This is a genomic window from Amorphus sp. 3PC139-8, from assembly GCF_040750475.1.
Taxonomy (GTDB): domain Bacteria; phylum Pseudomonadota; class Alphaproteobacteria; order Rhizobiales; family Amorphaceae; genus Amorphus.
The window spans coordinates 1-57,671 of the sequence record NZ_JABJVY010000004.1 but is presented as its reverse complement, the minus strand read 5'-3'; the positions used below and the strand labels follow the sequence as shown (position 1 = coordinate 57,671).

47 protein-coding genes, 1 tRNA gene and 1 pseudogene (1 of these 49 running past the window's edge) are annotated in these 57,671 nt (G+C 63.4%); 26 read left to right on the top strand and 23 right to left on the bottom strand.

From position 1 onward, the window contains the following. The 7 genes from HNS03_RS05600 to HNS03_RS05570 form a co-directional block, all read left to right on the top strand. Positions 1-66, top strand: partial view of a cytochrome c-type biogenesis protein gene (locus tag HNS03_RS05600; protein WP_367193711.1) — the 3' end only. The gene continues 420 nt to the left of window position 1, outside the view; 66 of the gene's 486 nt are visible here — the last part of the coding sequence; its start codon lies beyond the left edge, outside the window; its stop codon occupies positions 64-66. A gap of 44 nt (positions 67-110) precedes the next feature. Next, a complete protein-coding gene (locus tag HNS03_RS05595) occupies positions 111-1,352 on the top strand; it encodes an alpha/beta fold hydrolase (RefSeq protein ID WP_367193710.1) in 1,242 nt (413 codons plus the stop codon). 407 nt (positions 1,353-1,759) lie between these two features. Then, positions 1,760-3,283 (top strand): Do family serine endopeptidase, encoded by a 1,524-nt coding sequence (locus HNS03_RS05590; RefSeq protein ID WP_367193709.1) that lies wholly within the window; start codon positions 1,760-1,762, stop codon positions 3,281-3,283. Between the two features lie 236 nt (positions 3,284-3,519). After that, on the top strand, positions 3,520-4,200 hold the full coding sequence (locus HNS03_RS05585; RefSeq protein WP_367193708.1) for a winged helix-turn-helix domain-containing protein: 681 nt from the start codon (positions 3,520-3,522) through the stop codon (positions 4,198-4,200). Next, the gene (locus HNS03_RS05580; RefSeq protein WP_367193891.1) at positions 4,184-5,614 is read left to right on the top strand and encodes an ATP-binding protein; all 1,431 of its coding nucleotides are present in this window, start codon (positions 4,184-4,186) and stop codon (positions 5,612-5,614) included. The genes HNS03_RS05585 and HNS03_RS05580 overlap by 17 nt, the downstream gene beginning before the upstream one ends. Before the next feature lie 61 nt (positions 5,615-5,675). Then, complete coding sequence (locus tag HNS03_RS05575) at positions 5,676-8,696, top strand: bifunctional [glutamine synthetase] adenylyltransferase/[glutamine synthetase]-adenylyl-L-tyrosine phosphorylase (RefSeq protein ID WP_367193707.1); 3,021 nt, start codon at positions 5,676-5,678, stop codon at positions 8,694-8,696. Between the two features lie 202 nt (positions 8,697-8,898). Then, positions 8,899-9,675 (top strand): EF-hand domain-containing protein, encoded by a 777-nt coding sequence (locus HNS03_RS05570; RefSeq protein ID WP_367193706.1) that lies wholly within the window; start codon positions 8,899-8,901, stop codon positions 9,673-9,675. A gap of 87 nt (positions 9,676-9,762) precedes the next feature. On the opposite strand, the gene HNS03_RS05565 is transcribed toward HNS03_RS05570, so the two are convergent. Continuing rightward, positions 9,763-12,174 carry an ATP-binding protein gene (locus HNS03_RS05565; protein ID WP_367193705.1) on the bottom strand — a complete coding sequence of 804 codons (2,412 nt, stop codon included), beginning with the start codon at positions 12,172-12,174 and terminating at the stop codon, positions 9,763-9,765. Between the two features lie 179 nt (positions 12,175-12,353). Next, positions 12,354-14,996, bottom strand: a complete 2,643-nt coding sequence (pepN, locus tag HNS03_RS05560) for an aminopeptidase N (protein WP_367193704.1) — start codon at positions 14,994-14,996, stop codon at positions 12,354-12,356. Positions 14,997-15,249: 253 nt separating this feature from the next. On the opposite strand from pepN, the gene HNS03_RS05555 reads away from it, so the two are divergent. The 6 genes from HNS03_RS05555 to HNS03_RS05530 all read left to right on the top strand — a co-directional run bounded on the left by HNS03_RS05555 (position 15,250) and on the right by HNS03_RS05530 (position 25,044). Then, positions 15,250-16,464, top strand: a complete 1,215-nt coding sequence (locus HNS03_RS05555) for an acyl-CoA dehydrogenase (RefSeq protein ID WP_367193703.1) — start codon at positions 15,250-15,252, stop codon at positions 16,462-16,464. Positions 16,465-16,625: 161 nt separating this feature from the next. Next, a complete protein-coding gene (locus HNS03_RS05550; RefSeq protein WP_367193702.1) occupies positions 16,626-18,620 on the top strand; it encodes an adenylate/guanylate cyclase domain-containing protein in 1,995 nt (664 codons plus the stop codon). A 301-nt stretch (positions 18,621-18,921) separates the two neighbouring features. Beyond that, positions 18,922-20,817, top strand: coding sequence for a dipeptide ABC transporter ATP-binding protein (locus HNS03_RS05545; RefSeq protein ID WP_367193701.1), 1,896 nt, complete (start codon positions 18,922-18,924; stop codon positions 20,815-20,817). Beyond that, positions 20,817-22,727 carry an ABC transporter substrate-binding protein gene (locus HNS03_RS05540; RefSeq protein WP_367193700.1) on the top strand — a complete coding sequence of 637 codons (1,911 nt, stop codon included), beginning with the start codon at positions 20,817-20,819 and terminating at the stop codon, positions 22,725-22,727. Before HNS03_RS05545 ends, HNS03_RS05540 begins: the two co-directional genes overlap by 1 nt. 128 nt (positions 22,728-22,855) lie before the next feature. After that, the gene (locus HNS03_RS05535) at positions 22,856-23,881 is read left to right on the top strand and encodes an ABC transporter permease (RefSeq protein ID WP_367193699.1); all 1,026 of its coding nucleotides are present in this window, start codon (positions 22,856-22,858) and stop codon (positions 23,879-23,881) included. Then, positions 23,878-25,044 (top strand): ABC transporter permease, encoded by a 1,167-nt coding sequence (locus HNS03_RS05530; RefSeq protein ID WP_367193698.1) that lies wholly within the window; start codon positions 23,878-23,880, stop codon positions 25,042-25,044. Before HNS03_RS05535 ends, HNS03_RS05530 begins: the two co-directional genes overlap by 4 nt. Positions 25,045-25,126: 82 nt before the next feature. Here HNS03_RS05530 and HNS03_RS05525 read toward each other — a convergent pair whose 3' ends face one another. Beyond that, entirely contained in the window at positions 25,127-25,438 is a 312-nt protein-coding gene (locus HNS03_RS05525; protein ID WP_367193697.1) for a type II toxin-antitoxin system RelE/ParE family toxin, read from the bottom strand. Next, positions 25,435-25,707 carry an antitoxin gene (locus HNS03_RS05520; RefSeq protein WP_367193696.1) on the bottom strand — a complete coding sequence of 91 codons (273 nt, stop codon included), beginning with the start codon at positions 25,705-25,707 and terminating at the stop codon, positions 25,435-25,437. Before HNS03_RS05520 ends, HNS03_RS05525 begins: the two co-directional genes overlap by 4 nt. A gap of 223 nt (positions 25,708-25,930) precedes the next feature. Here HNS03_RS05520 and gatC point away from each other — a divergent pair, with 223 nt between their 5' ends. Both gatC and gatA read left to right on the top strand, forming a co-directional pair. Further along, positions 25,931-26,218, top strand: coding sequence for an Asp-tRNA(Asn)/Glu-tRNA(Gln) amidotransferase subunit GatC (gene gatC / locus HNS03_RS05515; protein ID WP_367193695.1), 288 nt, complete (start codon positions 25,931-25,933; stop codon positions 26,216-26,218). A 144-nt stretch (positions 26,219-26,362) separates the two neighbouring features. Then, complete coding sequence (gatA, locus tag HNS03_RS05510; RefSeq protein ID WP_367193694.1) at positions 26,363-27,838, top strand: Asp-tRNA(Asn)/Glu-tRNA(Gln) amidotransferase subunit GatA; 1,476 nt, start codon at positions 26,363-26,365, stop codon at positions 27,836-27,838. A 563-nt stretch (positions 27,839-28,401) separates the two neighbouring features. Here gatA and phbB read toward each other — a convergent pair. The 4 genes from phbB to purL form a co-directional block, all read right to left on the bottom strand. Beyond that, positions 28,402-29,124 carry an acetoacetyl-CoA reductase gene (phbB, locus tag HNS03_RS05505; protein ID WP_367193693.1) on the bottom strand — a complete coding sequence of 241 codons (723 nt, stop codon included), beginning with the start codon at positions 29,122-29,124 and terminating at the stop codon, positions 28,402-28,404. A 480-nt stretch (positions 29,125-29,604) separates the two neighbouring features. Further along, positions 29,605-29,940 carry a Grx4 family monothiol glutaredoxin gene (grxD, locus tag HNS03_RS05500; RefSeq protein WP_367193692.1) on the bottom strand — a complete coding sequence of 112 codons (336 nt, stop codon included), beginning with the start codon at positions 29,938-29,940 and terminating at the stop codon, positions 29,605-29,607. Between the two features lie 159 nt (positions 29,941-30,099). Further along, the gene (locus tag HNS03_RS05495; RefSeq protein ID WP_367193691.1) at positions 30,100-30,336 is read right to left on the bottom strand and encodes a BolA family protein; all 237 of its coding nucleotides are present in this window, start codon (positions 30,334-30,336) and stop codon (positions 30,100-30,102) included. 30 nt (positions 30,337-30,366) lie between these two features. Continuing rightward, positions 30,367-32,577 carry a phosphoribosylformylglycinamidine synthase subunit PurL gene (purL, locus tag HNS03_RS05490; RefSeq protein WP_367193690.1) on the bottom strand — a complete coding sequence of 737 codons (2,211 nt, stop codon included), beginning with the start codon at positions 32,575-32,577 and terminating at the stop codon, positions 30,367-30,369. 184 nt (positions 32,578-32,761) lie between these two features. Here purL and HNS03_RS05485 point away from each other — a divergent pair, with 184 nt between their 5' ends. Both HNS03_RS05485 and HNS03_RS05480 read left to right on the top strand, forming a co-directional pair. Beyond that, positions 32,762-35,191 carry a mechanosensitive ion channel family protein gene (locus HNS03_RS05485; protein ID WP_367193689.1) on the top strand — a complete coding sequence of 810 codons (2,430 nt, stop codon included), beginning with the start codon at positions 32,762-32,764 and terminating at the stop codon, positions 35,189-35,191. Between the two features lie 24 nt (positions 35,192-35,215). Then, positions 35,216-35,887 (top strand): DNA-3-methyladenine glycosylase I, encoded by a 672-nt coding sequence (locus HNS03_RS05480; protein ID WP_367193688.1) that lies wholly within the window; start codon positions 35,216-35,218, stop codon positions 35,885-35,887. 74 nt (positions 35,888-35,961) lie between these two features. On the opposite strand, the gene purQ is transcribed toward HNS03_RS05480, so the two are convergent. From purQ to purC, 4 genes are all read right to left on the bottom strand, one after another. Further along, positions 35,962-36,639 carry a phosphoribosylformylglycinamidine synthase subunit PurQ gene (gene purQ / locus HNS03_RS05475; protein ID WP_367193687.1) on the bottom strand — a complete coding sequence of 226 codons (678 nt, stop codon included), beginning with the start codon at positions 36,637-36,639 and terminating at the stop codon, positions 35,962-35,964. A gap of 11 nt (positions 36,640-36,650) precedes the next feature. Beyond that, positions 36,651-36,794: a phosphoribosylformylglycinamidine synthase-associated small membrane protein gene (locus HNS03_RS05470; RefSeq protein WP_367193686.1), complete on the bottom strand. Its 144-nt coding sequence runs from the start codon at positions 36,792-36,794 to the stop codon at positions 36,651-36,653. 249 nt (positions 36,795-37,043) lie between these two features. Further along, entirely contained in the window at positions 37,044-37,283 is a 240-nt protein-coding gene (gene purS, locus HNS03_RS05465) for a phosphoribosylformylglycinamidine synthase subunit PurS (RefSeq protein ID WP_367193685.1), read from the bottom strand. Between the two features lie 26 nt (positions 37,284-37,309). Next, a complete protein-coding gene (gene purC, locus HNS03_RS05460) occupies positions 37,310-38,107 on the bottom strand; it encodes a phosphoribosylaminoimidazolesuccinocarboxamide synthase (protein WP_367193684.1) in 798 nt (265 codons plus the stop codon). A gap of 460 nt (positions 38,108-38,567) precedes the next feature. Between purC and HNS03_RS05455 the strand changes: the two genes are divergently transcribed. Beyond that, entirely contained in the window at positions 38,568-38,891 is a 324-nt protein-coding gene (locus HNS03_RS05455; RefSeq protein WP_367193683.1) for a DUF1476 domain-containing protein, read from the top strand. A gap of 142 nt (positions 38,892-39,033) precedes the next feature. Here the strand turns inward: HNS03_RS05455 and HNS03_RS05450 are convergent, their stop codons facing one another. Continuing rightward, complete coding sequence (locus tag HNS03_RS05450) at positions 39,034-39,195, bottom strand: hypothetical protein (protein WP_367193682.1); 162 nt, start codon at positions 39,193-39,195, stop codon at positions 39,034-39,036. A 612-nt stretch (positions 39,196-39,807) separates the two neighbouring features. On the opposite strand from HNS03_RS05450, the gene HNS03_RS05445 reads away from it, so the two are divergent. Beyond that, the gene (locus HNS03_RS05445) at positions 39,808-39,981 is read left to right on the top strand and encodes a hypothetical protein (RefSeq protein WP_367193681.1); all 174 of its coding nucleotides are present in this window, start codon (positions 39,808-39,810) and stop codon (positions 39,979-39,981) included. A gap of 16 nt (positions 39,982-39,997) precedes the next feature. Here HNS03_RS05445 and HNS03_RS05440 read toward each other — a convergent pair whose 3' ends face one another. Then, on the bottom strand, positions 39,998-40,927 hold the full coding sequence (locus tag HNS03_RS05440) for a glutaminase (RefSeq protein WP_367193680.1): 930 nt from the start codon (positions 40,925-40,927) through the stop codon (positions 39,998-40,000). Between the two features lie 23 nt (positions 40,928-40,950). After that, the gene (locus HNS03_RS05435; RefSeq protein WP_367193679.1) at positions 40,951-42,318 is read right to left on the bottom strand and encodes a nicotinate phosphoribosyltransferase; all 1,368 of its coding nucleotides are present in this window, start codon (positions 42,316-42,318) and stop codon (positions 40,951-40,953) included. A 196-nt stretch (positions 42,319-42,514) separates the two neighbouring features. On the opposite strand from HNS03_RS05435, the gene HNS03_RS05430 reads away from it, so the two are divergent. Beyond that, positions 42,515-43,456, top strand: coding sequence for an ornithine cyclodeaminase family protein (locus tag HNS03_RS05430; protein ID WP_367193678.1), 942 nt, complete (start codon positions 42,515-42,517; stop codon positions 43,454-43,456). A 55-nt stretch (positions 43,457-43,511) separates the two neighbouring features. Here HNS03_RS05430 and HNS03_RS05425 read toward each other — a convergent pair whose 3' ends face one another. From HNS03_RS05425 to HNS03_RS05415, 3 genes are all read right to left on the bottom strand, one after another. Beyond that, positions 43,512-43,793: an acylphosphatase gene (locus HNS03_RS05425; RefSeq protein WP_367193677.1), complete on the bottom strand. Its 282-nt coding sequence runs from the start codon at positions 43,791-43,793 to the stop codon at positions 43,512-43,514. Between the two features lie 17 nt (positions 43,794-43,810). After that, complete coding sequence (locus HNS03_RS05420) at positions 43,811-44,239, bottom strand: gamma-glutamylcyclotransferase family protein (RefSeq protein ID WP_367193676.1); 429 nt, start codon at positions 44,237-44,239, stop codon at positions 43,811-43,813. 126 nt (positions 44,240-44,365) lie between these two features. After that, entirely contained in the window at positions 44,366-46,387 is a 2,022-nt protein-coding gene (locus HNS03_RS05415) for an acetyl-CoA carboxylase biotin carboxylase subunit (RefSeq protein WP_367193675.1), read from the bottom strand. Between the two features lie 321 nt (positions 46,388-46,708). Here HNS03_RS05415 and HNS03_RS05410 point away from each other — a divergent pair, with 321 nt between their 5' ends. The 4 genes from HNS03_RS05410 (at position 46,709) to HNS03_RS05395 (ending at position 49,321) form a co-directional block, all read left to right on the top strand. Next, positions 46,709-47,059 (top strand): CidA/LrgA family protein, encoded by a 351-nt coding sequence (locus tag HNS03_RS05410; protein WP_367193674.1) that lies wholly within the window; start codon positions 46,709-46,711, stop codon positions 47,057-47,059. Then, positions 47,056-47,772 carry an LrgB family protein gene (locus HNS03_RS05405; RefSeq protein ID WP_367193673.1) on the top strand — a complete coding sequence of 239 codons (717 nt, stop codon included), beginning with the start codon at positions 47,056-47,058 and terminating at the stop codon, positions 47,770-47,772. Before HNS03_RS05410 ends, HNS03_RS05405 begins: the two co-directional genes overlap by 4 nt. A 149-nt stretch (positions 47,773-47,921) precedes the next feature. Further along, positions 47,922-49,016 carry an FAD-dependent oxidoreductase gene (locus tag HNS03_RS05400; RefSeq protein ID WP_367193672.1) on the top strand — a complete coding sequence of 365 codons (1,095 nt, stop codon included), beginning with the start codon at positions 47,922-47,924 and terminating at the stop codon, positions 49,014-49,016. A gap of 229 nt (positions 49,017-49,245) precedes the next feature. Continuing rightward, positions 49,246-49,321 (top strand) — tRNA-Ala (locus tag HNS03_RS05395). Between the two features lie 541 nt (positions 49,322-49,862). Here HNS03_RS05395 and HNS03_RS05390 read toward each other — a convergent pair. The 5 genes and pseudogenes from HNS03_RS05390 to HNS03_RS05370 all read right to left on the bottom strand — a co-directional run. Next, positions 49,863-50,846, bottom strand: a pseudogene (locus HNS03_RS05390) (recombinase family protein); the annotation flags it as partial. 45 nt (positions 50,847-50,891) lie between these two features. After that, positions 50,892-51,152, bottom strand: coding sequence for a hypothetical protein (locus HNS03_RS05385; protein WP_367193671.1), 261 nt, complete (start codon positions 51,150-51,152; stop codon positions 50,892-50,894). Between the two features lie 314 nt (positions 51,153-51,466). Beyond that, positions 51,467-51,973 carry an antirestriction protein ArdA gene (locus HNS03_RS05380; RefSeq protein ID WP_367193670.1) on the bottom strand — a complete coding sequence of 169 codons (507 nt, stop codon included), beginning with the start codon at positions 51,971-51,973 and terminating at the stop codon, positions 51,467-51,469. A 444-nt stretch (positions 51,974-52,417) separates the two neighbouring features. Further along, positions 52,418-53,647, bottom strand: coding sequence for a type II toxin-antitoxin system HipA family toxin (locus HNS03_RS05375; protein ID WP_367193890.1), 1,230 nt, complete (start codon positions 53,645-53,647; stop codon positions 52,418-52,420). Beyond that, positions 53,640-54,332 carry a helix-turn-helix domain-containing protein gene (locus HNS03_RS05370; protein ID WP_367193669.1) on the bottom strand — a complete coding sequence of 231 codons (693 nt, stop codon included), beginning with the start codon at positions 54,330-54,332 and terminating at the stop codon, positions 53,640-53,642. Before HNS03_RS05370 ends, HNS03_RS05375 begins: the two co-directional genes overlap by 8 nt. Before the next feature lie 265 nt (positions 54,333-54,597). Here HNS03_RS05370 and HNS03_RS05365 point away from each other — a divergent pair, with 265 nt between their 5' ends. Together HNS03_RS05365 and HNS03_RS05360 are read left to right on the top strand one after the other, a co-directional pair. Continuing rightward, a complete protein-coding gene (locus HNS03_RS05365; protein ID WP_367193668.1) occupies positions 54,598-55,899 on the top strand; it encodes a DUF4365 domain-containing protein in 1,302 nt (433 codons plus the stop codon). After that, a complete protein-coding gene (locus HNS03_RS05360; protein ID WP_367193667.1) occupies positions 55,899-57,356 on the top strand; it encodes a hypothetical protein in 1,458 nt (485 codons plus the stop codon). The genes HNS03_RS05365 and HNS03_RS05360 overlap by 1 nt, the downstream gene beginning before the upstream one ends. Positions 57,357-57,671 lie beyond the last annotated feature (315 nt).

Sequence of the window (57,671 nt, the reverse complement as noted above, 5' to 3'; positions counted from 1 at the left end):
AGTGCCAGCGAAGAGGCCGAGCTGGAGACGCTGTTGAACGGCTCGTCGAACGAGGCCGGGCGCTGATCGGATTAGCCCCCGCCTGCGGACACCTTCAAACGGAGACGAAGATGCAGGGTGCGCGCGAAAAGCTGGAGATCGAAGGCGGCCTCGGCGCCAAGCTGGCCGCACGGATCGACCGTCCGGTGAGCCCGCCACGTGCCTATGCACTGTTTGCCCATTGCTTCACCTGCTCCAAGGATATTGCCGCTGCCCGCGCGATCTCCGCGGCGCTCGTTCAAGCGGGAATCGCGGTGGTCCGCTTCGATTTCACTGGCCTCGGCTCCTCCGATGGCGAGTTCGCGTCCACCAACTTCTCCTCCAACATCGCCGATCTCCGCGCCGTCGCCGATCACATGCGCGACCATCTGGGGGCGCCGCAGCTTCTGGTCGGCCACTCGCTCGGCGGGGCTGCGGTCCTGGCGGCGGCCGGCGAAATCGAGGAGGTCCGCGCGGTTGCGGTGATCGGGGCGCCGGCGGATGCCGAGCATGTCGTGCGAACCTTCGCCGCCGACCTCGATCGCATCGAGGCGGAAGGCCAGGCGGAGGTGACGCTGGCGGGCCGCACGTTCACGATCCGCCGGCAGTTCCTGGAGGATCTCGAAGGCCACGCGCTCGCCGACCGGGTGGCGGCGATGAGAAAGGCGCTTTTGATCCTGCAGGCGCCGCTCGACGAGACCGTCGGGATCGACAATGCCAGCAAGATCTTCGCCGCCGCCAAACACCCGAAAAGCTTCGTCTCCCTGGATGATGCCGACCATCTTCTGACCAATCCGCGCGACGGGGCTTATGCGGGCGGCGTGATCGCGGCCTGGGTCGAGCGCTATCTCGATGTGGAGATGGCGGCGGACGAGGAGAACGTGTCCGACACCGTTGTGGTCGAAGAGACGGGGGAGGGCCGGTTCCAGAACCGGGTGCTGATTGGACGGCATCGTCTCATCGCCGACGAACCGGAGAAGGTCGGAGGCAACGATACCGGCCCGTCGCCATACGATTATCTGTCGATTGCACTCGGCGCCTGCACCACGATGACGCTCCGGATGTATGCCGAGCACAAGGGGCTTGAGCTCGATCAGGTGTCCGTCGCGGTCTCCCACGACAAGGTGCATGCGGAAGACTGCGAGGGGTGCGCGAAGGAATTCGCAGATCGAAGCGGCAAGATCGACCGGTTCGTCCGCCGCTTGACGATTCGCGGCGAGCTGGATGCGTCGACGCGCGCGCGCCTTCTGCAGATCGCCGACAAGTGCCCCGTGCACCGGACGCTGACCCAGGGAGCGGCGGTGATCACCCTGGACAGCGAAAGCCGGAAATAGCGCCAGTCCGAGCGCGGATTTATGGGTCCTGAGTCTAGGTTCGTTCAGGTTTCCATGACACTATCAAACAATAATAACCCTTTGTTTTGATGTATTTCTGGACGGTCAACCGATTTTCACTTGGTATGGACGTGCTCTAGAGCCTTTTTCGCTCAGGTGGAAACATCTGAGCGATAAGAAATATCTTTAAATACAATAATCTGAAAAAGTTCTGATTGTTCAAATTGATTCAACTTGAACGGGATCTGCTCCAGGGGGCAGAACGAAGAAAGCCCGCCACCTTACCAAATCGTCATTTTCCGGACAGCGAGCTGTAAGGCGCGCTCCTTCAAATATGGATCCAACGAGATCGCACGGCCGGATGGCCGGATCCGTTCAAGGTCCATATTCGTCCCGGAGAAAGCTACATGACGATGGCTCCGAACACGTCACGCAAACGCGGCGCCAACCTTTTCGCACGGCGGCGTCGCCAGCTGGCCGTTGGCACGGTCGCGCTCGGCGTTGCCGGCGTGATGGCCGCCGATATGATCATTGCGCCGCCGACCCCGGCGAACGCGGAAAACCTGTCGGCCAATGTCACCCAGCAGCGCGCGCCGGGCTTCGCCGACATCGTCGAGCGGGTGAGCCCCGCCGTCGTGTCCATCCGCGTGAAAACCGACGCCGGCCCCGAACTTTCCAACTTCGGGGGCATGCCGGAAGGCAGCCCGTTCGAGCGCTTCTTCAAGCAGTTTGAAGATCAGTTCGGCAACCAGATGCCCCAGCAGCGCGACGACCGTCGCCGCCACCACTATGCCATGGGGCAGGGCTCGGGCTTCATCATCTCGTCCGACGGCTACATCGTCACCAACAACCACGTGGTGGATCGTGCCGAAGAAGTCACCGTCGTGATGAGCGACGGCAAGACCTACGACGGCAAGGTGATCGGCACCGACGACAAGACCGATCTGGCGCTGGTCAAGATCGACATCGACGAGGCGCTGCCCTTCGTCACCTTTACCGACAAGGACATTCGCGTCGGCGACTGGGTGGTGGCCGTCGGCAACCCGTTCGGTCTTGGTGGCACTGTGACCGCCGGCATCGTGTCGGCCCGTGGCCGCGAGATCGGCGCCGGTCCGTACGACGACTTCATCCAGATCGACGCGCCCATCAACAAGGGCAACTCCGGCGGGCCGACCTTCAATCTGGACGGTCAGGTTGTCGGTGTGAACACGGCGATCTACTCGCCCTCCGGAGGCTCGGTCGGGATCGGCTTCGCCATTCCCGCCTCGATCGCCCAGCAGGTGATTGAGGATCTGAAGGACGATGGCGAGGTCACGCGTGGCTGGCTCGGTGTGCAGATCCAGCCGGTGACGCCGGACATCGCCGATTCGCTCGGCCTGGAGGAGATCCAGGGCGCGCTGGTCGCCCAGCCCCAGGAGGATAGCCCGGCGACCAAGGCGGGCATCAAGGCCGGTGACGTGATCCTGTCGGTCAACGGCGAAGCCGTCGAGAATCCGCGCGATCTCGCCCGTACCATCGCCTCCAAGGCGCCCGGCACCGAAGTGACGATCGGCGTCTGGCGGGATGGGGCCAAGCAGGACGTGTCGGTGGACCTCGGAACGCTGGATCCCTCCAAGCTGGCCCAGATGACCCCGGGCGTGGAGCCGGGCACCGACCTGTCGTTCGGCATGCGGCTTGCGCCGGCTGACGAGATGGGTGTCGACGAGAGCGGCGTGGCCGTGGTCGAGCTCGATCCCGATGGTGTGGCAGCCGAAAAGGGCTTCAAGGTTGGCGATGTCATTCTGAATGCCGGTGGCGAAGCGGTTCGCTCGCCCGCCGACATCAAGAAGAGCATCGAGGTTGCCGAAAAGGAAGGACGTAAGGCGGTTCTCTTCCGCGTCCGCTCCGGCGATCAGATCCGCTTCGTGGCCCTACCAGTCGACAAGGCCTGACCGGTCGCAACCGGACTGTGAGACGCGGAACCAGCCGCGTCTCCGCCCTCCGCAATCAATTCGGTGTCGTTGTTGGCTCCCGTCGCCCCCGCCGACTCGACACCGTAGGGCGGCAGATCGCGCAAGCGGTCTGCCGTCCGACTTTTCTCCTCCCCAATACGTCATAGGTTCGAGGTGGCACGAGCGCTGTGCTTGAGATCTGTTGCAGCCCGGAAATCGGCAGTGTAACGGAGGCCATGCGCATTCTTCTGATTGAAGACGATGCCGATGCCGCCGGATTTCTCGCGCGTGGCCTCAAAGAGGCCGGGCACGTGGTGGACGTGGCGCGGGACGGTACCTCCGGGGCGGATCTTGCGGCCGTGAACGAGTACGATGTGCTCGTCGTCGATCGCATGCTGCCGGGCCGCGATGGCCTCTCCATCGTGGAAGAGCGCCGCTCCACGGGCGACGTCACTCCGATCCTCATTCTTTCCGCGCTCGGCCAGGTCGACGACCGCGTAAAAGGTTTGCGTTCCGGCGGCGACGACTATCTCGCCAAGCCCTATGCCTTTTCGGAGCTGCTCGCCCGGGTCGAGGCACTGGGCCGTCGCCAGAAGCCGATTCAGGCGGAAACCGCCTACAAGGTCGGCGATCTGGAGCTCGACCGGCTTTCCCACACCGTGATGCGGGCCGGCCAGTCGATTCCGCTGCAGCCGCGCGAATTCCGCCTGCTGGAATATCTGATGCAGCATGCCGGGCAGGTGGTGACGCGGACGATGCTTCTGGAGAATGTCTGGGACTATCACTTCGATCCCCAGACCAACGTGATCGACGTGCACGTCTCCCGGCTTCGCTCCAAGATCGACAAGGGGTTCGAGCGCCAGCTTTTGCACACCGTTCGCGGAGCCGGCTATGTCATACGTGACGACGCTCGGTAGGCTGCTGCGGACCACCGCGGTCAAGCTTACGCTCGTCTATCTGGCTGTGTTCACGGCGCTTCTGGCGGGTGTGATCGTCTATATCTTCACCACGGCCGACGACCTGCTCGACCGCCAGCTCCGCGAGACCATCGATGCGGAAATTCGCGGGCTGTCCGAGCAATATCGCGCGCGAGGGCTGACCGGGCTCGTCAAGGCGGTGGAGCGGCGCTCGGTGGCGCCGGGCGCGAGCCTCTATCTGATCACCGATTTTGCCGGCAATCGCATCGCCGGCAACATCGACAGCCTCACACAGTCCTATCTCGCGACGCCCGACGGCGAGGCGCGGCCGGTACTCTATATCCGGCTTGGTGCGGGCACCGAGGCGGAAGAGGGCGATCCCCGCCGCGCGCTCGTGCGTGTGTTCGTGCTCCCCGGCGGCTTTCGCCTGCTGGTCGGGCGCGACCTGGAGGAGCGCTACGATTTCCGCGTGATCATCATCCAGGCGGCGCAATGGGCGCTGATCGCGGCGATCGTGTTCGGGCTGCTGAGCTTCTTGGTGGTGTCGCGGCGGGTCCTGAAACGGATCGACGGCATTTCGGCGGCGACCAACCGGATCGTGGCCGGCGATCTGTCCCGCCGGCTTCCGATCGCCGGCAGCGGCGACGAGTTCGACCGCCTGGCGGAAAGTCTGAACGCGATGCTGGAGCGGATCGAAAGCCTGCACGAAGGGTTGCGGCGGGTCTCCGAAAACATTGCCCACGATCTCAAGACCCCGCTGACCCGGCTGCGAATTCAGGCGGAATCCGCGCTGCGTCGTGCCCAGTCGGAAGACGAGTTGCGCGAGGCGCTGCATGCGACGATCGAGGAATCGGAAAGCCTGATCAAGACGTTCGACGCACTGTTGATGATCGCGCGAGCCGATGCGGGCTCTGCCCAGGTCAGCCTGCAAACGGTGGATCTTGCCGCGATCGCTCGGGATCTGGGCGAGCTCTACGAGCCGGTCGCGGAAGAGGCGGGCGTCACGCTGAAGGTCGAGGCGCCGGAGACGGCGGAAATTTCCGCCAACCGGGAACTCGTCGGCCAGGCGCTGGCAAACCTGGTGGACAACGCCATCAAGCATGGCGTGCGCGATCGGGCGGACGGCGCCGAGGTGACGATCCGAGTGGAGGAGGACGATGGCCACGTTGCGCTGACCGTGTCCGACAACGGTCCCGGTATTGCACCCGACGACCGGGAGCGGGTCATCGGCCGCTTCGTGCGGTTGGAGGCGAGCCGGACCACGCCGGGGTCCGGTCTCGGCTTGAGCCTGGTCGATGCAATTGCCAATGTGCACAGCGGCCGATTCGAGCTCGGCGATGCCAAGCCCGGATTGAAGGCGACGCTCGTGCTGCCGAAGCAGTCCGCGGCTTCGCCGACAGCCAGATCCGGATGACGACGCGGGAGCCGGTTTTCCGATCGGGCGGCGTCGCAAGATAGGACCCACGACGATCATCATGACCGGCTCTGCCTCTTCCGACGATCGATCCAGCACCATTGAGCGCGATGCCGGCGAGCAATCGGCGTCTACGTCCGGTCGGCAGTCCGCTCTCGCCGCACGCCTGTCGGAGACGATCGCCGCCGATCCCGATCGGGTCGCCGCCATCGACGAGGAGCTGGATGGACTCTCCGACAAGGTCGGACCCGCCTGGACCGACCTGATCGAAGCTGGGCCGGATCTGCGGCCCTTCCTGGCAGGTGTCTTTTCCAACAGCCCCTTTCTGCGCGACATCGCGTTCGGGGACCCCGCGCTGCTCGTGCGGCTTATGAGCGAGGCGCCCGAGCGCTCGTTGGAGGCGCTGCTTGCCCGGATGGCAGAGCCGGCGCCCGACGAGACGGCGCTGATGACGCTGCTGCGCCGGGGGAAACGCGAGGCCGCCCTTCTGATCGCGCTGGCCGATCTTGCCGGCGCTTGGGCCCTGGAAGAGGTCACCGGCGCGCTCACGGCCTTTGCCGACGCCGCTGTTTCGGCGGCGGTTCGCCATCTTCTCCTGGATGCGCACTCGCGCGGAAAGCTTACGCTGCCCGATCCCGAACGCCCCGAGATCGGCTCCGGCTATATCGTGCTGGGAATGGGCAAGTACGGCGCAGGCGAGCTCAACTATTCCAGCGACATCGATCTGATCGTGTTCTTCGATGCCGAGCGGGTGGCGCTGGCCGACCCCGACGAGGCGTCCACGCTATTCGTGCGGATCACCCGCCGCCTCGTTCATATCCTGCAGGAGCGCACGGGCGACGGCTACGTGTTCCGCACCGACCTCCGCCTGCGGCCGGATCCGGGCGCGACGGCGGTGGCGCTGTCGGCGGTCGCCGCGTTGCACTACTACGAGGCGCTCGGCCAGAACTGGGAGCGCGCCGCCCTGATCAAGGCGCGTCCGGTGGCCGGCGATCGCGAGGCGGGCGAAGCCCTGCTCGCCGACATCGCGCCCTTTATCTGGCGGCGCTCCTTCGACTACGCGACCATTGCCGACGTTCACTCCATCAAGCGCCAGATCCATGCCGTGAAAGGTCATGGCCGGATCGCCGTCGCAGGACACAACATCAAGCTCGGGCGAGGGGGTATCCGCGAGATCGAGTTCTTCGTCCAGACCCAGCAGTTGATCGCGGGCGGGCGCAACCCGGATCTGCGCGGTCTGAAGACGCTGGAAATGCTGCGGGCGCTGGTCGAAGCCGGCTGGATCGACGAAGAGGTGCGCGGCGAACTCGATGAGGCTTACCGCTTCCTGCGCAAGGTGGAACACCGGCTGCAGATGATCGCCGACGAGCAGACCCATACGCTGCCGTCGTCGCCGGAGGCACTGGAGACCGTCGCGCGGCTCTCCGGCTTCGAGACGGTCGATGCGTTTTCCGCCGCGCTCCGGCCCTATCTGGAGCGGGTCCAGGGCCACTATGCGCAACTGTTCGAGGATGCGCCCAGCCTTTCCGGCGAGATCGGCAGCCTGGTCTTCACCGGCGACGAAGACGATCCGGAAACGCTGGAGACGTTGTCGGCGCTCGGCTTCAAGCGTCCGCAGGAGGTCACGCGAGCCATCCGGGCCTGGCATTTCGGCCGTTATCCGGCGACCCGTTCCGGACGTGGGCGCGAACTCCTGACCGAACTCGTACCGGTCATCCTTGATGCGCTGGCGCGCACCGACAACGCCGATGTGGCGTTCAATGCGTTCGACCGCTTCGTGAGCCAGCTTCCCGCAGGCGTGCAGCTATTCTCGTTGCTGAAATCGAATCCGACCCTGCTCGGCCTGCTTGCCACCATCATGGGCGCGGCGCCGAAGCTCGGCCAGACGCTGACGCGGCGTCCGCGCGTGCTGGATGCCGTACTGGATCCGGCTTTCTTCGGCGCATTGCCCGATGCCGACGAAACCGGCGCGCTCCTGGAACGCTCGCTGGCGGAATCCCGCTCCTACGAGGAGGCGCTCGACCGCGCCCGTATCTTCGGTCAGGAGCAAGTTTTCCTGGTCTCCGTTCGCGTTCTCAGCGGGACCATGTCGCCGGGCGACGCCGGGCACGCCTACGCACGGATCGCCGATGTTCTGGTCGACCATCTGCTCGCCCATGCCCAGGCGGAATTCGCCGAAACCCATGGCAAAGTGCCCGGCGGCGCGGTGGCGGTGCTGGCGCTCGGCAAGCTCGGTGGCAGCGAGATGACGGCGGCCTCCGATCTCGACCTGATCCTGCTCTACGATCACGATCCCGACGCCGATGGCTCCGACGGGCGCAAGGAGCTGGCGCCGAGCCAATACTACACCCGGCTGACCCAACGACTGGTCGCGGCGCTGTCAGCGCCGACGGCGGAGGGCACCCTCTACGAGGTCGATTTCCGGCTGAGGCCGTCCGGCAATGCCGGTCCTCTAGCGACCCGTCTTTCGGCATTCGAGGCTTATCAGTCCGGCGACGCCTGGGCTTGGGAGCACATGGCGTTGACCCGCGCCCGCGTGGTCGGTGGCGATGCCGCGCTCGGCGAGCGGGTCGACGCGATCGTGCGCGAGGTGCTGTCGCGGTCGCGCGACGTGGAGGCGCTGCGCACCGACGTGATCGAGATGCGCCGGCGCATCGAGCGGGAAAAGGGAACCAAGGACATCTGGGACTTGAAGCAGGTTGCCGGCGGGTTGGTCGATCTGGAGTTCATCGCCCAGTTCCTCCAGCTCGCCCATGCCCATGAGCATCCGGAGATCCTGTCCTCCAACACGGAGACGGCATTGCGGGCAGCGGTTGCGGCCGGATGTCTGGACCGAGCCTCTGGCGAAATCCTGATGCCTGCGACCAGGCTCTACCAGGCGCTGACCCAGATCCTGCGGCTTTCCGTCGACGGTCCGTTCAAGCCGGACGCCGCACCAAAGGGCGTGCAGGATCTTCTGATCCGTGCGGTCGACGCGCCGGATTTTTCCCGCCTCCAGGCCGAGCTGACGGAGACCCAGGCCGCCGTGCGCCGGACCTTCGAGACAGTGGTTGGGCCGCTTGCCGCACCCGAGAAAAGCTGAACGAGTGAAGGCGGTGGTGAACGGAAAAGTGGCTCCCTCTTTTCCGTTCGAAATTGCGCCGGACGCCGCGTAGGCCTTTCGCGCTCCTTGCGTTTGATCCTGTGAACCGGCCGAGACGCGAGATGGCGGCCGGACGTTTTCCGGCAGGCCGCCGACGGCCGATTGCCAGGCGGACTGAACAGGCATCCAAGGAGCCAGATCAATGACATTTCGTGGAGTTTCCAAGGTCGCGCTTGCGGCCGCGCTCGCCTTCACCGCGGTGCCCGCCACGGTCGCATTCGCTCAAGATCAGGAGACGCCGACCGCCGAAGCGCCGGCCGGTCCGCCGTCGACCGGACGGCCCGGTCCGGGTTTCCGCAGCGGCCGCGGGCCGATGGGCGGAATGATGATGAAGCGTTTCGATAGCGACGGCGACGGCAACCTCACCATCGAAGAGTTTTCCGTGATCGGAGAGGGGCCGATCGCCCGTTTCGATACCGATGGAGACGGCTCGATCACCTCTGAGGAAATCGATGCGGTGATCCTGGAGCGGATGGTCGAGCGCCGACGTCAGCGCGTCCTGGATCGGTTCGATCTCAACGGCGACGGGACCATTTCCGCCGAAGAGCTTACGCGCCAGCGCGAGAAGATGTTTGCGCTCATGGACCGTAACGACGACGGCGTCGTGGATGCCAAGGAACGCAGAATGTTCCGCAAGGCCATGCGCGAGATGGGCATGATGGGCGGCCACGGACCTCGCGGCATGGGGCCGCAAGGCAAGCACGCCGGTCCTGGCCCGCGTGGCAAGGACGATTGCGGCCCCCGTGGCGGCTATCATCACGGCTGGCGCCACCATGACGGTCAAAGCCCGCGCTGGAGCGGACATGGTCCCGGCTGGGGCGGTCATCATCGCGGCTGGTCCGGCGACGGTCCGCGCGGTCCGGCCTGGTGGCAGGACAACACCGACAGCGGGGATCAGTCCGACGACGCCTCCGAGTAAAGCCGGACACTGAGACCAAGAAGAAAGCCGGGTGCGGATTTCTCCGCCCCGGCTTTTTTGTCGTCCGACAGATACGGCGACGGAAAATTACGCCGTCTTGGGCTTCGACTTGGGCTCGCGCGGCAGATGGACGGTGACGACGGTTCCCTCGCCGATCTCCGACTGGATCTCCATGGTGCCGCCGTGCATCTCCACCAGAGAGCGCGCGATGGCAAGGCCCAGCCCGGAGCCTTGATGGGTCTTGGTGAACTGGTTCTCCACCTGCACGAACGGCTTGCCCAGGCGCTCCACTTCGCGTTTCGGGATGCCGATGCCGGTGTCCTCCACCGAGACGATGATCGCGTGGTGCTCCAGCCGGGCGCGAACGGTGACGCGGCCGCTTTCCGGCGTGAACTTCACGGCATTCGACATCAGGTTCAGAAGGATCTGCTTCATCGCCCGACGATCGACGTTGATGCGCATCTGCGGCGCGATGGAGGAGGCGAGCACGATATCCTTCTCGCGCGCCGTCGGCGTCATGATGCGGGTTGCCTCGCCGACCAACTCCTCCAGGTCGACGGCCTCCACCGAGATGTCCACCTGGCCGGCCTCGATCCGCGACATGTCGAGAATGTCGTTGATCACGCCGAGCAGGTAGGTGCCGGAATGGTGGATGTCGTTGCAGTATTCTGAGTACTTCTCCGACCCGAGCGGGCCGAACATGCTCTGCTGCATGATCTCCGAGAAGCCAATGATGGCGTTGAGTGGCGTCCGGAGTTCGTGGGAGATGTTGGCCAGGAACTCCGATTTCGCGCGGTTGGCTTCCTCGGCGCGGGTCTTCTCCTCGGCATATTTTTCGGCGAGCTCGACGAGCTGGCGAGCTTGGCTCTCTAGCTTCTGGCGGGACTGGCGCAGGTCCACGACCGTGGCGCGAAGCTGGCGTTCGCTCTCCATCAACCGTTCTTCGTGGCGCTTCAGCGCCGAAATGTCGGTGCCGACCGAGACGAAGCCGCCGTCCTTGGTGCGGCGTTCGTTGATCTGCAGCCAGCGGCCGTCGCCGAGCTCCGCTTCGTAGGAGCGGGCGCCTTCCTCCGTCTCGATCATCTCCGGCGGCGTCTGGCTGGAAACGATCGGCTGGCGGGCGGCCTGCATGACGGCCTGATACGGGCTGCCGGGGCGGATCGCCTCTTCCGGCAGGTTGTGCAACTGCTGATATTTCGAGTTGCACATGACCAGGCGATTTTCCGCGTCCCATAGGACGAATGCCTCCGACACCGTTTCGATCGCGTCGCGCAGGCGCAGGTCGGCAGTTGCCGAGCGTTCCGCCATCAGCTTCTGCTCGGTGATGTCGAGGGCGATGCCGATCAGGTGCGGGGTTTCCTGGGGGCTGTCTGAGACGAGTTCGGCGCGGAAGCGCAGCCAAATCCAGCGACCGTCCGCATGTCGCATCCGAAACGCGCGGTCCAGGACGGACGTCTGGGTTTCCAGCATGGTCTCGGCAATGGCGTAGAGATCGCCATCGTCGGGATGCATCAGCGCGGCGACCTCGCGGAAGCCGAGAAGGTCGTCCTTCGGCGGCAGTCCCAGCACCTGGTACATGGACGCGGTCCAGAACATCCGCCCGCGGGCGAGATCCCAGTCGAACAGGCCGCAGCGGCCACGGGTCAGCGCAGTGTCGATCCGCGTCCGCGTCGCCTCGTAGATCTGGTCGGCGCTGCGCGCCCGCGTCGACTGGGCGTAGAAGGCGTAGACCAACACGAGGATCACGCCGGAGGTGCAGACGAACAGCGTGACGTTGGCGGAAAGATCCTGGCGCCAACGCAGGAACACGGATTCCACCGGCTGCGTCAGGGCGACCATCCCGACATCGCCGGCCAGATGATGCACGGTGGCATAGGTGTGGTCGTCTAGGCTATGCGGAGTGATGTCCAGCACGCCGGCGCGCGAGCCGAAGGTGGTCAGCGGTTGGTTGGTGCCGAGCAGCGCGGTGAGGTTCTGGCCGATCAGCTCCGGCCGATAGGGCGCGGTCGCGACGATGACCTCGTCGGCATTGGCCACGGCGATCTGGCGATCGTTGCGCGTGGCGCCCGTCGGCAGGGCATCGGCGAGCGCGGTGCCCACCCGAGCGTCGTCGAAGGCGCCGTTCCCGTCGGAAAGGGCAGCCGAAAGCTCGGCGGAGACCGCGCTTGCCATCAAGCCGAGTTCGGAGCGGGCTGCTTCTTCCGTCGCCTCATAGTCGGCCACGATAACGGCGATGCGATAGGCCGCGATCACCAGCACGAAAATGATCGTCAGGAACGGGATCGCGCGCCGGAATAGCGGTTCGGTCTGGAGAAGCTGATAGTAGCCGGGCGCAGCCAGCAGCCGGACATGGCCGCTCAGGCCTTCCGACGGCGCGGCCTGATCGCCTTCCGCGTCGGGGGCTAGGATCTTCTGCAGTCGACCGCGGACCGCACTCGACAGCCACGAAATATGCGAGCGACGTCGAATGGTCGCGTGGGACGCCCCCGCGCGCGCCATGGCAAGATCCCCTGAAACTGGCTTGATTCTGCTATTGAATCGCGCTTGCTAGCGCCGAATCATTTGCATTTGAATCGACGCGAATCCAGTTGTCCAGGGTTTTGATTAATTTTCCGTCAACCCGCGAAGCCGGCTCGGGATTTTGGACCGGGAGCCGGCCCAAAATCCAGCTATCTCCTCTAGCTTAACATCCGGCTGACGATGTCGCTGGTGTCGGTCGACAGGCCCGAGCGCGCGGCGACCCGTTCCAGTTCGGTGCGAGCGGCGGCGCGCCGGCCCGGTTCCAGCGAGCGCCAGGAGCGGAAGGAGGCGAGCAGGCGAGCGGCGACCTGCGGGTTCTTGGAATCGAGCTCCATCACGATGCTCGCCAGGAAGTGATAGCCGGCGCCGTCCGCACGGTGGAAGCCGACGGCATTGCCTGTGGCGAAGGCTCCGATCAGGGCACGGATCCGGTTCGGATTGGCGATGGAGAAGGCGGAATGATCCATCAGGCGACGGACCCGGTCGAGGGTATCGTCGGACGGGATCATTGCCTGCATCGTCAGCCATTTGTCCATGGCGAGCGCATCGCCCTTGAACATCACCGCATAGGCATCGAACGCATCCTCAGCGGATGGCATTCCGTTCATGGCGAGCGTCGACAAGGCGGCGAGCCGGTCCGTCATGTTGCGCGCGCTGTCGAAGTGGTGCTTCGCCAGCTCCTCGACGCTATCGAGGCCGGCGGCCGCCAGATAGTCGAGTGCGACCGCGCGCAACGCACGCCGGCCGGCCGAGACAGGATCGGGCTGGTAGGGCGTGTCGTCGGCCAGACTGTCGTAGAGCGAGCGGAAAGTCGGGGCGAGGGCCGCGCCCATGTCCGCTCTGAACGCGCGCCGCGCGGCGGAAATCGCAGCCGGGTCGACGTCCGTTCCGATCTCGCGGAAAATGTCGGACTCCGAGGGCAATTGCAGCGCCAGCGCCCGGTAGGCCGGCTCCAGCCTCTCGTTGGTCGCGACCGTCTGCAGAGCGCGGAAGAGGTCGGGATCCGCTTGCGGCTGCTTGCCGTCGCGCACCGCCGCGGTGGCCGCCGTCAGGTGGTCCATGGCGAGCGATTGCGCGGCGTTCCAGCGGTTGAACGGGTCGCGATCGTGGGCGAGCAGGAAGAGCTGGTCGTCGCGCCCGTCCTGGCGGACGAGCCGCACCGGCGCGGAGAATCCACGCAGGAGCGACGGAATTGGCCGTGCGCCGAGGCCGTGGAAGACGATGGTCTGCTCCGCTTCGGTGAGAAGCAGCACGTCACCGGACACCTCCGCCCCTTCGACCCGCTCGATCTCCATGTCGTCGCCGTTCGGGCCGACGAGGCCGAAGCGGATCGGGATCGGCAACGGTGTCTTCTCGCTCTGGCCGGGCGTGGGGGGCGTCTGCTGGGAGAGGGTGAGGGTGAAGCGATGGTTCTCCGGGTCCCAGTGACCGCTCGACGTGACGGTCGGGGTCCCGGACTGTCGGTACCACAGCATCATGTCGTCGAGCGCGGTGCCGGTGGCATCGGCGAAACAGGCGAGGAAGTCCTCGATCGTGGCCGCCTCGCCGTCATGACGCTCGAAATAGAGATCCATGCCGGCGCGGAAGCCGTCCTCGCCGAGACGCGTGGCGAGCATGCGCACGATCTCCGCGCCCTTCTCGTACACCGTCGCGGTGTAGAAGTTGTTGATCTCGCGGTAAGTTTCGGGGCGGACCGGATGGGCGAGCGGGCCGGCATCCTCCGGGAACTGGTGCGCTTTCAGGGTGCGGACGTCGGCAATGCGCTTGACCGGGCGCGAACGCTCGTCGGAGGTGAATTCCTGGTCGCGATAGACCGTCAGTCCCTCTTTCAGGCAGAGCTGGAACCAGTCGCGGCAAGTGATCCTGTCTCCGGTCCAGTTGTGAAAATATTCATGCGCGATCACGCTCTCGATGCCGGCATAGTCGGTGTCGGTCGCGGTCGACGGATCGGCCAGAATGTACTTGTCGTTGAAGATGTTGAGGCCTTTGTTCTCCATCGCGCCCATGTTGAAGTCTGACACCGCGACGATCATGAAGATGTCGAGATCGTATTCGCGGCCGAAGCGGACTTCATCCCAGCGCATCGAGCGCTTGAGGCTGTCCATGGCCCAGTGGCAGCGGTCCTCTTTGCCTTTCTCCACATAGATGCGGAGATCCACCTTGCGTCCGGAGGCGGTGACGAACGTGTCGGAGATGTGGGCGAGATCGCCGGCGACGGCGGCGAACAGATAGCTCGGCTTCGGATAGGGATCGTGCCAGACGACGAAGTGGCGATCGCCGCCGACCGTGCCGCTTTCGATCGGGTTGCCATTCGACAGAAGGACCGGGACCTCCGCGCGCGGACCCTCCAGGCGGGTGGTGTAGACGGCGAGGACATCCGGCCGGTCGAGAAAATAGGTGATGCGGCGGAAGCCTTCAGGCTCGCACTGGGTGCAGTAGGTGCCGTTGGAACGGAACAGCCCCATCAAGGCGGAGTTGCCGGTCGGGTCGACCACGGTCTCGATGGTGAGCTCGAACGGCTTCGCCGGCGGCCGCTTCAGGGTGAAGCTGTCCGGGGTCGCGACGAAGGCGTCGTCGGCAAGCGGGGCTCCGTCAAGCGTGGCTGCGACGAAGGTAAGCGCGTCGCCGTCCAGAACCAGCGGCGTGCCGGCGATGGTGTCCTGGCGCGGGGTCAGCGCGAGCGTTGCCAGCACGCGGGTGCGGCTGGGGTCGAGTTGAAAATCGAGATGGACCGTGTCGATCAGATAGTCCGTCGGGTGGTAATCCTCGAGGCGGATGGTCTGGCCGGTTTGCGTTTTCATTCCTGGTCCTTGGACGTCTTGCGAGCGATGCTTGGCAGCAGGCGCGATCGGGGTGGGGCCGTTGCCGTGGGTCCGATCGGCCTTGCCTTCCCGACCCTAGATCAGTCGGCGCGACAACGGAATCAACGGTTCGTTCCGTTTTGACTTGTTCCGGCCCCAGTCGGAGACGAGGGTGAGCTTGCCCGCAGGCAAAGCGCCCCTATAGTGTGCGCACAAAATCCGGTTTTGTCGTTCGTCTAGGAGACACGTGAGAATGAGTTCTGTTGCGGATTCCGCGCCTAAGGCGTCGCGCCCGTCCTTTTCCTGGCCCGATCCGTTCCTGTTGGAGGATCAGCTCAGCGAAGAGGAGCGGATGATCCGCGACACCGCGCATCAATATGCGCAGGATCGGTTGCAGCCGCGGGTCATCGAAGCCTTCCGCGATGAATATACCGACCGCGCCATCTTCAACGAAATGGGCGAGCTCGGCCTTCTGGGGGTAACGATCCCGGAGGAATATGGCGGCGTAGGGGCCGGCTACGTGTCCTATGGTTTGGTCGCGCGTGAGGTGGAGCGGGTCGATTCCGGCTATCGCTCGATGATGAGCGTGCAGTCTTCGCTGGTTATGTATCCGATCTATGCCTATGGCGACGACACCCAGCGCAAGAAATATCTGCCGAAGCTGGCCTCCGGCGAGTTCGTCGGCTGCTTCGGGCTGACGGAGCCGGATGCGGGCTCCGATCCGGCCGGCATGAAGACCCGCGCAGACAAGGTCGACGGCGGCTACAAGCTGACCGGCTCCAAGATGTGGATTTCCAATTCGCCGATCGCGGACGTGTTCGTGGTGTGGGCGAAATCGTCGGCTCACGATGGCCAGATCCGCGGTTTTATCCTGGAAAAGGGAATGGAAGGCCTGTCGGCGCCGAAGATCGACGGCAAGCTCTCGCTGCGCGCCTCCATCACCGGCGAGATCGTCATGGACGGCGTGGTCGTGCCGGAGGAGAACCTGCTTCCGAACGTTGCGGGTCTCAAAGGGCCGTTCGGCTGCCTCAATCGCGCCCGCTACGGCATTGCTTGGGGGGCCATGGGCGCGGCCGAATTCTGCTGGCATGCCGCGCGCCAGTACACGCTCGATCGCAAGCAGTTCGATCGCCCGCTGGCCGCGACCCAGCTCGTTCAGCTCAAGCTCGCCAACATGCAGACTGAAATCAGCCTCGGCCTGCAGGCCGCGCTTCGCGTGGGCCGATTGTTCGACGAGGGCAAGATGGCCCCGGAAATGATCTCGCTGATCAAGCGCAACAACTGCGGCAAGGCCCTGGATATCGCTCGGATCTCGCGCGATATGCACGGCGGCAACGGCATCTCCGAGGAATATCAGGTGATGCGCCATATGGTGAATCTGGAGACGGTCAACACCTATGAGGGTGCCCACGACGTTCATGCGCTGATCCTGGGGCGTGCCCAGACCGGCATTCAGGCGTTTTCCTGAGCGACATCGGATCGGGGCGCGACGACGGCTCCCGCCCCGATCTCCAATTTGAATATTAGAATTCCTCTACTATAACGGCTCCAGTTTGCAGCTACCGGGAGTGGGCGCTGCCCGTGCGGTGATTTTCAACAGGCTCCAGGGTGTGGAAACGACGAGCCCGCTTGCCGGATAAGGCCGAAGCACCGGAGTCTCGCGGCGCCGATGAGACAGGCGCTGCGATCTTGGGCCATGGCGGTACGGCGGTGTCCGTCGGAGACGGCTCGTCGGGTGGTGCCTATTCGGGATTTGCGTCCTCCGCCCAGGCCAGTCGCCGGTGGCCGAAATTCTCGCTGGCAACTTTTTTGGCGGTCACGTCCGGCCTTCTGGTGGCGATCTCGCTGCTGAGCGTGCTTTTTCTCGCCGTCGCCGCCAATTTCCAGAACACCTACTCGCTCTTGAACCAGAACGCGGTTTTGGTGATGGAAGCGCTCGAAGAGCGCATCAAGGGCAGCGTGGAGACCGTCGCTCCCGCTGTTTCTCAGCTTGCGCGGTTCTATTCGGCCGGTGAGATTGGGCTTGAGGCATCGGAGAAGCGAACGGCGCTGGTGCAGGGCGTCCTGTCCGGCGCTCCGATCATCGAGGCCGTGGTGTTCTACACCAAGGATTTCGAAGCGAGCGGCATCTACCGGGAGAAGGGCGGCACGTTCCGCACCGCAGACGAGCGGCGCGTGATTTCGCCTCTGATCAAGAAGGCGCTCGGCACCATCAAGCCGGGAGACGTGCCCCGGTGGGGGCCGCCGGTGCACGTCGACGGCGCCACCTATATGAACGTCGCGGCGCCCCTGACGCACGACGGACGTCTCGACGGCTATGTCGTCGCCGCCGTCGGGATCGATGGCTTCAGCCGCGTGGTCGAGGAAATCGGTCGAGAAAATAATGGTGCCGTGGCCCTGCTCTATGGCTGGGACACGGTGTTTGCCTACACTGATCGGGCCGGCCAACTCGTGCCCATCAAGTCCAGCGAAGCCGATCCGACGGTGCCGCTGGCCGACACGGGCGATCCTGTCTTGCGCGCGTTCAATGCGCGTCGGCCTCTGGACGGTTTCGAGCGGGCGTGGGCGGCCGGCGTGTCCGTGAGCAGTCTGCGGGCGGATGGTGAAAACTACGTGGTCATGCTCCAGACCTTAGAGGGCTATGGCCCGAAACCTTGGATCGCGGTTCTCGATTTTCCCGAATACGAGATGATGGACGAGCTGCACCGGCTGCGCGGTTCGCTCGTGGTCGGGCTGGGGCTTTTGATCCTCTCGCTGATCGTTGCCGTCTTCGCCGGTAAACTGGTGGCCCGGGCCATCGGCCGGATTGCGCCGGAGGCAGATCGCATTGCCCGCTTCGAGTTCGAATCGGTGCGGCGACTTCCGGAAAGCCGGATCCACGAGGTCGATTCGGAGGCGCGGGCCTTCAACGCGATGGTGGAAGGGCTCAGGACCTTTTCCATGTACGTGCCCCGCCAACTCGTTCAGAGGCTGGTTCAGCGCGGGTTCGCGGAAGCGACCCGAAGCCGTTCCCAGCAGGCGACGGTGCTGTTTACCGATATCGTCGGCTTTACGGCGCTGTCGGAACATATGAGCGCGGAAGAGGCCTCGGCTCGGCTCAACACCCATTTTGCCGGACTGGTGAAGTGGGTGGAGGAAGAGTTCGGCATCGTCGACAAGTTCATGGGCGACGGCATGATGGCGTTCTGGGCCGAACATGACGTTGTCGATCATGCCGACCATGCCGTGCGCGCGGCATTTGCGATCAAGCGGACCGTGCAAGCGGCAGCCGCGGAGGCGCGAGCTAAGGGCGAGCCGGCCTTGCGGATCCGAATCGGTTTGCACTCCGGCCCCGTCATCGTCGGCAATCTGGGCTCGCCCGACCGGGTAAACTACACCATCGTCGGCGATACGGTGAACGTGGCCTCGCGGCTGGAATCCTTCGGCCGCAACATCGACGCCTGCGCCGACGCGATCATATTGGCGAGCGAGGAAACGGTGAACCGGCTGACGGTGCCGGTGATCCGCGAGCCGGTCGGGGCGGCTCACCTACCCGGTCGCGAGGCGTTGGTGGAAATCTGGCGGCTTATCGATGTCGACTGGTCCCACGTCCGCAAGCCGGATCCGGCGATCGACAGCCTCTAGATGTGGAGCCACAACCAGGTCCCTAGCTTCCGAAACTGGCCCAATGGGGCAAACGGCGGCTAAATTGCCGAGACGGCCGCGTCTTTGCCGCACGATTTCCAACCAAGCGTGTTTCTAATTGGACACGGCATCGGTTAGGTGCCACAAAATGGCCGGCTTTGGTGATCCGCGCTCCGTCGAGGGGATAGCGATCGTGGGATCCACCAAAACCGTCGAAGCGGGCGCCGACGGCGGTCGTGACCGGCCGGGAAAGAGGTTGGCGCGAACGGGACTGTCGGGATTCGGCCGTTTGGGAGGACAAGTGAGCGTTATTTCGGTTCGAGACCTGTGCGTGGAGTATCACTCCGATAGCGGCGTGGCACGCGCCGTGGACGGGGTCTCGTTCGATATTCCGAATGGCAAGACCGTGGCGCTCGTCGGCGAATCGGGTTGCGGCAAGTCGACCATTTCCCAGGCGGTGATGGGTCTTTTGCCTCCCGCCGCCCGGATCGCGTCCGGCGAAATCCTGTTCCAGGACCCGGCCGGAGGCGGCAGCCCGGTCGACATCGCGGCTTTGGACCGCAACGGCTCCGCGATGCGGGAGATTCGCGGCAATCGCATCGCGATGATCTTCCAGGAGCCCATGACCTCGCTGTCGCCGCTGCATACGATCGGCGACCAGATCGGCGAGGCGGCGAAGCTGCACCAGCAGCTCGGCGACGCGGAGGCGCGCGCGGCGACCCGGGAGATGCTTCGGCTGGTTCAGTTTCCCGATCCAGATCGAGCCCTCGACACCTATCCCTTCGAGCTCTCCGGCGGGCTGCGCCAGCGCGCCATGATCGCCATGGCCTTGATCTGCCGGCCGGCGCTGTTGGTGGCCGACGAGCCGACCACGGCGCTCGATGTGACGATCCAGGCGGAAATCCTGAAGCTGATCCGCGACGTCCAGGCGGAGCTTCAGATGTCGGTATTGTTGATCACCCACGATTTCGGGGTGGTCGCCAACATGGCCGATGCGGTCGTGGTCGTTTACCAGGGCCGAGTGATGGAGGCTGGGCCGGTCGACGCGGTGTTCCGAAATCCGGAGCACCCCTATCTGAAGGCGCTGCTGCACGCGGTGCCGACCTTTCATATGGGGGCTGAGGAGCGGCTGGAGCCGATCCGGCCGATCGCGCCGAAGATCGGCGGGCTGCTGTCCAAGAAGGTGGAGGCGAAAGCCTCGCAAGAAGGCCAGGGGGCGAAGGGCCCGCTGCTGGTCGTCGACCGCATTTCCAAAACGTTTCAGCTCCGTCAGGGGGGCTTTTTCGGCTCCGGCGGCAGGCGGGTCCTGAAGGCGTTGGACGCGGTCTCGCTGACGGTCAATCGCGGCGAATGCCTGGGCCTCGTCGGAGAATCGGGCTCCGGCAAGACCACCACGGCGATGGCCGTCATGCGCGCGCTCACGCTCGATAGCGGGTCGGTGCAGTTCGATCGCGGCAATGGGCTGGAGAATATTGCGACCTTCACCGGCAGTGCGCTGATGGACTATCGCCGCCGGGTTCAGATGATCTTCCAGGATCCGTTCTCTTCGCTCAATCCGCGCATGACGCTGAACGAGATCCTGATGGAGCCGCTGATCATCCATGGCGTCGGAACGCCGTCGGAGCGGTCGGAATGGGTGCGCGAACTGATGGCGCTGGTGGGGCTCGATGCGCGCTATCTGCGTCGCTATCCGCACTCGCTGTCCGGCGGTCAGCGTCAGCGCATCGGGATCGCGCGCGCGCTTTCGTTGCGCCCGGACCTGGTGGTCTGCGACGAGCCGGTCTCCGCGCTCGACGTGTCGGTCCAGGCGCAGATCCTCAACCTGCTGCAGGATCTGAAGGCGGAGCTGGGGCTGACCTATCTGTTCGTCAGCCACAATCTGGCGGTGGTCGACTATCTCTCCGAGCGTGTCGCGGTGATGTGCAAGGGACGGCTCGTGGAGTTCGGTCCGACGGCGGAAATCGTCGCCCGCCCGCAGCACCCCTATACCGAGGCGTTGCTGGCCGCGGTGCCTGAAGCGAGCCTCGACCATCCGCTCGATTTCGAACACCTGGCCAAGAGCCGGGCCTCCACCCCCTCCGCCTGGCCGGAACCTTACCGGCTCGATGACGACACGGAACCGGTGCTGGTCGAAGTTTCGCCCGGCCATTTCGTCTGTGCCCCCGGTCTCGCCCCCGCCATGAAGGAAGCCGTCTAATGGTGCGTCGCCTGCTCCTCGCCCCTGTCCTATGCCTTCTCGGTATCGCCACTGCAGCCGCGCAGGACTTGCCGCCGCTGAAGGAGACGCCAACGCTCGATCGAACCAATCCCAATGGCCTGCCGCCGATCGCGGAGCGGATCCCGGAAGATCCGCTGATCGTCGATTTGCCGGAGGAGGGGCGGCAGACCGGGCGGCATGGCGGCGACCTGGTGACGCTGATCGGACGCACCAAAGACGTCAGGCTGATCAATGTGTGGGGTTATGCCCGGCTGGTCGGCTACACCGACGATCTCGACCTTGTGCCCGATATTCTCTCCGACGTGTCGGTCGAGGATGGGGCGTCGTTCACGCTGCATCTGCGCAAAGGGCACAAATGGTCGGACGGGAAGCCGTTCACCGCCGAGGACTTCCGCTACTACTGGGAAGAGATCATCAACAACGAGGAGCTGACCCCGTCCGGTCCGCCGCCGTTCATGCTGGTCAACGGGGTTCCGCCCATCTTCGAGGTGATCGACGACGTCACCGTGCGCTATACTTGGCCGGAGCCGAACCCGCAGTTCCTGCCCACTCTGGCGCAGGCGGCGCCGCCGTTTATCTATCGCCCGGCGCACTATCTGAAGCAGTTCAATCCGAAATTCGGCGACAAGAACAAGATCGCGAAGCTGGTTGACGAGGCGCGGGTGCGCAACTGGGCGCAGCTCCACAACCAGATGGACGAAATGTACGATGCGACGAACCCGGATCTGCCGTCGCTGCAGCCGTGGATCCCGTCGAAGCTCGGCACCGACCGGCGCGCGATCATGGTGCGCAATCCCTATTTCTACCGCATCGACAGCGCGGGTCAGCAGCTTCCCTATATCGACCGGGTCGTCATGAACGTCTCCGAAGGCGGGCTGATCGCGGCCAAGACCCAGGCCGGCGAGCCGGACCTCCAGGCCCGAGGGCTGGGCTTCTCCGACATCACCGTTTTGAAGCGCGGCGAGGAGAGCGAGAACTACACCACCCGCCTGTGGCCGATCGCCAAGGCGAACCAGATCGCCATCTATCCCAACCTGACCACCAACGATCCGGTCTGGCGCGAGCTCTTTCGCGATGTCCGCTTCCGGCGCGCGCTCTCCTATGCAATCGACCGCGAAGCAATCAACCGGGTCCTGTTCTTCGGCCTCGCCACGCCGTCGAACAATGCGATCCTGGAGGCCAGCCCGCTCTACAAGCCGGAATACCAGAACGCTTACGCCGACTTCGATCAGGAGAAAGCGGATGCGCTGCTGGACGAGATCGGCCTGACCAAGCGCCGCGCCGATGGCGTTCGCCTGCTGTCCGACGGGCGCCCGCTGGAGCTGATCATCGAGACCGCTGGGGAAAGCCAGGAAGAGGTCGACGCGCTGGAGCTGATCAAGGACATGTGGGCCGAGGTCGGTGTGGGCATGTTCATCCGGCCGAGCCAGCGCGATATCCTGCGCAACCGTGCCTTTTCCGGCGACCTGATGATGCTGGTGTGGTCCGGTTACGACAACGGCATCCCGACGCCGCAGATGGCGCCGCAGCAGCGGGTTCCTCTCGATACCACGTTCTATACCGGCCCGGCCTGGGGCGGCTACGTCATGAGCAAGGGCGAGAGCGGCCAGAAGATTGACTACGAGCCGGTCAACGAGTTGCTCCAGACCTATCAGGAGTGGCTGCGGGCGACGACCGACGAGGAGATGGCGGAGAAGTGGTCGGAGATCCTCTCCATCCACGCCGAACAGCAGCTCTCGATCGGTACGGTCGCCGGCGTCCGGCAGCCGGTTGTGGTGAAGAACAATCTTCAGAACGTTCCGGAAAAGGGCGTCTATGGCTGGGATCCGGGCGCACAGTTCGGTATCTATCGCATGGACGAGTTCTTCTTCGATCCGCCGAAAGAGTGAGCGGCGGGCCGGCGGAGAGGTCGCCGGCCTGACCGTTCGCGGGGCGGCTTCGCCCCGCGGCGAGATCCTCAAGCCCGTCCGCGCTTTCCTGCGACCGGAAGCGCGCGGCGGTCGACGACAGCGAGATCATGGGCGTCTACATTCTCAAGCGGCTGCTGACGATGGTTCCGACCCTTCTCGTCATCAGCTTCCTCATTTTCGCGATCATCGAGCTGCCGCCGGGCGACTATCTGTCGAACCAAATCGAGCAGCTCCGGATGCAGGGTGAATCGGCCGCGATCGCCCGTGTGGAGTTTCTGCGCGACCAGTTCGCGCTCGATCGCCCGTTCCTGGAGCGCTACGGCATCTGGCTCGGCGTCTGGCCCGGCCCGAACGGGTTCGACGGCCTGATCGAGGGCAACTGGGGCTGGTCGTTCGAGTTTCAGAAGCCGGTGGGCGAGGTCGTCTCTGGCACGCTGCTTTTGACGGTGGTCCTGAATTTCGCGACCATCCTGTTCGTCTACCTGGTCTCCTTCCCGATCGGCATCTACTCCGCGACCCGACAATATTCCTGGGGCGATTACGGCTTTACCTTCCTCGGCTATCTCGGGCTTGCGACCCCGAACTTCCTGCTCGGCCTGATCCTGCTTTTCCTGGCGAATGCCTGGTTCGATGTTTCGATCGGCGGCTTGATGGACCCCGACTATATCGATCAGCCGATGAGCATCGCCAAGGCGGGCTCGATCCTGAGCCACTTGATCGTGCCGACCATCGTGATCGGCACGGCGGGCACGGCGGCGATGATCCGCCGTCTGCGCGCCAACCTGCTCGATGAGCTGCACCGCCAATATGTCACCACGGCGCGCGCCAAGGGGCTGAAGGAGAACAAGCTGCTCCTGAAATATCCGCTCAGGATGGCGCTGAACCCGTTCATCTCCGATATCGGCAACTTGATCCCGTCGTTGGTGTCGGGCTCGGTTATCGTCTCGGTGGTGCTGAACCTCCCCACAGTGGGGCCGATCCTGTTGTCGGCGCTGCAATCCCAGGATCAGTTCCTCGCCGGTTTCATTCTCCTGTTCGTCGCCGTTCTGACTCTGTTCGGCATGCTGGTGTCGGATCTCCTGCTTGCGATCCTCGATCCGCGCATCCGTCTCGGAGGCCAGGCGTCGAAATGACCGACCTCAACCCGCTCCGGGACCACTATGTCGACCGTGCGCCGTTCGATCCGAAGGAAGCCGAGACGCTGTCGGCGGAGCAGGAGCGCTTCTTCCAGGCCTCCCAGTGGAAGATCATCTGGTGGCGGTTTCGCCGCCACAAGCTGGCCGTCTGGTCAGGCGTGATCCTGATTCTGTTCTATCTCTGCGTCCCGTTCGCGGAGGTGATCGCGCCCTACGACGCCGACACGCGCCACAACGAGTTCCTGTACGCACCACCGCAGCTGCCCCGGGTGATCCATGACGGGCAGCTCTCTTGGCCGTTCGTGTACGGCTACAAATCCAGCGTCAACATGGAGACGCTGCAGTGGGAGTATGAGACCGACCGCTCGAAGGTGCAGCCGATCCGCTTCTTCTGCCTTGGCGAGGGGTACTCGTTCTGGGGCCTAGTGGAGGGCCGGTTCCATCTCGTCTGCCCGTCTGAGAAGGGCACCTTGTTCCTGGCGGGGACAGACCGGCTCGGCCGGGACGTGCTGTCGAGCCTGATCTACGGTGCCCGGCTGTCGCTGACCATCGGTCTGGTCGGCGTGGCGATCTCCATCGCGCTCGGCATGTTCTTCGGCGGGCTTGCCGGCTATCTCGGCGGCATTGTCGATTCCGCCATTATGCGGCTGATCGAGATCCTGCGCTCGCTGCCGGAGCTGCCGCTTTGGATGGCGCTGTCGGCGGCTATTCCGATCACCTGGAGCCAGGTCTGGGTCTATTTCGGCATCACCGTCATTCTCGGCCTGCTCGACTGGCCGGGGCTCGCCCGTGCGGTGCGCTCCAAGCTTCTGTCGCTGCGCGAGGAGGATTATGCGCGCGCCGCGGTGCTGATGGGGGCCAAACCGCGCCGGGTGATCAGCAAGCATTTGCTGCCGGGCTTCACCAGCCACATCATCGCCTCGGCGACGCTGTCGATCCCATCGATGATTTTGGGCGAGACGGCGCTTTCCTTCCTCAATCTCGGTCTGCAGCGCCCGGCGGTGTCCTGGGGCGTGATGCTGAACGAGGCACAGAACATTACCGTGGTGACGGTCTATCCCTGGCTGATGGCGCCGGTGATCCCGGTGATCATCGTCGTGCTCGCCTTCAACTTCCTCGGTGACGGCCTGCGCGACGCGGCGGACCCGTATAAGCACTGAGCTGAGCGCGTCGGGTTCGTTAACGCGACTTCCCTTTACGTCCGCCGGGGCTTTTGGACGGTCTCTTTGAGATGGCTGTGACTCACATGCCCGCCATCCGGTCGGCAAGACGACGGGGCAAGTCCATGTGCTCATGCATCACGGCGATCACCACAACGGTATTTTCCCACTCTGTATAAAATAGATAATGATGCTCGCAGAGATAGAATGAAATCTCCGCCGAGCCTTCGAAGGATTTTCCCGCGGCGGCGCCCTCTACGATACGCTGACAGCGAGCATGCAGGGCATCCATATATTTGTCTGCCTGCTTCTCGCCCCAGCGCAATTCGGTATCCAGCCACACCCTGAGCAGGTCGCGGTCGGCGTCGACTGTAAAGCGGTAGGATCGGCTCATGCGGTCCCGTCACGCACCTGACGGGCAAGCGCCTTCATCTCATCCGCAGACCGGGCGACCGTCTCGCCGTCGCGCGCCTGTTGCAGCCGCCGATCCAAAAGGTCCCGCATCGCCTGCAAGGCGGCTTCCTCGGTCATGTCCGACGCGCCGGGCACATCGCTAAAGGCACGGCTGAGCACATAGTCTTTGATGGTTTGCCCGTTCAGCGAGGCCAACACCTTCAGGTGCTGGTGCTGCTGCTCAGAAAGGTCAATCGATAAGCGCGGCATAGGACGTTCCGTTCGTCATCATCCAAAGATGTCATCCTCCCAACATTACAACATTTGTTGTTTTTGTGCAGGTTGGGTTGGTTCAAGGCCTGCCTTTGCCTCGCAGCCTTTGGGCGCACACTCGCTCGCGCGTTGCGCGGCCACCGAGCCCGGTGCTATCAAGCGCCGTTCCCGGGCGCGGCGCACCCGCGTGCCCTCCGAACGATCAACGGAGATTTTCTGCATGTCGGTGGACCTGAGCACCGTGAAGCATGTGGCCTCGCTGGCCCGCCTTGCCGTTACGGACGATGAGGCGGAGAAGCTGACGGCCGAGCTCAACGGCATTCTCGCCTTCGTCGACGAGCTGGCCGAGGTGGACGTCAGCGATGTTCCGCCGATGACGGCTGTGGTCGAGACTGCCATGAAGATGCGCGAGGACGCCGTGACCGACGGCAACCGAGTGGACGACGTGCTCTCCAATGCGCCGGAGACCGAGGACGGCTATTTCCTGGTGCCCAAGGTCGTCGAGTAGAGACCAGAGCAGGAGCAGGCGCTCGGCCCGGCAAAGGCCACTTGCTGAGCTCACTCGCGATTTTGCCGGGCCGAGCGGCAAACTGAAATTTTGACGAAACCTCGCTGTCCCCAAGCCTGGATGGTCTGAGGGAAGGATGGAAACGTGACGGATCTGACCGCGCTATCGCTCACCGAAGCCCGCGACGGGCTTGCCGCCGGCGACTTCACCTCCGTGGAACTGACTGATGCCTATCTTTCGGCGATCGAGGGGGCGCGCGGTCTCAACGCCTATGTGCTGGAGACGCCGGAAGTTGCCCGCGAGATGGCGGCGGCCTCCGACAAGCGGCGCGCGGAAGGCTCAGCCGGCGCGCTGGAGGGCGTTCCCTTCGGCGTGAAGGATCTCTTTTGCACCAAGGGGATTCGCTCGACCGCCTGTTCCAACATCCTGGGCAACTTCGTGCCGCCCTACGAATCGACGGTGACGGAGAATCTCTGGAAGTCCGGCGCGGTTCTGCTCGGCAAGCTCAACATGGATGAGTTCGCCATGGGCTCGTCCAACGAAAACTCGGCGTTCGGGACCGCGGTGAGTCCGTGGCGGGCATCTGGCGACGAGACCCCGCGCACGCCTGGCGGCTCGTCGGGGGGCTCGGCGGCGGCCGTCGCGGCCCATCTGTGCGCAGCAGCGCTCGGCACAGACACCGGCGGTTCGATCCGCCAGCCTGCGGCGTTGACGGCGACCGTGGGCCTGAAGCCGACCTACGGACGTTGCTCGCGCTATGGCATCGTCGCCTACGCCTCCTCGCTGGACCAGGCCGGTCCTGTGGCGCGCACGGTGCGCGACGCGGCGGCGATCTTGAAGGTGATCGCCAGCGTCGACGACAAGGACACCACCTCCGTCGACATGCCGGTCGACGACTACGAGGCGGCGGTCGACAGTCCGGTGAAGGGGCTCAAGATTGGCCTCCCGCGGGAATATCGCGTCGACGGCATGCCGGCCGAGATCGAGGAGCTGTGGCAGAAGGGCGCCGACTGGCTGAAGGCGGCGGGCGCCGAAGTGGTCGAGATTTCGCTGCCGCACACCAAGTACGCGCTGCCGGCCTATTATATCGTCGCGCTCGCAGAGGCGTCGTCGAACCTCGCGCGCTATGACGGCGTGCGCTACGGCGTCCGGGTGCCGGCCGACGAAATCGTCGAGATGTACGAGAAAACTCGGGCGGCCGGGTTCGGCGACGAGGTCAAGCGGCGCATCCTGCTCGGCACCTATGTGCTGTCCGCCGGCTACTACGACGCCTACTATCTGAAAGCTCAGAAGGTCCGCACGCTGATCAAGCGCGACTTCGATGAGGCCTTTGCCGCCGGCGTGGACGCCGTGCTCGCTCCCACCACGCCGGGACCGGCCTTCCCGCTGGGCGCCAAGACCGACGATCCGGTGGCGATGTATCTCTCCGATGTCTTCACCGTGCCGATCAACATGGCGGGCCTGCCGTCGATCGCGGTGCCGGCCGGCCTGTCCGGCGAGGGGTTGCCGTTGGGGCTGCAGCTCATCGGTCGGCCGTTCCGGGAGGCGGATCTGTTTCCGCCGGCCCGTGCGCTGGAGGAAGCGGCCGGATCGTTCACGCCAGAGAAATGGTGGGCCTAAGCAAACCCAGGAAAAGTGGGCACCGGTTTTCCGTCCGGGTTTGCGGGGCAAAGAACAAAGCCCGAGAAAAGTGGGCACCGGTTCCGGTCGTTCTTATCGCTCACGACAGACGCACGCTGGCTTCGCAGAAGCATACTCAGGGACGGTATGCGTCGTTTGCCTGTGTGAGTTTACAGAAGCCGAAGAAAGGCAGAGCAAAACGGAAGACGGGTTTGCTCCTCAATCTGCCAGTTGCACCGTTCATTCCCGCGAAAGCGGGAATCCATAGGGTCTTTGTTGGTCTACAAGGCGGTGAGGCGGGCTAGAAAACCGGGGAAACAATAGCGCAGGGGACGAACGCCTTCGCGAAAACTGCCGCTCCTTATGGCCTTGCGCTTTCGTGGGAGTAAGCAGCGTGAAGGGCGGTTTGGCCTATCTCTCGCGACCACCGAGCCGGACAGGAAAGACATTCGCCATCCGTGTCAAAGCCGTCCCGGCTTGCATGAAACCGAGCACGGCTCTGACAAATTGCTGTGACGCGTTTCCGGACGGCGAACCGGTTTCCGCTTCGCCTGGAAACGCTCTCAGGCGAGATATTTTCCGCCGTTGATGGGCAGTGTTGCGCCAGTGATGAAGCCGGCATCGTCTTCCAGCAGGAACATGACGCCGCGGGCGATCTCGTCCGGGGTCGCTAAGCGTCCGACGGGCACGCCGGCAACGATGGTATCGAGCACCTTCTGGGGAACGGCCTCTACCATCGCCGTCTCGGTGTAGCCGGGGGCGACTGCGTTGACGGTGATGTTGCGCGAAGCGCCTTCCAGGGCCAACGCCTTGGTGAAGCCGATCACGCCGGCCTTGGCGGCGGAATAGTTGGTTTGGCCGAACTGACCGGACTGACCGTTGACCGACGAGATATTGACGATCCGCCCGAAGCGGCGCTCGCGCATGCCTTCGATGACGGCCCGGCACATATTGAAACAGCCGCCGAGGTCGACCTCGATCACGCTCTTCCACTGCTCTTCGGTCATCTTGTGCAGCGTGGAATCCCGCGTGATGCCGGCATTGTTCACGAGGAGGTCGATCGGTCCGAATTCGGCCTCGATCGCTGCGGTCTCGCTCTGGCAGGCGGCAAAGTCGGCCACGTTCCAGGCCCGGACCGGGATACCGGTTTCCTCCGAAAAGGCCTTGGCGGTGTCGTCGTTGCCGAAATAGTTGGCAATGACCGTGTAGCCGCCGGACTTCAGTCGATGGCAGATCGCGGCTCCAATGCCGCTGACGCCGCCGGTGACGAGAGCAACGCGGGTCATGGGATGTCCTTCACATCAGAATGAACGGGGAGGGAGAAGCGGAATAGTCAGTGCAGCATTAAAATGCTGCACTGCGCAAAAATCATGACAAAATGTCGCGACCGATCGTCACGAGACCGGTGCGACGTGCCATGGGATTTGGAACGGGGAAGGAAAGAGTGGCGCGCGCAATCATGCGCGGCCATGACCGTCGTGCGATCACTGGACAGCCGATTGCGCAGCGCACAACACCGCGCAATCGAAGAGCTTACAGAAAGATGAGCGTTCTTAGGCCGATCCGCTTTTCACGGAATCACCGATGGCTTGAAGCCGTCGATTTGGCGCGTTTCCGGACGGCGAATTGGTTTCCACTTCGCCTGAAAACATTCTACATTCTTGTCTCTCAGATGTTTCCATCTGAGAGACAAGAAATGGCTCTCGATTCAATAGCTTGAGCCGATCCTTTTCGTTCAAATTGATTCAATTTGAACGGGACATGCTCTAGACGGCTTCGCGGACCGAAATGCCGTTGTCTTTCAGATGGCTCTGAAGCTCGCCGGCCTGGAACATCTCGCGGATGATATCGCAGCCGCCGACGAACTCGCCCTTCACGTAGAGCTGAGGGATTGTCGGCCAGTTGGAATATTCTTTGATGCCCTGGCGCAGCTCATCGGCTTCCAGCACGTTCACGCCCTGATAGGGCACGCCGAGATAGTCCAGGATCTGCACCACCTGGCCGGAAAACCCGCACTGCGGAAAGGTCGGCGTGCCCTTCATGAACAGGACCACGTCGTTGCCCTTCACGGTGTCGGAAATCCAGGTGTTCACATCGGTCATTTGGCTTTCTCCGTATCCAGCCGGGTCAAGGTCCGGCGGTTAGAGCAATTTCAGGAAAAATAGGAACCGGTTTCCAGTCCGAAATTGCGACAAAACAGACCGTTGGAGAGCGCGTTCCGATCCGGTTCCTCTCGAAGTGCTTCCAACGGTCTCTCCACGTCAAACGTCTGGCGCGGAGGTTTGGAGCGCGAGCGCGTGCAACTCGCCGCCCATCTGGCCCTTCAGGGCATCGTAGACCATCTGGTGCTGTTGCACCCGGGTCTTGCCGCGAAACGCTTCCGATATGACGACGGCGGCGTAGTGGTCGCCGTCGCCTGCGAGATCGCGGATCTCGACGTGAGCGTCGGGCAGGGCGGTTTTGATCAGCGTCTCGATCTCGATGGCATCCATCGCCATGGTCGGGTCTCGTCCTTTCGCCGGGCGGCCTCAGTTGCCGCTTCTGTCACCCATATAGGTCGGGAACCAACTTTCGTGCGCCTGGGCGAGGGATGCAACGGATATGGAGAGCGTATCGCCAACCGTCAAATCCGGACCGCCAACCACGCCGATCTCTTCGATCGCGACGCCAGCCTCCGAGGCGGCCGCAGCCAGGCGGTCGGCCAGCGCCTGGGGAGCGCTAAGCACGTAGCGTGCCTGATCCTCGGAGAAAAGGGCGACATGCGCCGGGTCCGGGACGGAAACCGAACATCCGAGCCCGGAGGCGATCGCCATTTCCGCCAGCGCTAGCCCCAGGCCGCCCGACGAAATGTCATGGCAGGCGGAAAGCCCCATCTCGGCAATGGCGCGGCGCACGAAGTTGCCGTTGCGGCGTTCCAGCGCGAGATCGACCGACGGTGGCGCCCCTTCGATCCGCTTCAGGATGTCGCGCAGATAGATCGATTGGCCGAGGTTGGTTCCGTGGCCGCCGACCAGCAGGATGCGGTCGCCCTCGGCACCGAACGCGGAAAAGGCTACCCGGCGAATGTCGGCCAACAGGCCGACGCCGCCGATCGTCGGGGTCGGCAGGATCGCCTCGTCGCCGGTGGCATTGTAGAGCGAGACGTTGCCGGAGACGACGGGGAAGGCAAGCGCCTCGCAGGCTGCACCGATGCCTTTGATACAGCCGACGAACTGTCCCATGATCTCCGGGCGTTCCGGATTGCCGAAATTGAGATTGTCGGTCACGGCCAGCGGCTCTGCGCCCACGGCGGAGAGGTTGCGCCAAGCTTCGGCCACCGCCTGCTTGCCGCCCTCGAACGGGTCGGCGGCGCAATAGCGCGGCGTGACGTCCACCGTCATCGCGAGCCCTTTGCCGCTCTCGTCGATCTGGACGACGGCGGCATCGCCGCCGGGCCCCTCGACGGTCTCGCCCAGGATCAGATGATCGTACTGCTCCCAAACCCAGCGCCGCGACGATTGGTTCGGCGAGCCGACCAGGGCAAGCAGGGCGGCGCCCAGATCGTCCACCGCCGGCACCGCATCGGCGGCAAGCGGGGCAGCGACCACCGGCTCGCCCCAGGGGCGGTCATATTCCGGCGCTTCGTCGCCAAGGTCCTTGATCGGCAGGTTGGCGACCTCGTCGCCCTGGTGCCAGATGGAAAAGCGCAGATCGTCGGTGGTTTCGCCCACCACCGCGAAATCGAGACCCCACTTGCGGAATACCGCCTCGGCCTGTTCGCGCATCTCCGGCTTGAGGACCATCAGCATGCGCTCCTGGCTTTCGGAGAGCATCATCTCGTAAGCGCTCATCGCCTCTTCGCGCACCGGCACGTGGTCGAGATCGAGGCGGACGCCAAGATCGCCCTTGGCGCCCATTTCCACCGCAGAGCAGGTGAGACCGGCCGCCCCCATGTCCTGGATTGCGATCACCGCCCCCGTCGCCATCAGCTCCAGGCAGGCTTCCAGAAGCAGCTTTTCGGAGAAGGGGTCGCCGACCTGGACGGTGGGGCGCTTCTCCTCAATCGTCTCGTCGAAGGCGGCGGACGCCATCGTTGCGCCGCCGACGCCGTCGCGGCCGGTCTTGGAACCGAGATAGACGATCGGCATGCCGACGCCTTCGGCCTTGGACAGGAAAATCTTGTCGGCATCCGCGATCCCGACCGCCATGGCGTTGACCAGGCAGTTGCCGTCGTAGGAGGGGTCGAACTCGACCTCGCCGCCGACCGTGGGCACCCCGAACGAGTTGCCGTAGCCACCCACGCCGGCCACTACGCCGGAGACCAGATGGCGGGTGCGGGGATGCTCCGGCGAACCGAACCGCAGTGCGTTCAACGCCGCGATCGGGCGCGCGCCCATGGTGAAGACGTCGCGCAGGATGCCGCCGACGCCTGTGGTCGCGCCCTGGTAGGGCTCGATATAGGAGGGGTGATTGTGACTCTCCATCTTGAAGACCACGACCTTTCCGTCGCCGATGTCGACCACGCCGGCATTTTCGCCCGGCCCCTGAATCACGCGCGGCCCCTTAGTGGGCAGCGTGCGCAGCCACTTCTTGGACGACTTGTAGGAACAGTGCTCGTTCCACATGGCGGAAACGATGCCGAGTTCCGTCAGTGTCGGCTCGCGTCCGATCAGGGCGACGAAGCGGTCATATTCGTCCGGCGTAAGCCCATGCTCGGAGATGAGCTCGGGCGTGATCGGAATCGCGTTCGGGATCGTCATGGGGTCGACGTCGGCCTTTCAATGGGACATTCCTCGCGGATAGGCGCGGGAACGCTGCACGTCAATCGATTGACGCTCGACAATCTCAGTTGTTGCGCGGTCATGCGGTGAGGCGATACCGCTTTATCCGTTGCACAAGCGTCAGGTGAATGATGTCCGTTCGCTCCGGTCGGAGAGGCTGCTAGTGGCCCGGTTGTCCTTTTTCGTAGCGGTTCTCGCTGCCTTCGTATGGGTGACGGCTCTGGCCGGCGCATCGCCCGTGGCCGCCCAGGCTGCGCTTCTGGCGCAAAAAGAGGCCACGGCGAGCGGCGATGCCGCCGGGTCCGACAACGGGCTGTCGGAAGGCCTGCAGGCGGTCATCAAGCAGGCCGAATCCGCCGGCGCCCAGGTCATCGTGATCGCGCCGAAAGGCACGGCTGCGGCAGCGAGCGACGACGTCGAAACCCCCACCGAGATCGCCGACGAGCTCGGGGACGAGTTCCTGCAGACCACGATGGCGCTGGAGGACAAGCTCGATTCCCTCGTCACGCGCCTGCCGCTGTTGCCCGGCCACATCCTGTCGACCTTTCGCGCCGCCTCGCGCGACAACTCGCTCGCCTGGATCGGTCTGTCGGTGGTTCTGGTCGCCGTCACGGTCCTGGCCGGCGCGCTCGCCTACCGGCTGATCGTCGGCTGGTCGAAACGGCATTTCTTCCGCTTCTATCACAGGGTTCCGGCGAGCCGGTCGGAGAAGATCGGGTTTTTGTTGTCGCGTGGCGTGGTTCTACTGGTCGCTGCCGGCTCGTTCACGGCCGTGGGCCATGTGGTCGGCGTTCTGGTGACGGAAGCCGATGATCCGGTTCGCCTCACCAACCTGATCGTCGTGGCCACCGTCGGGCTCGGCCTCGCCTTCCGGGCGGTGTTTCGGACGCTGCTGTGTCCGGACATCTCAGCCTTTCGACCGTTTCCGCTTCCCGACGACACGGCCCGGCCGCTATTCCGCGACTTGATGCTCGGCGTCTGGGCCGCGCTGTTCTTCCTCGGGCTCGCCGCCTGGATGCGCGAAATGGGCCTGATCGAGGACGCCTACGATCTGTTCTTCGTGCTGGCCGGCCTGGTTGCCGCGCTGGTTCTGACGGCAGTAACGCTCGCCCACCGGCGCCAGGTTTCCGCGGCGATCCTGGTGCACGAGCGCGGCACCAGGCTCTCCGTCTTCCGGCGGATCATGGCCCAGTCCTGGCATGTGCTGGTGCTGGCCTATATCTGGGCCGCCTGGGTAGTGGGCACCGTGCGACGGCTGCTCGACTATAGCGACGTCGAGGCGCTGATCTCCGGGCCTGTGATCGCGCTGGTGGTCGCGCTGGCGCTTTACGGCATCCTGCTGATCGTCATCGACCGCTGGCTCCCGCAACCGCAGCCGGAGCCCGAGGAGGAGGCGACGGCCACCGAACCGGCGCCCCAGCCGCTGGGCGCTGCGGTCTCAGATGCCGACGACATGTTCGCCGATATCGACGATGACGACGAACTGCAGCCGCTGGAGCGGCGCGACGTCGGCAAGGCGGCGTTCCGCAATCTGTTCGAGCACGGCGCGGCGATCATCTCCATCGCCGTCGGCGTCGTGCTGTTCCTGCATCTGTGGGGCATCCCGGTTGCCGCGGAAGGCCACATCGTGGCCCGCTTCCTCGGCATCTTCATCGTGCTGTTTTTGTCCTACATGGCCTACGAGTCGGTGAAGGTCTGGGTCGACGGCAAGATCGCCGCCGAGCAGGGCGGCTTTGCCGGTGAGCATGCCGGTGGCCACGGCGACGCGGAGATGGGGCAGGGGGCGACGCGGCTTGCGACCCTGCTGCCGCTGTTCCGCAACTTCCTGCTGATCACCATCGCCTCCATGGCGATCATGGTGGGGCTTGCGGGGATCGGCGTGAACATTGCCCCGCTCTTCGCCGGTGCGGGCGTGGTTGGTCTGGCCATCGGCTTCGGTGCGCAGACGATGATCCGCGACATCTTCTCCGGCGCCTTCTTCCTGATCGACGACGCCTTCCGCAAGGGCGAGTACATCGATCTGGGCAGTGTGAAGGGCGTGGTGGAGAAGATCTCGATCCGTTCGTTCCAGCTGCGCCACCAGAACGGCCCGCTGCACACGATCCCGTTCGGCGAGATCAAGCGGCTCACCAACTATTCGCGCGACTGGGTGATCATGAAGCTGCCGCTTCGGCTCACCTACGACACGGATCCGGAGAAGGTGCGCAAGCTGGTCAAGAAGCTCGGCCAGCAGCTGCTGGAGGACCCGGACATCGGCCACATGTTCCTGGACCAGCTGAAGTCGCAGGGCGTCTACCAGATGGAAGACTCCGCGATGATCATCCGGGTGAAGTTCATGACCAAGCCGGGCGACCAGTTCCTGGTGCGCAAGCGCGTCTACGCCGAAATCCGCGAGCTGTTCGAGCGCGAAGGCATCCACTTCGCGCACCGCGAGGTGACGGTTCGGATCATCGACGAGGACGGCAACGAGGTTCCGGAAGACCAGGCGACCAAGCGGCAGCTCGCGGCCGGTGCGGCGGCAAGGCGCCGGCTGGACGACGAGGCCGAAGCAGCCGGAAAATCGGCAGGCGAGGATCCGTCGTCGGCTCGGTAGCGCGGGATGGGGGAGGAGCCGTTAGTGCGGACGTTCGAGGAAATCACGTCGCTCGCCGCTGCCCGAAAAGGGGGAGGGGCGGCGTTGAACCAGTTGCTCAGCGCTCCCAAGTCGCCGGCTGAGATCGCCGCGACGCCGGATGCCCGCTTCCTTGCCGAGATGACGCGCGCCGTGTTCCAGGCCGGATTCGACTGGTCGCTGATCGACCGCAAGTGGCCGGGGTTCGAGGCCGCTTTCGAGGATTTCGACGTTGGCCGTTGGACGCTGATGTCGGACGACGACGTCGACCGCCTGGCCAAGGACAAACGCATTGTCGGCAACATCGCCAAGATCCGCTCGGTCGGCATCAACGCCGAACTGGTGCAGGGGCTGGCGAAGGCGCACCGGTCGGCCGGAGCCTACTTCGCGGCGTCGCGTCCTGAGGACTATTTTGCGCTGGTGGCGATGCTCAAAGCGGAAGGAAGCCGGCTCGGTGGCAAGACCGGCCAACTCTTTCTCCGCCGCATGGGCGTCGATGCGCTCATCTATTCCGATGCGGTGGTGTCGGCACTGAAGCGCGAAGGCGTGGTGACCAAGCTGCCGTCGTCCAAGCGCGACATTGACGCCGTTCGTGAGGCGGTCGAGCGCTGGCGGGCGGAAGGCGGCCGATCGCTGACGGAGATCTCGCAGATCCTGGCCTTTTCGGTCGAGAGTTGAGGGCGGCCAAAGCGATGGCTTGAGGCGGAAAGCTGCCCTCCGATTGGCCGCGCGCGAGTTCGGCCTCGGGCCTTTCAGGCCGGCTCGCGGGCAGCCTGTGCAAGCCCGGAAAACAGGCCGAGACCATCGGTGCCGCCCTGATGGTCCACCACCAGGTTTTCCGGATGCGGCATCATGCCAAGGATGCGGCCGGTCTCGTCGGCAATGCCGGCGATGTCGTGGACCGACCCGTTGGGGTTGGTGCCCTCGGCATAGCGGAAGATCACCTGACCGTTGTCTTCGAGGCGGGCAAGCGTATCGGCGTCGGCGAAATAGTTGCCGTCATGATGGGCAACAGGGCAGGTGATCACTTGGCCTTGACTGTAGCCGCGTGTAAAGGCGGTATCCGTGCGTTCGATCGAGAGGCGCACCTTGCGACAGACGAAGCGGAGGCCCGCGTTGCGCATCAAGGCTCCGGGCAGCAATCCGGCTTCGGTCAGGATCTGGAAGCCATTGCAAATCCCCAACACATAGCCGCCCTTCCGGTGATGTTCCGCCACGGCCGGCATGATCGCAGCGCGCGCCGCGATCGCGCCAGAGCGCAGGTAGTCGCCGTAGGAGAAGCCGCCCGGCAGCACGACGAGATCGACATCGGGCAGGGAGCTATCGGCATGCCAGACGAAGGTGGGCTCGACACCGGTTGCGCGGTGAAGCGCGGACGCGACATCGCGGTCGCGGTTGGAACCGGGAAACACGATGACGGCGGACTTCACGGTAGACTTCCTCACAGAAGAATGATGACGGCGGCCGCAGCCACGATCGCTGGAACGAGAATGAAGATCGCAGCCTTGACCACCATGAAGCGAACGATCGCGCCGGTATCGTCGCGCGGTTCGGGGGAGGTGGAAGATGGATCGGCGGCGTCCATAACCGCTCCTATTGCACCTTGCCGGTCAAGTTTTAACGCTACCTAGAACCTCTTGCGATCAGGTGGAAACTCCTGATCGAATAGAAATGGCTCCAGATTCAAGACCTTGAGCAATTCCTTCCCGTTCAGGTTGACTGATTCAGTCTGAACGGGAAATGCTCTAGGCTCGCGCTTTGGCAATCACTTTACACCGGCGGGGCCTCCATTGTGCACGCCAGCAACCGGCCGCTCGAACCAAAGGGACGCGAACTAAACCAGGTCGATCGCGTAGGATTCGATCACGGTGTTGGCCAACAGCGTCTCGCACATCCGCGTCACCTCGGCGCGGGCGCGCTCCGGATCGGTCTCGGCGAGGTCGAGATCGATCACCTTGCCCTGGCGGGCGGCGTTGACACCATCGAAGCCGAGCCCCTTGAGCGCGCCTTGGATCGCCTTGCCCTGAGGATCGAGAACACCTTGCTTGAGCGTGACGGTGACCCGTGCGCGCATCGTGACTTCTCCGCTGAAGAACCGGTCTATTTGACGAGGACGGGGCCGGAGCCCTGAGGCCGGTCGACCTCGTTCAGGATGCCCAGCCGGCGCGCCACTTCTTGGTAGGCCTCCAACAGGCCGCCCATGTCGCGGCGGAAGCGGTCCTTGTCGAGCTTCTCTTCAGTGGCGATGTCCCACAGCCGGCAGGAATCCGGCGAGATCTCGTCGGCGACGACCATGCGCATCATGTCGCCTTCCCACAAGCGCCCGCATTCCATCTTGAAGTCGACGAGGCGGATGCCGACACCCAGGAACAGGCCCGACAGGAAGTCGTTGACGCGGATCGCCAGCGCCATGATGTCGTCGATCTCCTGGGGTGTTGCCCAGCCGAAGGCCGTGATGTGCTCCTCGGTGACCATCGGATCGTCGAGCTCGTCGTTTTTGTAGTAGAACTCAATGATGGAGCGCGGAAGCTGGGTGCCTTCCTCCAGGCCCAGCCGCTTCGACAGCGAGCCGGCGGCGACATTGCGAACCACCACCTCGAGCGGGATGATCTCCACTTCCCGGATAAGCTGCTCGCGCATGTTCAGCCGGCGAATGAAATGGGTCGGAATGCCCATGTCATTCAGATGGCTGAAGACATATTCCGAGATCCTGTTGTTCAGGACGCCCTTGCCGTCGACGATTTCGTGCTTCTTTGCGTTGAAGGCGGTCGCGTCGTCCTTAAAATGCTGGATCAGGGTACCGGGCTCCGGTCCCTCATAAAGGATCTTAGCCTTGCCTTCGTAGATTCGGCGGCGACGATTCATCGGCACGTACCGTGTATGATTGAGGAAATCCATGAGGCCGGGAGCACTCCGAGCTTGCGGAACAAAGACCAGCCACTGACGCGCGGCCGAGCGAACCGACGATTCGCGATCCGGCCCCTGCGGCCGCACCGTACTCGATCGCGGGTGCGCGTACAATCCGCACGCCTCGCGCGCCCGACCGACGCCGATCGGCCGAAGGGCCACGGCTCGAAACGGTCGCAGGCGAAACGGAGCCTCTATATGCGCCTGCAAAGATTTAGACACAAGAGCGGGATTTAAGAGCGTGCGTGGGGGCAAAGCGATTGCAGGCGGTTGCGGGCGGCACGCTCTTGGCAGCGGGCGCGTGTGCCCCCATTTTCGAGACTGTTGTCAGCGGTATCCGGCAGAGATATCCGCCTGCGTTGATTTGGTGCGCGCGCGCCGCTATTGAGGCGGGCGACGGACATGATTTTGCGGCCAGGGCGGCCCGCATCGACCTTATCGGGAGGCTTGCATGACCACGTTCGAAAGCCGCAAGGATGCCTACGAGGGCAAGTTTGCCCACGACGAGGAGTTGCGCTTCAAGGCAACCGCGCGCCGCAACAAGCTTTTGGGGCTATGGGCGGCGGAGAAGCTCGGCTATGCCGGCGATCAGGCCGATACCTACGCCAAGGAAGTCGTGCGCGCCGATTTCGAAGAGCCGGGCGAAGAGGACGTCTTCCGGAAGATCCGCAAGGATTTCGACGAGGGGGGCGTTCAGCAGACGGATCATCAGATCCGCCGCACCATGGATGAGTTGATGGCGACAGCCGTCGAACAGATTCGCAGCGAGGAATAGCGGCCACCGCCGTTGTCGTGAGGCAAGCGGTGTTTATCGACGCCGATGTCGGTTTCGGCATCGGCTGAGATTAGCCCGGTCCACTCTCATGCTCGGACTCGGGTTGCGCGCCCTTGCTCTGCTTTCTTGATTAAGCGTGGTCTCAATTCGCGCCACTTGCCGCATCAGGAACGATCTGCTGCTCCGGTGGCCCCGGCTCCGCGTCCGGGGCTGGCTCGTTGTCTGGCACTGCCAGGAAATAGAACCAAGCAATTGCGCCGAAAATCGCGAACGCGGCGATCCCGATCGTCACCACGCGTTTCATGGATCGGCCGAATTCGCCCTGGCGTGCCTTTTCTCGGTCGAGCCGGAGATCGTCTGGATTTTTGTTCAACATCTGACCACTCTCAACTCGGTTCGCTGAGCGTCTCCCAGGCGAGCTAAAACCCCGTTTCGCCATTCGGAAACGCGTAAAGACAAAGACTTGGAGCCACCTTCGGTTCCGCGAGCGGCGAACCACTTCCGCGCGCATTGTTGCGACTTTCGAGGTCGCGCCCACCACGACATCTGCCGTGTAAACGAGGTAGCTCTCTCGACGGTGGGGAGCCTGTCGACACTTTTCGTTGGCAGTTGCCTGCACGCATATCGCAAAGGTAAAGCTTTCGACTGCGACGGCCTCCTCCCTCCGTGCCTGAGATCGTAAATTCGAACAGCTTCTTCCAGCCCAACGCCGGCGGAGCCGAAACGCGCACTCGCTATTTTTGAAATTGTCCGATCACTTACGGCGATCAACGTGGTGCGCGCTTGAAGGTTCCAATCGGAACTTTGCCGCGCCCGGACACGTTTTTCACAGAACCGGAGTAGCCGGCGTATGTCACCGATGACACGCGATCGCGGAGTGTTCGCGTATAGCGGCCGGTTGGAGATGGAGGTCACGATGACCGATCATGTGAAAGACAAAGGTAAAACTGAAAAAGACGACGCGTCTGCGGAAAAGAAAAAGGAAGAAAAGCGCAAAGAGCGCTCGAAAGACCTCGACGAGGCGCTGGAAGAGACTTTTCCGGCAAGCGATCCCGCCGTGTCGCCTTCGATCACGGGCCGGGACGACTGATCAGAACTCAAGCAACCTAAAAAACCGAAAGGTCGGCTTCGCGGGCCAAACGCTCAAGCGCCGCGAACCCGGCCACCGAGTTGCCAAGCTCATCGAGTTCGGGCGACCACACGGCAATCGTCATCCGGTTGGGAACGACAGCGACAATTGCCCCGCCGACGCCGCTTTTGGCCGGCAAGCCGACCCGATAGGCAAAATCGCCGGCGGCGTCGTAGAGGCCGCAGGTTAACATCAGCGCGTTGATCCGGCGCGACCGGCCGGGCGGCAGAAGCGACCGCCCGGTCGCGAGATCGTGTCCGTCGTTGGCAAGCGGAAGGGCCGCGCGGGCAAGCTCCACACACGTCATCGTGGCGGCGCAAAAATGGGTGTAGGCGTTGACCACCGCGGTAGGGTCGCCCGCGAGGTTGCCATAGTCCTTCAAAAGATTCGCGGCCGAGTAGTTGCGAAACGCGGTCTTCAGCTCGCTGCGCGCGACCTTCTCGTCGATCGCCACGCGCTGGGTCTTCGCGAATTTCCGAAGATAGCCGAGATAGGCGTGGACCGGAGCGGCTAGCCGCTGCACCAGACAATCGGCGACGACCAGCGCACCGGGATTGATGAACGGGTTCATCGGCCGGCCATGTTCCAGCTCCACTCGCACCAGCGAGTTGAAGCGCTGGCCGGACGGATTGCGCCCCACGTGCTCCCACAGGCCCTCGCCGAAATGGTCGAGGGCCATGCACAGGCTGAAGACCTTCGAGATCGACTGGATCGAGAACGGAACCCGAGCGGACCCGGCAGTCGCCACGTCGCCGTCCAGCGTTGCGACGGCAATCCCGAACTGGTGCGGATCGACAGCCGCCAGTCGCGGGATCGAGCTGTTGACGCGGCCCTGCCCGTAGAAGCGCGGGGCATCGTCGGCAATGGCGTGCAGAAGCGGGGCAAGTTCGCTCGCGGCTCCGGTCATGGCGGCATCCTCCCCCTCGCTCTTCAGCGGTTTCGGCCGGCGAGTTCGGCCTCGATCTCGTCTGTGTAGCGGGTGAGGACGTCGCTGACGACGACTTTGTAGCCGGGGTCCGCCGGTTCGAGGGTGCGCAATGGCGCAGGCAGGCGGGCAACCTCCCGGCGGGTTGTTTCCCGGATCTCGTCGAGCGATCGTCGGCCGGCTGCTGTGCGTTCGCCGTTCTCCATCATGGTCTCCAGGAGGGGGCGACCTTCGCCGGCTTCCTCCGCACGTCGGACCACATCATGATCGGCGACGCCGTCGCGCTCGATGCGGGTGATTTGCTTGGCGCCAGGCAGGTTCTTGCGCAGCGGCGAAAGCTTCATCCGGCCTTCGCCGTTATAGGCGGCGAGCTTGTAGGCCATATCGAGTTCCGCAGCATCGGAAGAGGTCGTGAGCCGAGTGCCGACGCCATAGCCGTCGATCGGGGCATCGGCGGCGCCGAGTTCGGCAATCCGGATCTCGTCGAGCCCGCCGGAGGCGAAGATCTCCACGTGATAAAGCCCGGCTGCGTCCAGTCGCCGGCGCACTTCCTTGGAGAGCGCGATCAGATCGCCGGAATCGATCCGCACGGCCCGGACCCGGAAGTCGGCGCCGAGCTTCTTGGCCAGCGCGATCACATTGTCGGTTCCGACAAGGGGATCGTAGGTATCGATCAGGAGCACGGTGTCGGGATAAAGCGCGGTGAAGGCGGCAAAGGCCGCAGCTTCGTCTTTCCAGGCTTCGACGTAGGAGTGCGCCATCGTGCCGGCGATCGGAATGCCGTAGAGCTTGCCGGCGAGCACATTGGCGGTGGACACGCAGCCGGCCAGATAGGCCGCGCGGGCCGCCTTGTTGCCGGCATCGAAGCCATGGGCGCGGCGGGTGCCGAAATCGATCACCGGCTTGCCCTTCGCGGCTTCCACGATGCGGATCGCCTTGGAGGCAAGCAGCGTCGAAACCGTGATCTGGTTGATGACAAAGGTTTCGACCAGTTGCGCCTCTGCTATCGGCGCCTCGATTTCCAGCACCGGCGCATGGGGGAAGACGGGCGTGCCTTCGGGAACGGCGCGCACGGTGCCGGTGAAGCGGAAGCTCTTCAGCCATTCCAGAAAGTCAGGGGAAAAGTGGCCGGTGTCGGCCAGATAGCCAAGGCTGTCGGCGGAGAAGTGCAGCGTCTCCAAATATTCCAACACCGGATCCAGTCCGGCGGCGAGCATGAAATTGCGGGTTTCTGGCAGCTTGCGGAAGAACAGCGTGAACACCGCCTGTCCGCTCATGTGCTCGCGATGATAGGACTGCAGCATCGTGAGCTGATAGAGATCGGTGAAGATCGCGGCGTCGTCGTAGGGAATCCCGAGCGGGGGAAGGGCCATCATGCGCCTCTTAGAGCGGGACAAGGAAACGTGAGAAGCGGCTTTCCGCCCGCATCCCACTCGAACTCATAGCCGTGACTGGGCCGGCGGGCAGGTCGATCGGTTGCCGCTTTTGACGCCGCTGCGGCGCGCCCTGTCAACCCAACGGCCTACGGGCCGCCGTCGAAACCGAAGAGAGATTGGATAAGGAGACACCATGCGTATCGTCAGCGGACCCGACATCGACACCTCGCTTTCGTGGCGGTCCCTGGTCGATGCGCTGAAGGCGGCCCATGCCGGCGCTGCTGCCGAGCTCGGCGATACGTTGCTGGCCTCCGAGGGGCGCAAGTTCCTGGTCCGCTCGGCATGGATTGGCGGGTTCGGAGCTGGTGTGAAGGCTGTCACGGTCTATCCGGACAACCCGTCCGCTGCGCCGCCGCGTCCGTCCATCCAGGGGGCGATGCTGGTGTTCGACGAGGCGACCGGCGAACCTGCCGCCCTGGTCGACGGCGTTGCGCTGACGGCCTGGAAGACGGCGGCCGATTCCGCGCTTGGGGCCGATTTTTTGGCCCGGCAGGATGTGGCGACGCATTTGATGATCGGCGCGGGCAACATGGCGGAGCCGCTGATCCGGGCGCATCTGGCGGTACGGCCGTCGATTTCCGAGGTGAAGATCTACAACCGGACCCGCGCCCGTGCTGAGGCGCTGGGTGACCGCCTCAGCGATCTCGCCGTGTCGGTTGTCCTGGTTGACGATCTCGCAACCGCGGTTGGCGAAGCCGACATCGTCACGACGGCGACCATGTCGGAAACACCGGTTCTTAAAGGGGCATGGCTCAAGCCCGGCGCCCATGTGGATTTGGTCGGCGCGTTCACGCCTACCACGCGTGAGGCCGATGACGACGTGCTCACCTGCGGCCGGCTGTTCGTCGACAACCGCAAGACCACGATCGGCGAGATCGGGGAGCTGATCGACCCAATGGAGCGCGGGGTGATCACGGAGGCGGATGTGCTGGCGGACTATTTCGATCTCGCCTCCGGTGCGGCCGGGCGGCAGAGCGCAGACGAGATTACGGTCTGCAAGAATGGCGGTGGCGCCCATCTCGACCTGATGGTTGCCCGCCATGTGCTGGACCAGGGCGCCGGCCGGGAAGTCTGACACCTGCGTCAAACTTCCGGACGGCGAACCGGGTTCCACTTCGCACGGACAACTGTCAGATCGTGTCGAGTACCTCGAAGGGCGACTGCACTGGGGCTGCCTTCTCCTGCACGGAGATCGAGGTCACCCGGCAGCCGGGCGGCCCTTTGTGGCATTCGGTGATCATGTCGGCGACGAGCTCGGCGGGGCCGGAAAATACCGCCTCGACCTCGCCGGTCATTCGGTTGCGGACCCAGCCGCCGAGTTCGTAGGCATCGGCAAGCTGGGCAAGCCAGGCGCGATAGCCGACGCCCTGAACCAGGCCCGTAATCAGGATATGCACGCTGCGGTCGCTCATTGCGGATCCTTTGCGGGTTATCCCGGCCGAAGCCAGGATTCGAGCTCGCTCAAATGAGTGTCAGGCAACCCCCAGGCCCGCGCCGCCGGCAGCACGACTTCATCCAGATAACCCTTGCGCGGCCGGCCGGGCGTCTTGGACCTTCCGACATAAACCAGCGCGCGAACCGGTCCGGATGTTCCCTGGATCGGAAGATGGGTCTTCCGGTATAGGCCCCAGCCGACGCCCTCGAACTCGTCGAGGGCTGCTTCGTCTTGAGCCGAAATTCGCCACAGGACGCCGTGGACGGCATGTCCCATGCGCGGAACGACGGAGGCAACGCCGTCGCTGGTGATTTGGAAGCGCCAATTGTCGAGACGCCCGGACCCGAGCGGCCGGGCGCGCGGACATCTGCGGCGCATGCCGGCCGCATCCAGGTTGGCACCGTAGGCGAACGTGATCCGCATCGTGCCGGCGCTCCAGAGCGTTTTCCGGCGGTCCGGAATCCGGTTCGCCGGAAACGTGTCCAATTTGGGGCTTTCGGTCTCTTCCGCGCGTCAGTGGCTTCCGGGAAGGATCCGAACGGCGGAAGCCTACTCGAATTCCATGATCACTGCATCAACGGCGAGGCTGTCGCCTTTCTTGGCGTTGATGGATTTCACCTTCAGCCCACGCTCGGCGCGCAGCACGTTCTCCATCTTCATCGCCTCGACGATGGCAAGCGTTTCGCCGGGCTCCACCTCCTGGCCGACTTCGACTTCGATGGAGACGACGAGGCCCGGCATCGGGCAAAGCAGCATCTTGGAGGTGTCGGCTGCAATCTTCTCCGGCATCAACGCGTCGAGATCGGCAACACGTGGGCGCAGCAGCCGGACGGGAGCCGAGACGCCGTTCCAGGACGCATCGTAACCATTCAGCGCCGACCGCAATTGCACCGAGACCTGACGTCCTCCGACGTGGCCGGACCACAACACGTCGCCCGGACGCCACTCGGAGGAGACCGTCACCGGCTCTTCCGCCGCGCCGATCTTGAGCGTCAGCCCGACCGGAATGCCGGGCGCGCCCTCGACGATCGTGACGGGCAGGACCTCTCCATTGATGTCCACGGTCCAGTCCGGTGCGACCGGAGCCGGCGAGCGGCGGAGCTGGCCGGGCAGACGACGGGTGCGTTCGGCGCGCGCGAGCTCCGCCGAGGCGACCGCGGCGGCAAGCACCTGCTTGGCCGTGTCGTCCAAGGTGCCCCCGGTAAAGCCGTCGGGAAACTCTTCGTCGATGAAGTTGGTCGACAGCTCGCCCGAGCGCCAGCGCGGATGCGCCATCAAGGCGGAAAGGAACGGCACGTTGTGGCGGATGCCATCGACGATGGTCCGGTCGAGCGCTTCGCCCATGGCGTCGATCGCCCCGATCCGCGTCGGCGCGTGGGTGATCATCTTGGCGATCATCGGGTCGTAGAACAGCGTGATCTCGGAGCCTTCCACCACGCCGGTGTCGACGCGCACGGTGGCATCGTCCACGGTCTCATCGGCAGGGGTATGGTAGCGCGTGAGCCGGCCGGTCGACGGCAGGAAGCCGCGGAAGGGATCTTCGGCATAGAGCCGGGTCTCGATCGCCCAGCCGTCGAGCTTCACGTCCTCCTGGCGAATGGCGAGCGTCTCGCCCGCCGCCACGCGGATCATCTGCTCCACAAGATCGACCCCGGTGACGAGCTCGGTCACCGGATGCTCCACCTGGAGGCGCGTGTTCATTTCCAGGAAGTAGAAGCTCTTGTCCTGGCCGGCGACGAATTCGACGGTACCAGCCGAATCGTAGCCGACCGCCTGGGCCAGGGCGACCGCCTGAGCGCCCATCTTGGCGCGGGTCTCGTCGTCCTGATCGAACAGCGGCGAGGGCGCCTCCTCGACGACCTTCTGGTTGCGCCGCTGGATCGAGCATTCGCGCTCGCCCAGGAAGATCGCGTTGCCGTGCTTGTCGCCCAGCACCTGGATTTCGATGTGTCGCGGATTAACGATGAACTTCTCGATAAAGACCCGATCGTCGCCGAACGAGGAGGCGGCCTCGGAGCGGGCGCGGGCGAAACCGTCGGCCACCTCCGCCTCCGACCTGGCGATCCGCATGCCCTTGCCGCCGCCGCCGGCCGAGGCCTTGATCATGACCGGAAAGCCGATCTCGCGGGCGATTTCAACGGCTTCTTCCGGAGAGGAGATGATGCCGGCGGAGCCGGGAACGGTCGAAACGCCGGCTTCCTTCGCCTTGATCTTGGAAGTGATCTTGTCGCCCATCGCTTCGATCGCGCCAGGGTTCGGCCCGATGAAGACGATGCCGGCGGCCGCGAGCGCTTCCGGGAAGGCTGCGCGCTCCGACAGGAAGCCGTAGCCAGGATGGACCGCTTGGGCGCCGGTCTGTCGGCAAGCCTCGACGATCTTGTCGATCACCAGATAGGACTGGGCGGCTGCCGGCGGCCCGATGGCGACCGCCTCATCGGCCATCTCCACGTGCAAAGCGTCCTTGTCGGCCTCCGAATAGACCGCCACGGTCCCGATACCCAACCTGCGGCAGGTGCGAATGATCCGGCACGCGATTTCGCCACGGTTGGCAATCAGGATCTTATCGAACATTTCTTGGCAGTCCCCATCCCGGCGTCGGTTGGCGGCGACCTCGACAAAAGGTGCGCACCCGACCTTTCCTCAAACGTGTTCCAGCCGTTTCGCCTATACGAAAGCGTGCGAGGGGACAATGCGGTGCGCCCCGCAACGCCGATATTCGCCTGCCGAAGGCCGGCGAGCCCCAGGTCTGCGCAAGCGAAAGGTGAATTCCGCCCATTGTACCGATGGGGCTTGACCCTAACCCCCCATCGACACTGCGACCTGCAAGTTTCCACAATTTGGAAAGAAAAGGGGGCATAATCTCGTGGTTTTAGGTTGGGAAGGGAGGCAGCCATGATCGCAGCGCTCGTCGTTCTGCTCGGCTGTCAGCTCGTTGGCGAAATCCTAGTTCGCCTGACCGCGCTTCCGGTTCCCGGACCTGTCGTCGGGGCGGCGCTTCTGGCCGTCTGGCTGTTGGTTCGCGGGATTCCGTCGGTGCTCCCGCCGGTGGCCCACGGCATCCTGCGCAATCTGTCGCTCCTGTTCGTTCCCGCCGCCGTCGGCGTGGTCCAATACGGGCCGTTGCTTGCCAGTCACGGCCTTGCGCTTGCTGTCATACTCCTGATCTCCACTGCGTTGGCCTTGGCTGTGACGGCGCTGGTGTTTCGCCTGGTGGTGCGGGCGAGCGGGCGGCGCGGCGCATGACACCGGTTGAAAGCCTTTGGGTCTATCTGGAGGAGGAGCCGCTCCTCTGGCTGACCGTGACGCTTGCGGCTTATTGGGTGGCGACCCGGATCGCGGCGCGCTTCGACAACGCGCCGCTTGCCAATCCGGTGGTGATCGCGACGGCACTGGTGATGGCTTGCCTGTCTTTCACGGGAACGCCGTTTCCGGTCTATTTCGAAGGCGCCCAGTTCGTGCACTTTCTGCTGGGGCCGGCGACTGTGGCGTTGGCGGTGCCGTTGGTGGAAAATTTCGGCCATGTCCGCCGGGCGTTGCTGCCGCTTGCCATCGCGCTTCTCGCCGGATCGGTGACGGCGGTCGGCTCGGCGCTGGCGCTCGGCTACGCGTTCGGCTTGCCGCACGACATCCTGGTCTCTCTCGCGCCGAAATCGGTAACGACTCCAATTGCAATGGCGATTTCAGAGCGCCTGGGCGGTATCGCCAGCCTCGCTGCCGTGCTGGTCATCACGACGGGTGTCCTTGGGGCGATCCTGCTGACCCCGCTGATGCGACTGTTGCGAATCGAGGATGACCGCGCTCGTGGGTTGGCCGCCGGCGTTGCCGCCCATGGGATCGGCACGGCACGCGCGTTTCAGCTTACGCCGCTTGCCGGCACCTTTTCCGGTCTGGGGATGGCGCTGAACGGGCTCTTGACGGCGCTGTTGGTGCCCTTTCTCTTGGTGCTGCTGGGGTGAAAGGGGAGCCATGGTGGCCGCATGCACCTCATGGACCAAATGACCCCGGCTTGGCGGCCCATGCCATCGGGCGTTGAACGTCGGTTCGTCGGACATCGCCAGTGGGCAAACACCTTCGTCGGTCGCGCGCGTCGGGAGGCCGTGAGCCGATGAGCCGTCGCGAACGCGTCCTGGTGGTGGGGGCCGGGCCGGTCGGACTTTCGGCGGCGCTGGCGCTCGCCCGCTCCGGGTTCGCCGTGCGCATCGTCGACAAGGCATCGGAGCCGGCTCCGGAATCGCGTGCCGTCGCAGTCCATGCCCGCACTCTCGACCTGCTCGATCGGCTCGGCGTTGCGGCGGATCTGATCGACGCCGGCGTTCGGCTGAATGGCGTTCAGGTGATGGCCGGCGGCCGCTTGGCGGCCCGCGTCGACATGCGTCGTCTCGACCACCGCTTCGCCTTCCTGCTTTCCCTGCCCCAGAGCGAGACGGAGGCGATCCTCGCCGCCCACCTCACCGCTGAAGGGGTGATCGTGGAGCGCTCGGTTGCGGTGACGGAGCTTTATCAGGACGCCAAGCGCGTCAACGTCGCCTTCTCGATCGCCCATGGCCGACAGGAAGACGCCTTCGATTGGGTGGTCGGTGCGGACGGCGACCATTCCCTGGTTCGCCATGCGCTTGCGCTGAACTTTCCGGGTGCGGCCTATCCCAACACCTGGTCGCTGGCCGATGTCGATCTTGGCGGGGCGTCCATGACCTGGGGCGAACTCCGGCTGGAGCGCGGCCGGCCGGCGCTGTTTCGTATTCCGATTGGGTCGGGTCGGCATCGACTGATCTCGAATGCGCCGGATGTGCTGGAGCGGATGCCCCGCCGGTGGCGACCCGGCGCGCTTCATTGGAGCGCGGACTTCGCCGTCAGCCATCGTCATGTCGCGAAGCAGGGGTTCGGCCGCATCTGGCTGATGGGCGATGCGGCGCACGTCCATTCGCCGGTCGGCGGGCACGGCATGAATCTCGGCATCGAGGATGCTGTCACCTTCGCGCGATTTCTTCGCGCCGGACGCCTGAGGGATTGGGCGCGCTGGCGCTTGCGCAAGGGCGCTGCGGTGGTGCGCGAAAGCGACCGGTTGCAGCGCTTCGCCACCGCAACGGGACCATTGGCGCGCAGTCTCGGGCCGCGCCTTGCGGGCCTCGCACTGAGACTGCCGCCTCTGCATCGCCGGTTCGTCCGCCATCAGGCCGGACTGTTCGACCTCAAGCCGTGATCCGCCCAAACCGGCCGGAAAAGCGGGGACATTCTTTCTCAAAATATCGGGGGAGCGGTGAGAAAGGATGCGAGCTTCGGCCGGTGAGGATCGGTCGTCCGAGGCTCTGGGCGCGCAAAATTTGGGGACCGGCGATCTCGAATGGGGACGACGTGCGCCTTTGCCTTGACAGAAACGGGGGAGGCACCCTAGATGCGGCAAGCTCGCGCGGCTGATCGACGCGAGCCCCGGGGCCGTAGCTCAGATGGGAGAGCGCTGCAATCGCACTGCAGAGGTCAGGGGTTCGATTCCCCTCGGCTCCACCAATTCCCTTTTCGAGCCGCAAATTTGCCCTAACACCTTGAAGGGCAAGGCGATTTCGGCGGTTCGATAACCCTCATTCCGCACATATGGCACAGGGCCTGTGAAGGCCAGTCTGAGCAGCAATCGGCGTGCACCGAGTTCTCCGGAAGCCCAGAGTTTCCAAGGGTTTGCGAGGAATTCGAGAGCGGTTCGATAGGCCGTGTCGAAATCCGTGGCAGGCCGAGCCGTATTATGGGTCTGCTCGGCCAGGGCTACGCGCTTTTCCTCCAGCTTGCGAATCTCCGCCTCGTAGGCGGAAATCAGCGTCGGGCTGTCCGTCTGGATCAGGCGATCCATCAGCGCCGCAGTCTTGCGCTCGATCTTGGTGATGTCTGCCCTGGCCGCCTTCTGCTGCTCCGAGGCGTTTGCTGCGCGCTCGTCCCACACATCGCGCAGCATATCCCGCACAATGGCGAACAGGCCGGGCTGGGGCCGGAGCTTGCGGAGAAGGGTCTCGAAGTCGGCCTCGATCACGTCGCGGCGGAAGGATTTCTGGCGCTCCGCGCAGCCTTTGGTCTGACAGAAATAATAGGGGTAGTAGGCGTTGCGCCCCTTGGACCATCCCGCCGTCATAGGGTTGCCGCAGCATCCGCACGCGACAAAGCCCCTGAGCGGGAAGTCGGCGCTGGTGTCCTTGCGCACGGCGGCAACGGCAGGCTTGCCCTTCAGGCGCTCCTGGGCCTTCTGCCAGGTCTCGAACGAGATCAGCGGCTCGTGCTTGCCGGGCTGCAAGGAGATGCCCCACCGCTCCACATCGAGATACCCGGCATAGATCACGCGGTCGAACATCTCGCAGACGCGCTGGAAGTGGACCTCGTTGTGTTTGTCCTTGGGATAGGCGGGCTGGGCCTCCAGGAAGCGCTTCACCTCCGCAAGGCTGGCAAAGCGGCCCGAGGCAAAGCCCTCGAAGGCTTCCGTGACGATGCTCGCAAGCGGCTCGCGGCGGACCAAGAGCTTCCCGTGGCCGTCGACCTCTTCATATTTGTAGCCGAGAGGCGGATAGAAGCACCAATAGCCGCTGAGCACCCGTGCGCGCATGCGGTTGACCACCTGCTCGGCATTTTTCTGGCGGGCGTGCTGCGAGACGCTGGCGAGCAGGTTCTCGACCAGACGGCTGTCGGGGTCGTCGCCGAACTCCACGGAGGGGGATTCGAGACGGGCGCCTGCGGCGCTGATGGCCGTGCGCAGCTCGATATGGGCTTCCAGCCCTCTGGCAAGGCGGCTGATATCGTCGATGATGACCACGTGGGGCTGACGCTTCCCGGCCTTTTTGAGGAAGGCGAGCATTTGCTGCATGCCGGGACGCTCGATCAGGCCCCCGGAGACGCCCTCGTCCCGAAACACCTGCACAACGTCGTAGCCCTTGTAGCTCGCAAACTCGCGGCAGCGCGATTCTTGGGAGGTCAAACCGTGCCCCTCGGAGACCTGCTTGGCAGAGGAGACGCGGCAATAGAGAACGGCGGGGTGTGTCGGGTGTTTCGTGGTCATGTCCTTCAATAATCTCAGTTTATGGGTTGTATTAAATCGCTCTCATCAGCTTTCATCATGCAAAACCGCTTCGGCTTTGCGGGAAAAATCATCCGTTACGCTAAAGGATAAGCTTACCGCATCGGGATTCGCGGCGGCAAGCTTTTCGAACGGGGCACCGCCTCCAAGCGAGACCGGATCGAGCCCCTGGACCTGATCGACGATGCAGGTGCAAAACAGCCAAAGCGCTTCGATCAGCTCGGCTTTCTGGTCTTTGGTGAGGTCGAGACCGTCCAGGTGGGCCTCGTATTTTTCGATGTCGGGCATCAGGCAATAAACTCCTGCCGCGAGACCGAACCGGCCTCGCGCGCATAAAATGGATGGTTTGAAAAAAGCTAAGCGCGCCTGTCGGAAGGGCCGGGCAAAACTCCGGCGGAATGCTGCGATAATTCGCAGAATGCAGGCGCACTTGTAAGTATTTGTTCCTATTTTGTTCTATTTGGGTGCGAGAGTCAAGGAATTTGTGCAACGTGCCTTGCTGAAGGCCATCGAATTCTTGGGCGCCTGCCGGAAATTGCACCGGGTGCCACTGCCGACAGACCAAAGCATTCGCGGATAAGAGGGGGCTCATGATCGCCCCCTCATGCGCAGCGATAGACAAGCCGCGTACCCGCAATCTCGGTCTCGACGTAGTCCATCGCGAGATCGCGGGCGATGGCGTCATAGTCGATATAGAAGCGCAGATGCTCGGGGATGTCGCCGAACAGGCCCTCGTCGACGAACTCTTCCGCCAGATCGCGGAGCGTCATCCCTTCGTAGAGGTCGACGTCCAGATCGCCGATAGCGTCGCGATGCAGATCGAAGCTGTAGCCGCATTCCTCGACGGCCACGATAAAGCGGCGCTTGTCGTCTTCGTCCCAATCTTCGACCAGCTCCAGGAATGTGCCGACATTGGCCTGGTTCAACCCCACGGCCTTGGCGAATGCGGCATCGATGCGCTCGCCTTCGATGAACTGAATCTCGAATTCCTCGACCCTCTCGCCGAAGCTATTCACCGCCTTTGCGGCGCGCTCGCCATATTGCTCGATGGTGTCGAAAAAGAAGTCGGACGCCGACCCGTCGTAGGGTTGTGCAAAGAGTAAAGTCATTTCATCCTCCAAAAATAGAAAAAGGGGTGCTGCTGCACCCCTGCTTCCGGCGAGGATGGGATACGGGGGAGATGTGCGGGCGCGGCGGGCCGGGCTGCGGGGAGAGCGGATCACGCTGATCTGCGAGAAACGCGGCCCTGTCCGGCCAATAGGCCGCATATTGAGGGGTAAGGGTAAAGCCCTTCGACCCGATTCTTTTGCATTAGGGGTCAAGCCCCCTGCCGTGGGGCTTGCTTCACGAGAAATGCTGTAATTCACCTGCCACTATTGTAATCGGCTGATGCAATCGTGGATCGGCACGGAACTAGGCGTCCTGCCGTTTGAGGGCGGCGGCGGGTTAAGAGGGGCTTTGATTGTCACGGGCGACGAAGCGAACGGAAATATTGATTCGGCGGGAATTGCGAAGGTAGTTTCGGACGCATTCGGAACCTGAGGGCGGCTTCGCTATGTGCGCGCAATTGGCAGGCGGGTAAGATGCTCGTCGATCGTGTCCGTCACCTTCTTCGCCTGCGGCAGGTGCGCCTTTTCCGTTGACCAGACCTCGATAAAGCGGGCGACTGTGTCTTCGGCGGTTTTCCGGACGAGTGTCTCGGGTAGACGTGCCTTGGCGGCGAGATACGCAAGCTCGTCGAGATCGAACGCATCGAAGCGGCTTTGTCTTGCGAATTTCAGGGCAGCCTTGTCGTCTGGCAGATAGGCGATCGTTGAGACGAAGTCGTAGGCCGGGGAAAGAACCGGAGTGCGCCTGTCGGGATAGATCAGCGACCAGTTTTTTAGGTGCAGGTCGGCATTTCCGATCAGCGTATTGAACACCAAACGGCGCGTGAATTCGATTATGTCGTCCTCGGTACCTTCGGCGCCGATAACCGTGGCGATATTGCGCGAGCTGGCGCTCTTGTATTTGTGGTCCGGGTAAACGCCGAACACTTGCGCGAAATCTTCAGTATGTATTGGGCCGTCCGGCGTCCGGTCGAAGCGTGCGATAGCGTATGCCTTGCCCTCGAGATCACCAAGGCCTTCGGGGAGGTTCTTTATCGCGTCCAGCTCAATAAGGTCGATCTCGGGGACATTGATGCCGACTAACCGGGCAAGCGTCATCATCGCGAATTCATTTTCGGGGACGCCTTCAAAGCGCGCGGAGGGCAGCTTGACGATCCAGGAGCCTCCCACGCCTTCGGCCGGGATAGTCAGACCCTTGTTGGCCTTGTCGTTGCCGAGTGCCGAGAATTTGAGCTGGACGCCGGCAAGGGAGAAGCGCAGCGCATTGTCGCGGTCACGATGATCATCATCACGGGCATCATCACCGGCATTCGGCGGCCAAGCTTCGCCATCGGCGGGCTCGATCGTCAGCGCGCCCGGCAGGTCGCGGCCGAGCACCCAGAGCAGGAAGAACTCGCGTTTCGGGTTCACGCCCGCGCGTTCAGCCAGATATTCGCGCAGGTGGCCTTCGGGCAGAAGATTCGAGAAGAACGGCAGGACGGCCGTCTGCGTCGTCGACAGGTTCGTGATCAGCCCGCCGAGATTGTCCTTGAAGGACAGGCTGAGTGTCGGGCGCCGCGGATCGGCGATATAGGCGTCAGTAAAGCTGAATAGCGTGCGGTCGCCCTGGACATGCGTGAGCGTGCCGATTGTTTCGCCGTAGAGTTTTACGTTGAGAACGGAAACATCAGCCATCGTGGTTCTCCCCGCGATCATGACCGGCACGATCATCGGCATGATGACCATCATCATGATCGTCATCATCATCGAGTCGGTAAGCAGGGCGTGGTGTTCCGGGTTCGGCAGCACGGGCGTGGACGGCGAAGTTGCGAAGCGCCCGGCTCGCATTTGCCAGCTCGTCAAGCTCTTTCAATGTGCGCGCTGGCAGCGTGGGTACGTTGTTGATCGCTTTCTGCTGCTGTGTGAGTTTCTGGATATCGCGGAGCGGCTTCGTGATTTCATGGAGACGCGCGGCGTTCACATTCAGGCTGCCGGTCCTGCTGAATAGCTGGAGGTTCTCCTGAAGCGTGCGGAGTGCGCTTAGGTCAGGGTGAATGGCGCGCAAGTCGTTCACTGCTTTCAGTGACTGGTTCAGCTCTCTTGTCAGGTCTTTATGCACCGGCCCTGCCTTGGGTGCGGTACTGCGCACGACGCTGTCCACTGCCGGGACGGCCTTTCGCGGGATCAGCTTGAGATCGAGCTCGAGGGCACGGGCCAGTTCGATCAGGCTGGACAGCCGGATATCGGCATTGCCGGATTCGATCTTGGAGATATGGCTTTGCGGCACGCCCGTACGGGCGCTGAGGGCGCGCTGGCTGAGTCCTTTCGCTTCGCGTGCGCTTTTCAGCGCTTCAATGATCTCTTCGTTCGCATACGCCATGAGCTGCTATCGCATATAATTGCACCATTCCGATATATAATAACATATCGCTCCACACGCGTCCAGTTATGATATGCGCCTATATATCAGCTTCGAAAACTGATCTGTTTTTATAGATCAAATGGCGCGGGCGGCTGGGGCGATAGAGCTTCTGCGCACCTCTAGTAGTCCACAAAAGCGAAATGGAAAATCCCGCAATCTGATAGCTAATGTTCCTTGATTGTTCTATTATTCCCGAATGTCAAAGAATATCACGCCAAATCAGATGATCGGGGAAATCGGAGAGCTCGCTGTCAGTCAGCGCTTTCTCCATATCAGCTTCCAGTTCGATACCCGGTCCCGCCTTGAAGCGGGCATCGACGGTATAGCCGAGGTGATGCTTGAAGGGCGACCTTTAGCGCAGATGATTGCCGTTCAGGTTAAGGCGACACAGTCAGGCACCTACACGGGAGAGGACGATAACGGTTTCAGCTATCTGCTGAGGCCCAAGGACCTTGAATACTGGCGGCCTTCTAACTTGCCCGTCATCATCGTGCTCTATCGGCAATCGGATGAGAGTTTCTATTGGAAGGAAGTGCCGCGCGGTCCGGGCGATAGCGACCGCCGCCTTCAGTTCGACAAACAGCGTGACGTCCTTGACCGTAATGCGGTCGACAGGCTGGCCGCGCTGACGGTACCCAAGGCGGGCTTTGGCTACTATGTACCGCCGCTCGGCGGTGGGGAGCATGCGCTCGTCAATATCCTGCCGATAATCCTTTCCAATGAAATCTACGTTGCCTCCTCGCCGCACACCGGAAAGAAGGCAACGTCCATTCTCCTGGAAGGCGACGAGCCGGCCCGCTTCGACTGGGTGATAAATGGCGGTTCTTTCTGGTCTTTCCACGATCCACGGAATTCGGTGTGCCGCGACATTGTCGATGTCGACCAAGTTGAGGCTGTAGAGACCTCCTATCTTGCCTTCCATGAGGATCTTGATGAGCAGAACAAGTTCTCATTTCTGCTGCGACAAACGCTGCGCCATCAAACCGCGAAAGACCTGAACTGGGAAAAAGAGCGGAAGCTTCTCTATTTCCGGGCGCTTGAGAAGAATATTCCGCGTCGGTTCCATTACGAGGCTTCGCAGAAGAGAACCCATGCAGAGGTCGTGAACGTCATTACGAGCAAGAAGGAAGAAGATAAGGGGCGTATCGATTTTGTGCGCCACCACGCCTTCGCGCCGCGTTTCGAACTGCTGGACGATCAGTGGTTTCTTGTCATCACGCCGACCTACTATTTTACGATCGACGGCTTCACGCCGCATTCCTATCCGCAGGCTTTGCTTGCAGGAAAGAAGCGGATGGATAACAGCGCTTCACTGCGCGGCCAGGTGATCCTGTGGCACCGCTTGCTCTCGCAAAAGCAGAAAGCGGCCGACGATCTGTTCGAACGGCATACGGTGCAGGAACCCTGCCTGCAGTTCGAAACGCCGCCACAGGTCGAGCTTGAAACGAGCGTGCCCGAAGATGTCTGGGGCGAGCCGAAAAAGAAGGCCGAGGACACTTCCGGTCAGGAAAGGCTGGCGGTCTGATGGCGTTTGAAAGCAGGATATTCGATGAGCCCGAGCTTGAATTCGGCGAACAGCATCACAGCCTTGATCCCCGTCTCGGCCTCGTTGAGGCCGGCCCCTTGCAGCCGCCGCTTGGAGAGGTGATCAGGGTCGGCGTTGTGGGCAGCACCAGAACGGTCGAGAGCGCGCAGAAGTATTTTTCCCGCGTGGCAACGGGCATCAAAGGTAAGACGGAAAAACACCCCAATCTCCACCCGGACTTTCCCGGTCTCGGCAATAGCAATCCATTTCGCTGCCGCTTCGAGATTCCCGAAGCCGCTACGGCTGCTCTTTCGCAGAGCAGGATCGACAAGATTGTCAAAGAGCCGCACCACGAAAAGGCCGTAGAGATGGCGGTCGACGAAATCTGCGAGCTCCTGCAAACGCTTGATGACAGCGGCGAACGCCCCGACGTTGCCGTCGTTGCGCTTCCGGTTGCCCTTATCGAGCGCGTCTGGAGTGCAAAAGTCGATTCCAAGAGCACGACCGAGAAAGAGGACAGCAGCGGTTCCGATGCACCCAACTTCAGAGGGATGCTGAAGGCCCGGACGATGGGGATGAACTTCCCGATCCAGATCGTCTGGGAAGACGTGATCGATGAGAAGGCGGCGATCCCGCGAAAAGTCAAGGAGAGCAAGGACCGCGATATCCAGGACGAGGCTGACCGAAGCTGGAATCTTCTGACAACCCTCTATTACAAGGGCAGCGGCCGGATTCCCTGGCGTCGGATGCCCCGCGACGGCGAATATGCAGCCTGCTATATCGGGATTAGCTTCTATCGCGAGGCGGGTGGTCAGCAGCTCTTCACCAGTGCCGCCCAGATGTTCGATGAGCGCGGCCGTGGGTTTATTCTCAAAGGGAAGCGCGCACAGACCGAGAGCCGCGGCCGTCATCCCTACATGACCGAAGATGACGCTTATGAGCTGACCAAGCAGGTGCTCGCTGCCTACAAAAATCACCATAAGCAATATCCAGCGCGGGTCATCGTATTGAAGACGTCCCGTTTCCGGGATGAGGAGGCCGACGGAATCTTGTGCGCACTTGATAAAGTGAGCAATGAACTCCGTGATCTCGTTTGGGTCCAGGAATCCTATTCGGTCAAGATCCTGCGCGACGGCAATTATCCTGTCCTGCGGGGGACATTCGTAAATCTGGCCGGCAAGGGACTGCTCTACACGAATGGGAGCATCCCTTACTACGGGACCTATCCGGGCCAATACGATCCCCGGCCATTGCTGCTTTGCCCGCATAAGAGCTGCGACAGCACCATCGTCCAGATCGCCGAGGAGGTTTTTTCGCTGACCAAAATCAACTGGAATTCAACCCAGATGAACCAGCGTCTTCCGATCCCTATCAGGGCTGCACGTAAGGTCGGTGAAGTTCTCAAGTATATGAAAGATGGCCAGACGGTCAGTACGGATTATCGGCGATACATCTAGCCGGCGCGGCCGGTCCGCTGCGCTTCCTTGAAAAACAGGCTCTATTCACCCGTTAAGCTGACGCTATCGCGGCTCACGGAGCTTATGCCTCCTATCCAGCAGTGAGTTCGTTCTGGCGGTTGGATTGCCCCCTTGGACGCGCCAATAGCCGGAGGGGATGCAACGGGGAACGCGCAGCGGGTTCCCCTTGCCGAGCGGAGCGCAGCGTAGTGAGACAAGATGGTGCTGTATGACAGCACACATCTTGCATTCTCTGCGAAGCCCTTTTCCCAGCAAGAATGGGGTCCTGAATGACGTCAGGTGGTTTCGCCGTGA

Excerpts from the sequence above, each read along its gene's own strand:
- HNS03_RS05595 (WP_367193710.1), top strand. The coding sequence starts at position 111 with ATGCAGGGTGCGCGCGAAAAGCTGGAGATCGAAGGCGGCCTCGGCGCC.
- HNS03_RS05590 (WP_367193709.1), top strand. The coding sequence starts at position 1,760 with ATGACGATGGCTCCGAACACGTCACGCAAACGCGGCGCCAACCTTTTC.
- HNS03_RS05585 (WP_367193708.1), top strand. The coding sequence starts at position 3,520 with ATGCGCATTCTTCTGATTGAAGACGATGCCGATGCCGCCGGATTTCTC.
- HNS03_RS05575 (WP_367193707.1), top strand. The coding sequence starts at position 5,676 with ATGACCGGCTCTGCCTCTTCCGACGATCGATCCAGCACCATTGAGCGC.
- HNS03_RS05570 (WP_367193706.1), top strand. The coding sequence starts at position 8,899 with ATGACATTTCGTGGAGTTTCCAAGGTCGCGCTTGCGGCCGCGCTCGCC.
- HNS03_RS05565 (WP_367193705.1), bottom strand. The coding sequence starts at position 12,174 with ATGGCGCGCGCGGGGGCGTCCCACGCGACCATTCGACGTCGCTCGCAT.
- pepN (WP_367193704.1), bottom strand. The coding sequence starts at position 14,996 with ATGAAAACGCAAACCGGCCAGACCATCCGCCTCGAGGATTACCACCCG.
- HNS03_RS05555 (WP_367193703.1), top strand. The coding sequence starts at position 15,250 with ATGAGTTCTGTTGCGGATTCCGCGCCTAAGGCGTCGCGCCCGTCCTTT.
- HNS03_RS05540 (WP_367193700.1), top strand. The coding sequence starts at position 20,817 with ATGGTGCGTCGCCTGCTCCTCGCCCCTGTCCTATGCCTTCTCGGTATC.
- HNS03_RS05535 (WP_367193699.1), top strand. The coding sequence starts at position 22,856 with ATGGGCGTCTACATTCTCAAGCGGCTGCTGACGATGGTTCCGACCCTT.
- HNS03_RS05530 (WP_367193698.1), top strand. The coding sequence starts at position 23,878 with ATGACCGACCTCAACCCGCTCCGGGACCACTATGTCGACCGTGCGCCG.
- HNS03_RS05525 (WP_367193697.1), bottom strand. The coding sequence starts at position 25,438 with ATGAGCCGATCCTACCGCTTTACAGTCGACGCCGACCGCGACCTGCTC.
- HNS03_RS05520 (WP_367193696.1), bottom strand. The coding sequence starts at position 25,707 with ATGCCGCGCTTATCGATTGACCTTTCTGAGCAGCAGCACCAGCACCTG.
- gatC (WP_367193695.1), top strand. The coding sequence starts at position 25,931 with ATGTCGGTGGACCTGAGCACCGTGAAGCATGTGGCCTCGCTGGCCCGC.
- phbB (WP_367193693.1), bottom strand. The coding sequence starts at position 29,124 with ATGACCCGCGTTGCTCTCGTCACCGGCGGCGTCAGCGGCATTGGAGCC.
- grxD (WP_367193692.1), bottom strand. The coding sequence starts at position 29,940 with ATGACCGATGTGAACACCTGGATTTCCGACACCGTGAAGGGCAACGAC.
- HNS03_RS05495 (WP_367193691.1), bottom strand. The coding sequence starts at position 30,336 with ATGGCGATGGATGCCATCGAGATCGAGACGCTGATCAAAACCGCCCTG.
- purL (WP_367193690.1), bottom strand. The coding sequence starts at position 32,577 with ATGACGATCCCGAACGCGATTCCGATCACGCCCGAGCTCATCTCCGAG.
- HNS03_RS05470 (WP_367193686.1), bottom strand. The coding sequence starts at position 36,794 with ATGGACGCCGCCGATCCATCTTCCACCTCCCCCGAACCGCGCGACGAT.
- purS (WP_367193685.1), bottom strand. The coding sequence starts at position 37,283 with ATGCGCGCACGGGTCACCGTCACGCTCAAGCAAGGTGTTCTCGATCCT.
- purC (WP_367193684.1), bottom strand. The coding sequence starts at position 38,107 with ATGGATTTCCTCAATCATACACGGTACGTGCCGATGAATCGTCGCCGC.
- HNS03_RS05455 (WP_367193683.1), top strand. The coding sequence starts at position 38,568 with ATGACCACGTTCGAAAGCCGCAAGGATGCCTACGAGGGCAAGTTTGCC.
- HNS03_RS05450 (WP_367193682.1), bottom strand. The coding sequence starts at position 39,195 with ATGAAACGCGTGGTGACGATCGGGATCGCCGCGTTCGCGATTTTCGGC.
- HNS03_RS05445 (WP_367193681.1), top strand. The coding sequence starts at position 39,808 with ATGACCGATCATGTGAAAGACAAAGGTAAAACTGAAAAAGACGACGCG.
- HNS03_RS05440 (WP_367193680.1), bottom strand. The coding sequence starts at position 40,927 with ATGACCGGAGCCGCGAGCGAACTTGCCCCGCTTCTGCACGCCATTGCC.
- HNS03_RS05435 (WP_367193679.1), bottom strand. The coding sequence starts at position 42,318 with ATGGCCCTTCCCCCGCTCGGGATTCCCTACGACGACGCCGCGATCTTC.
- HNS03_RS05430 (WP_367193678.1), top strand. The coding sequence starts at position 42,515 with ATGCGTATCGTCAGCGGACCCGACATCGACACCTCGCTTTCGTGGCGG.
- HNS03_RS05425 (WP_367193677.1), bottom strand. The coding sequence starts at position 43,793 with ATGAGCGACCGCAGCGTGCATATCCTGATTACGGGCCTGGTTCAGGGC.
- HNS03_RS05420 (WP_367193676.1), bottom strand. The coding sequence starts at position 44,239 with ATGCGGATCACGTTCGCCTACGGTGCCAACCTGGATGCGGCCGGCATG.
- HNS03_RS05415 (WP_367193675.1), bottom strand. The coding sequence starts at position 46,387 with ATGTTCGATAAGATCCTGATTGCCAACCGTGGCGAAATCGCGTGCCGG.
- HNS03_RS05410 (WP_367193674.1), top strand. The coding sequence starts at position 46,709 with ATGATCGCAGCGCTCGTCGTTCTGCTCGGCTGTCAGCTCGTTGGCGAA.
- HNS03_RS05405 (WP_367193673.1), top strand. The coding sequence starts at position 47,056 with ATGACACCGGTTGAAAGCCTTTGGGTCTATCTGGAGGAGGAGCCGCTC.
- HNS03_RS05400 (WP_367193672.1), top strand. The coding sequence starts at position 47,922 with ATGAGCCGTCGCGAACGCGTCCTGGTGGTGGGGGCCGGGCCGGTCGGA.
- HNS03_RS05385 (WP_367193671.1), bottom strand. The coding sequence starts at position 51,152 with ATGCCCGACATCGAAAAATACGAGGCCCACCTGGACGGTCTCGACCTC.
- HNS03_RS05380 (WP_367193670.1), bottom strand. The coding sequence starts at position 51,973 with ATGACTTTACTCTTTGCACAACCCTACGACGGGTCGGCGTCCGACTTC.
- HNS03_RS05375 (WP_367193890.1), bottom strand. The coding sequence starts at position 53,647 with ATGGCTGATGTTTCCGTTCTCAACGTAAAACTCTACGGCGAAACAATC.
- HNS03_RS05370 (WP_367193669.1), bottom strand. The coding sequence starts at position 54,332 with ATGGCGTATGCGAACGAAGAGATCATTGAAGCGCTGAAAAGCGCACGC.
- HNS03_RS05365 (WP_367193668.1), top strand. The coding sequence starts at position 54,598 with ATGATCGGGGAAATCGGAGAGCTCGCTGTCAGTCAGCGCTTTCTCCAT.
- HNS03_RS05360 (WP_367193667.1), top strand. The coding sequence starts at position 55,899 with ATGGCGTTTGAAAGCAGGATATTCGATGAGCCCGAGCTTGAATTCGGC.